Source organism: Spirosoma endophyticum (genome assembly GCF_900112365.1).
GTDB lineage: Bacteria > Bacteroidota > Bacteroidia > Cytophagales > Spirosomataceae > Spirosoma > Spirosoma endophyticum.
On sequence record NZ_FOLQ01000029.1, the window covers coordinates 1 to 50,471 of the forward strand.

The 50,471-nt window shown below is 46.9% G+C and carries 44 protein-coding genes and 1 tRNA gene; 14 read left to right on the forward strand and 31 right to left on the reverse strand.

What is annotated here, in order from left to right; all coding sequences use genetic code 11:
- Window positions 1–420: 420 nt before the first annotated feature.
- Window positions 421–870: a GatB/YqeY domain-containing protein gene (locus BM202_RS32370; RefSeq protein ID WP_093834068.1), complete on the reverse strand. Its 450-nt coding sequence runs from the start codon at window positions 868–870 to the stop codon at window positions 421–423.
- 134 nt (window positions 871–1,004) lie between these two features.
- Here BM202_RS32370 and BM202_RS32375 point away from each other — a divergent pair, with 134 nt between their 5' ends.
- Window positions 1,005–1,727, forward strand: coding sequence for a pyridoxine 5'-phosphate synthase (locus BM202_RS32375; RefSeq protein WP_093834070.1), 723 nt, complete (start codon window positions 1,005–1,007; stop codon window positions 1,725–1,727).
- Between the two features lie 73 nt (window positions 1,728–1,800).
- Window positions 1,801–2,829 carry a tRNA 2-selenouridine(34) synthase MnmH gene (mnmH, locus tag BM202_RS32380; protein ID WP_093834072.1) on the forward strand — a complete coding sequence of 343 codons (1,029 nt, stop codon included), beginning with the start codon at window positions 1,801–1,803 and terminating at the stop codon, window positions 2,827–2,829.
- Between the two features lies 1 nt (window position 2,830).
- On the opposite strand, the gene BM202_RS32385 is transcribed toward mnmH, so the two are convergent.
- The gene (locus BM202_RS32385) at window positions 2,831–3,445 is read right to left on the reverse strand and encodes a hypothetical protein (protein ID WP_093834074.1); all 615 of its coding nucleotides are present in this window, start codon (window positions 3,443–3,445) and stop codon (window positions 2,831–2,833) included.
- 146 nt (window positions 3,446–3,591) lie between these two features.
- On the opposite strand from BM202_RS32385, the gene prfA reads away from it, so the two are divergent.
- The 4 genes from prfA to BM202_RS32405 all read left to right on the forward strand — a co-directional run bounded on the left by prfA (window position 3,592) and on the right by BM202_RS32405 (window position 8,544).
- Window positions 3,592–4,665 (forward strand): peptide chain release factor 1, encoded by a 1,074-nt coding sequence (gene prfA / locus BM202_RS32390; RefSeq protein ID WP_093834076.1) that lies wholly within the window; start codon window positions 3,592–3,594, stop codon window positions 4,663–4,665.
- 78 nt (window positions 4,666–4,743) lie between these two features.
- Window positions 4,744–5,130, forward strand: coding sequence for a hypothetical protein (locus BM202_RS32395; RefSeq protein ID WP_093834078.1), 387 nt, complete (start codon window positions 4,744–4,746; stop codon window positions 5,128–5,130).
- A 191-nt stretch (window positions 5,131–5,321) separates the two neighbouring features.
- Window positions 5,322–7,634, forward strand: coding sequence for an efflux RND transporter permease subunit (locus BM202_RS32400; protein WP_093834080.1), 2,313 nt, complete (start codon window positions 5,322–5,324; stop codon window positions 7,632–7,634).
- Between the two features lie 19 nt (window positions 7,635–7,653).
- On the forward strand, window positions 7,654–8,544 hold the full coding sequence (locus BM202_RS32405; RefSeq protein ID WP_093834082.1) for a YitT family protein: 891 nt from the start codon (window positions 7,654–7,656) through the stop codon (window positions 8,542–8,544).
- Between the two features lie 108 nt (window positions 8,545–8,652).
- On the opposite strand, the gene BM202_RS32410 is transcribed toward BM202_RS32405, so the two are convergent.
- A complete protein-coding gene (locus BM202_RS32410) occupies window positions 8,653–9,531 on the reverse strand; it encodes an SMP-30/gluconolactonase/LRE family protein (RefSeq protein WP_245776894.1) in 879 nt (292 codons plus the stop codon).
- A 594-nt stretch (window positions 9,532–10,125) separates the two neighbouring features.
- Here BM202_RS32410 and BM202_RS32415 point away from each other — a divergent pair.
- Window positions 10,126–10,734 (forward strand): RNA polymerase sigma factor, encoded by a 609-nt coding sequence (locus BM202_RS32415; protein WP_093834086.1) that lies wholly within the window; start codon window positions 10,126–10,128, stop codon window positions 10,732–10,734.
- 144 nt (window positions 10,735–10,878) lie between these two features.
- On the opposite strand, the gene BM202_RS32420 is transcribed toward BM202_RS32415, so the two are convergent.
- The 13 genes from BM202_RS32420 to BM202_RS32480 all read right to left on the reverse strand — a co-directional run bounded on the left by BM202_RS32420 (window position 10,879) and on the right by BM202_RS32480 (window position 31,629).
- On the reverse strand, window positions 10,879–12,249 hold the full coding sequence (locus BM202_RS32420; protein WP_093834088.1) for a TldD/PmbA family protein: 1,371 nt from the start codon (window positions 12,247–12,249) through the stop codon (window positions 10,879–10,881).
- A gap of 11 nt (window positions 12,250–12,260) precedes the next feature.
- The gene (locus BM202_RS32425) at window positions 12,261–13,901 is read right to left on the reverse strand and encodes a TldD/PmbA family protein (RefSeq protein ID WP_093834090.1); all 1,641 of its coding nucleotides are present in this window, start codon (window positions 13,899–13,901) and stop codon (window positions 12,261–12,263) included.
- Window positions 13,902–14,281: 380 nt separating this feature from the next.
- Window positions 14,282–15,373, reverse strand: coding sequence for an alpha/beta fold hydrolase (locus BM202_RS32430; RefSeq protein WP_093834092.1), 1,092 nt, complete (start codon window positions 15,371–15,373; stop codon window positions 14,282–14,284).
- Between the two features lie 160 nt (window positions 15,374–15,533).
- Window positions 15,534–16,850 carry a TldD/PmbA family protein gene (locus BM202_RS32435; protein WP_093834094.1) on the reverse strand — a complete coding sequence of 439 codons (1,317 nt, stop codon included), beginning with the start codon at window positions 16,848–16,850 and terminating at the stop codon, window positions 15,534–15,536.
- Between the two features lie 86 nt (window positions 16,851–16,936).
- On the reverse strand, window positions 16,937–18,580 hold the full coding sequence (locus BM202_RS32440; RefSeq protein ID WP_093834096.1) for a TldD/PmbA family protein: 1,644 nt from the start codon (window positions 18,578–18,580) through the stop codon (window positions 16,937–16,939).
- 114 nt (window positions 18,581–18,694) lie between these two features.
- Window positions 18,695–20,899 carry a penicillin acylase family protein gene (locus tag BM202_RS32445; RefSeq protein WP_245776895.1) on the reverse strand — a complete coding sequence of 735 codons (2,205 nt, stop codon included), beginning with the start codon at window positions 20,897–20,899 and terminating at the stop codon, window positions 18,695–18,697.
- A 114-nt stretch (window positions 20,900–21,013) separates the two neighbouring features.
- Entirely contained in the window at window positions 21,014–22,462 is a 1,449-nt protein-coding gene (locus tag BM202_RS32450; protein WP_093834098.1) for a SusD/RagB family nutrient-binding outer membrane lipoprotein, read from the reverse strand.
- 19 nt (window positions 22,463–22,481) lie between these two features.
- A complete protein-coding gene (locus tag BM202_RS32455; RefSeq protein WP_245776896.1) occupies window positions 22,482–25,838 on the reverse strand; it encodes a SusC/RagA family TonB-linked outer membrane protein in 3,357 nt (1,118 codons plus the stop codon).
- Window positions 25,839–25,989: 151 nt separating this feature from the next.
- Entirely contained in the window at window positions 25,990–26,238 is a 249-nt protein-coding gene (locus BM202_RS32460; protein ID WP_093834102.1) for a hypothetical protein, read from the reverse strand.
- A gap of 246 nt (window positions 26,239–26,484) precedes the next feature.
- A complete protein-coding gene (locus BM202_RS32465; protein WP_093834104.1) occupies window positions 26,485–27,921 on the reverse strand; it encodes an FAD-dependent oxidoreductase in 1,437 nt (478 codons plus the stop codon).
- A 140-nt stretch (window positions 27,922–28,061) separates the two neighbouring features.
- A complete protein-coding gene (locus tag BM202_RS32470) occupies window positions 28,062–28,820 on the reverse strand; it encodes a succinate dehydrogenase/fumarate reductase iron-sulfur subunit (protein WP_093834106.1) in 759 nt (252 codons plus the stop codon).
- Between the two features lie 79 nt (window positions 28,821–28,899).
- Window positions 28,900–30,837 carry a fumarate reductase/succinate dehydrogenase flavoprotein subunit gene (locus BM202_RS32475; RefSeq protein WP_093834108.1) on the reverse strand — a complete coding sequence of 646 codons (1,938 nt, stop codon included), beginning with the start codon at window positions 30,835–30,837 and terminating at the stop codon, window positions 28,900–28,902.
- A 96-nt stretch (window positions 30,838–30,933) separates the two neighbouring features.
- On the reverse strand, window positions 30,934–31,629 hold the full coding sequence (locus BM202_RS32480; RefSeq protein WP_093834110.1) for a succinate dehydrogenase cytochrome b subunit: 696 nt from the start codon (window positions 31,627–31,629) through the stop codon (window positions 30,934–30,936).
- 384 nt (window positions 31,630–32,013) lie between these two features.
- Between BM202_RS32480 and fabD the strand changes: the two genes are divergently transcribed.
- The 6 genes from fabD to BM202_RS32510 all read left to right on the forward strand — a co-directional run bounded on the left by fabD (window position 32,014) and on the right by BM202_RS32510 (window position 38,679).
- Complete coding sequence (gene fabD / locus BM202_RS32485) at window positions 32,014–32,889, forward strand: ACP S-malonyltransferase (protein WP_093834112.1); 876 nt, start codon at window positions 32,014–32,016, stop codon at window positions 32,887–32,889.
- Window positions 32,890–33,015: 126 nt separating this feature from the next.
- Window positions 33,016–33,086 (forward strand) — tRNA-Gln (locus tag BM202_RS32490).
- Window positions 33,087–33,377: 291 nt separating this feature from the next.
- Entirely contained in the window at window positions 33,378–34,961 is a 1,584-nt protein-coding gene (locus tag BM202_RS32495) for a DnaB-like helicase C-terminal domain-containing protein (protein ID WP_093834114.1), read from the forward strand.
- 185 nt (window positions 34,962–35,146) lie between these two features.
- The gene (locus tag BM202_RS32500) at window positions 35,147–35,455 is read left to right on the forward strand and encodes a hypothetical protein (RefSeq protein ID WP_093834116.1); all 309 of its coding nucleotides are present in this window, start codon (window positions 35,147–35,149) and stop codon (window positions 35,453–35,455) included.
- A gap of 265 nt (window positions 35,456–35,720) precedes the next feature.
- Complete coding sequence (locus BM202_RS32505) at window positions 35,721–37,454, forward strand: FG-GAP repeat domain-containing protein (protein WP_093834118.1); 1,734 nt, start codon at window positions 35,721–35,723, stop codon at window positions 37,452–37,454.
- Window positions 37,455–38,262: 808 nt separating this feature from the next.
- A complete protein-coding gene (locus BM202_RS32510) occupies window positions 38,263–38,679 on the forward strand; it encodes a hypothetical protein (protein WP_093834120.1) in 417 nt (138 codons plus the stop codon).
- 341 nt (window positions 38,680–39,020) lie between these two features.
- Here BM202_RS32510 and BM202_RS32520 read toward each other — a convergent pair whose 3' ends face one another.
- The 15 genes from BM202_RS32520 to BM202_RS32580 all read right to left on the reverse strand — a co-directional run bounded on the left by BM202_RS32520 (window position 39,021) and on the right by BM202_RS32580 (window position 50,069).
- Complete coding sequence (locus BM202_RS32520) at window positions 39,021–39,245, reverse strand: hypothetical protein (protein WP_093834124.1); 225 nt, start codon at window positions 39,243–39,245, stop codon at window positions 39,021–39,023.
- Between the two features lie 11 nt (window positions 39,246–39,256).
- Entirely contained in the window at window positions 39,257–39,997 is a 741-nt protein-coding gene (locus tag BM202_RS32525; protein ID WP_093834126.1) for a hypothetical protein, read from the reverse strand.
- 607 nt (window positions 39,998–40,604) lie between these two features.
- Window positions 40,605–41,429 (reverse strand): STM4504/CBY_0614 family protein, encoded by an 825-nt coding sequence (locus tag BM202_RS32530; protein WP_262507744.1) that lies wholly within the window; start codon window positions 41,427–41,429, stop codon window positions 40,605–40,607.
- 155 nt (window positions 41,430–41,584) lie between these two features.
- Window positions 41,585–41,755, reverse strand: coding sequence for a hypothetical protein (locus BM202_RS37620; protein ID WP_177236773.1), 171 nt, complete (start codon window positions 41,753–41,755; stop codon window positions 41,585–41,587).
- 1,056 nt (window positions 41,756–42,811) lie between these two features.
- Window positions 42,812–43,597: a hypothetical protein gene (locus BM202_RS32535; RefSeq protein ID WP_093834128.1), complete on the reverse strand. Its 786-nt coding sequence runs from the start codon at window positions 43,595–43,597 to the stop codon at window positions 42,812–42,814.
- A 314-nt stretch (window positions 43,598–43,911) separates the two neighbouring features.
- Window positions 43,912–44,376 (reverse strand): hypothetical protein, encoded by a 465-nt coding sequence (locus BM202_RS32540; RefSeq protein WP_177236774.1) that lies wholly within the window; start codon window positions 44,374–44,376, stop codon window positions 43,912–43,914.
- 71 nt (window positions 44,377–44,447) lie between these two features.
- Window positions 44,448–45,509 (reverse strand): hypothetical protein, encoded by a 1,062-nt coding sequence (locus BM202_RS32545; protein ID WP_093834132.1) that lies wholly within the window; start codon window positions 45,507–45,509, stop codon window positions 44,448–44,450.
- A 46-nt stretch (window positions 45,510–45,555) separates the two neighbouring features.
- A complete protein-coding gene (locus BM202_RS32550; RefSeq protein ID WP_093834134.1) occupies window positions 45,556–45,981 on the reverse strand; it encodes a hypothetical protein in 426 nt (141 codons plus the stop codon).
- Window positions 45,982–45,987: 6 nt separating this feature from the next.
- Complete coding sequence (locus tag BM202_RS32555) at window positions 45,988–46,509, reverse strand: hypothetical protein (protein WP_093834136.1); 522 nt, start codon at window positions 46,507–46,509, stop codon at window positions 45,988–45,990.
- Window positions 46,506–47,330, reverse strand: coding sequence for a hypothetical protein (locus BM202_RS32560; protein WP_093834138.1), 825 nt, complete (start codon window positions 47,328–47,330; stop codon window positions 46,506–46,508). Before BM202_RS32560 ends, BM202_RS32555 begins: the two co-directional genes overlap by 4 nt.
- Before the next feature lie 63 nt (window positions 47,331–47,393).
- Window positions 47,394–47,663 (reverse strand): hypothetical protein, encoded by a 270-nt coding sequence (locus BM202_RS32565; RefSeq protein ID WP_093834140.1) that lies wholly within the window; start codon window positions 47,661–47,663, stop codon window positions 47,394–47,396.
- 106 nt (window positions 47,664–47,769) lie between these two features.
- Complete coding sequence (locus BM202_RS32570; protein ID WP_218160639.1) at window positions 47,770–48,804, reverse strand: AAA family ATPase; 1,035 nt, start codon at window positions 48,802–48,804, stop codon at window positions 47,770–47,772.
- Window positions 48,794–49,204, reverse strand: a complete 411-nt coding sequence (locus BM202_RS37625; RefSeq protein ID WP_177236776.1) for a hypothetical protein — start codon at window positions 49,202–49,204, stop codon at window positions 48,794–48,796. Before BM202_RS37625 ends, BM202_RS32570 begins: the two co-directional genes overlap by 11 nt.
- 12 nt (window positions 49,205–49,216) lie before the next feature.
- On the reverse strand, window positions 49,217–49,369 hold the full coding sequence (locus BM202_RS37940; protein WP_218160640.1) for a hypothetical protein: 153 nt from the start codon (window positions 49,367–49,369) through the stop codon (window positions 49,217–49,219).
- Between the two features lie 394 nt (window positions 49,370–49,763).
- Window positions 49,764–50,069, reverse strand: coding sequence for a helix-turn-helix domain-containing protein (locus BM202_RS32580; protein ID WP_093834146.1), 306 nt, complete (start codon window positions 50,067–50,069; stop codon window positions 49,764–49,766).
- A gap of 89 nt (window positions 50,070–50,158) precedes the next feature.
- Between BM202_RS32580 and BM202_RS32585 the strand changes: the two genes are divergently transcribed.
- On the forward strand, window positions 50,159–50,471 hold a 313-nt coding region (locus BM202_RS32585; protein WP_143100731.1), incomplete at its 3' end, for a helix-turn-helix domain-containing protein.

Genomic DNA, 50,471 nt, shown 5'->3' on the forward strand with positions numbered 1-50,471 from the left:
GGTGAGTTTTCCGATTGAATTTGCCAGATGATGCCTTTATTCGCGTAAACAGCCCAGTCAAGAGTGTTCTTAGAAACATCAATCCCAATGAAATGGCGAATGTCCATTGAAGTGCTTAATTTTATGGTTCGACAATCAGACAGCTTACTCATCACTCGCTACCTTGCTAATGGGTCACAACACCCTAATTTCTATTCGAGGTTAAGTAAGAAAGACCGAGCGGGACCTGAATCGGCCCATAGGTTGCGAGCCTGGCCGGAGACGCTAGGGAAGCCCGCTCGGTTGTCTGTCTGGCAAGCTACCCAAATCTTGGTTTCTTACCAGCCCTCAAACCTAAAGGCCGGAGCGGAGCGATTGAATGATTTGTGACTCTTATTCGCCCTTTCATTCTTTCGCTCCGCTCCGGCGGCCCGGTTTCGCTTATGATAATAATTGCTTCGCCATGGCCGAGATGGCTTTCCCATCCGTCTGGCCAGCAAGTTCTTTCGTTGCTACGCCCATAAGCTTACCAATATCTGAGGGAACCGATGCGCCAATACGTGTCATAATGGCCTGCAATTTCACCTTCAACTCATCTTCCGAGAGTTGTTTGGGCAGAAACTGTTCAATAACGGCGATTTCAGCTTCTTCAACTTCTAATAAATCCGGACGATTTTGCTGGCGATAAATATCAGCAGAATCTTTCCGTTGCTTCACGGCTTTGGTCAAAATCCGGGTTTCGTCTTCGGGTTTTAGCTCGCCGGTTTGGCCTTCTTTGGTTTCTTCAAGCAAAATCATGGACTTCACTGCCCGCAAGGCCCGAAGTTTCGTCTGATCTTTAGCCAGCATAGCCTGCTTAATATCAGCGTCAATTTGTTGTTTCAAAGACATAATTATAAAAGCAAAAGAGTGAATGAGCGAAAGAGCGACGAACTAGCCGTGAACCTTCATACTTTTGACAAAGTTACGAAACCAATGAGCCTAATCACCCTTTCGCTCATTCACTCTTTCGCTCTTTAAAAAAGATGACTCGTCTAAGCGTTAACATCAATAAAATTGCTACCATTCGGAATGCGCGTGGCGGCAATAACCCTAATCTGGTAAAAGTTGCACTTGATTGCGAACGGTTTGGTGCACAGGGCATCACCGTTCACCCACGCCCCGACGAGCGGCATATTCGCTATCAGGACGTACTGGATTTGAAGGAGGTTGTTACCACCGAGTTCAACATCGAAGGCAATCCCGACGAGCGGTTTATTGAGTTGGTCAAACGCGTTCGTCCTGAACAGGTTACGCTCGTTCCCGATGCGCCCGACGCCATTACGTCCAATGCCGGTTGGGACACAGTTCGTCATGCCGACCATCTCCGCTACTTAATCGATACGTTCAAAGCCGATGGGATTCGCGTATCTATTTTTGTGGACGCCGACGAACGCATGGTTGAAGGCGCTAAAGCCGTTGGCACCGACCGGATTGAGTTGTATACCGAACCTTATGCCACCCACTACGCCGACGACCGCGAAGCTGCAGTTACGCCTTTCGTACGCGCTGCCATGCGCGCTAATGAGCTCGGTCTGGGAATAAATGCAGGGCACGATTTGAGTTTAGAGAATCTGCAATTTTTCAACCAGAAAATTCCTGGTCTGCAGGAAGTCTCTATTGGCCATGCGCTCATTAGTGACGCACTTTATTTTGGGTTAGAAAACACGATTCAGATGTATTTGCGCTGTCTGAACCGGGATTTATAGGATTTACTTGACTGACTATGATTTTTACAAATAATCAAGAAAATCATTTTAATCATAAAAATCCCGGTTCAGAATGGTTCATCAACTTTCCGTCGAAGAATTTCTTACAAAGGCGGAGACGCTGCCCGTAATCGACGTTCGATCGCCGGGTGAGTATGACCATGCGCATATTCCCGGTGCGGTGAGTATTCCCCTATTCGATAATGACGAACGGGCGCAGGTTGGCACCAAATACAAAAACGCAGGGAAAGATGCGGCTGTGATTCTGGGTCTTGAACTGGTCGGGCCAAAACTGGCAGGATTCGCGAAGCAGTCGAAGAAAATCAATCCGCAAAGTAAGGAAGTACTCGTGCATTGCTGGCGGGGCGGCATGCGCAGTGGGTCGTTTGCCTGGCTATTAGACACCGCTGGCCTGACGGCTTCGACGCTCATTGGCGGCTACAAAGCGTATCGAAACACCGTTCTCACCGCTTTTTCCGAACCGCGCAATCTTATTATTTTAGGGGGTAAAACTGGCAGTGGCAAAACAGACATTCTAAAAGAATTAGCTCGTCAGGGCGAACAAATCATTGATCTGGAAGGGCTGGCTCATCATAAAGGCTCATCCTACGGCGGCATTGGGCAACTCCCACAGCCCGCAACCGAGCAGTACGAAAATCAACTATTTGCTACGTGGCGAAACCTGGATCGGAATCGGCGTATCTGGCTTGAAGACGAAAGCCGCAATGTTGGTTCGTGTTTCATTCCAATGCCGCTTTGGCAACAGATGAGAGTCGCCCCGGTTGCTTTTGTCGACGTGCCAAAAGTGATACGGATCAACCGTCTGGTAGCTGAGTATGGAGCCATAGATCACGGCCTACTAATGGAAGCTACTGAACGCATTCGGAAGCGGCTCGGTGGGAAAGCTACCAAAGATGCGCTGGAGGCACTCACGCATCATGACTATGCAACCGTGACTGACCTCACACTGGATTACTACGACAAAGCCTATTTGCATGGTCTCTCCCAGCGTGATCCAAGCCGAATTCACCCACTTGAAATTAAAGAGGATAATCCGGCTGAATCGGCAAAACGACTGATTGACTGGGCTGATACATTGTAAATCATTTCTTCTTCGTCGCCTGCATACGCCTAATCACTTCGCGCTTCCGAAAACCTAAGTGCCAGACGGCAAACGGTACGTCCTGCTTGCCGAAACAGGCTTCACAAATCGGGCTGTCAGATGGAACGGCCGTGTTATAAACAAATGACGTATCGTTGATTTTCTGAATGTTCGAAATCGGTGATAATTTCTGTTTAGCGTTATACAAATACGCATCAAGAATCTCGCGCTCTTTTGGGTTCAGGGCTTTATTCTGAATATCAGCCGGGCCAAGCAGACGAATGTCGAGGACGTACTGATTAGCGATGGCTTTCGTTCGGGGCAGGTTTTGTAACTGGCAAAGTTTGGCCCGTTCAGCAGGATCGGTCGTTTTTTGAAGCTGGGCGGCTAACTCTTTCTGGATCGTGGCACTCACTTTTGCACCCAGATTATCTACCGTCTGAATCAGATCGGCGTTCGTGATCCGCTTGATTTTCGAATCAGCCATCTCCGCTTTCAACTCCTTGGTATATTTTACCCGTTCGGGATTACAGGACGACAAAAAGCTGATTAATAGGCCCAAAAGCAGCCAGGGACGTATCATAAACAGGAACTTAATATGGTTGCGTTTCGTCATTTACGTAGCAAACGATACCGTTGATGGCTTGGTTGCACTTCGGTAAAACAAAGCCAGACTGACGGGATTTTCGTAATTTTGTTTTTTAGTATCTAAAAATGCTCTCCCTTGTCATTCCAGCAGAGTGACAAAAATAGGTATAACTTATGCTTGACCAGTTAGAAGCCATCAGCGAACGCTTCAACGAAGTATCTCAACAGATTGTGCAGCCCGAGGCCGTTTCAGACCAGAAACGGTTCATGAAGCTTAGCAAGGAATATAAAGATTTAGAAAAGATTGTCGTGCAGTATAAGGCGTATACGCAACTGCTCGAAGAGATTGACAATGCCAAACAAATCATCGCGACCGAAAAGGACGAAGATTTCCGCGAATTAGCCAAAGCCGAACTGGACGAATTACTACCTCGCCGGGATGCGCAGGAAGAGCTCCTCAAAGAAATGCTGATGCCGAAAGATCCGAACGATAGTAAAAACGTCATTCTGGAAATTCGGGGTGGCACCGGGGGCGACGAAGCCGCCATTTTCGCGGGCGATATTTTCCGAATGTACCAACGCTTCTGCGAAAAAATGGGCTGGAGAATGTCGCTGGTTGACTTTACAGAAGGCACGTCGGGCGGCTACAAAGAAATTATCACGGAAGTCGAAGGTGACGATGTATATGGTAAACTGAAATTTGAATCGGGCGTTCACCGGGTTCAGCGCGTACCGGCTACCGAAACGCAGGGACGTATTCACACGTCAGCGGCCAGCGTCGCCGTGCTTCCCGAAGCCGAAGAGGTCGATGTTGAAATTAATATGAACGACATCCGCAAAGATACATTTTGTTCGTCGGGTGCTGGTGGTCAGTCGGTTAACACGACGTATTCGGCCGTTCGATTAACGCACATTCCAACAGGTCTGGTTGTACAATGTCAGGATGAGCGCTCGCAGTTGAAAAACTTCGATAAAGCGTTGACCGTGCTACGTTCGCGACTTTACGAAATCGAATTGCAGAAGCATAATGCCGCAATTGCCTCACAGCGTAAAACGATGGTGGGCAGTGGCGACCGTTCCGACAAAATCAGGACGTATAATTATCCACAAAGCCGCGTCACCGATCACCGGATTGGCCTGACCGTTTATAATCTTCCTGCCGTAATGGATGGCGGTATTGGCGAATTTATCGAGCAACTCCGTATTGCTGAAAATGCCGAACGATTGAAGGAAGGCGCGACGGCTTAAGAACGTAGTAGCCTTACCTGCCGGGGCTTGGTCAACGGTTAAACCGTTGACTAAGCTGTTTTCTAACTACTTAATTAGATGGCTCAAAACGGACGCATATGGCAAAAAATAAAGTGGTTGGGCAGCCTGATGGCAATCTGGCTGCTGGTCGTTTTGCCCGCCCGTTCGGCCGAAATTGTATTAGAAAATGAGCGGCAAGCCGTTATTTCCAGTACGCATCCGTGGTCATTGGATAAGGGGGCTTCAGATTACGCGTCTGTCGTTCATACCCATGCACCCATTGCCTTGCTTAGCCCGTTAGCGGGCTTTTCCTTTCTTTCTTCACCGGGCTTTTTGCCGCCATTAGTTCCGGTTTTCTATCGGACCCTGATCCTGAACATATCGGGCTACGTACACCGGTCTTATTTTGTTTTTGGCTTTCTGCGTCCCATTTTCGAACACCAGATTACCATCAACGCCCCCTGATAGGCTCATTTGCCCCGTAACCTGCTGGTATTTCTTCTTCCGAATTACGCCGGGCTGGTTTTTCTGTATCTGGCAATCACTAGTTCGTCGTTACTTAGTGGGAATGTTGGGTCAAGTTCGATACGTAGTTCGGGCTTCCGGTCATCAACGTTTTCTGCTGAACAACCTCTGCTTTATTAACTTCTTCATTTATGTGGTCTTCTGTAGCCCGCGCTATTCTTTCTCATCGGACACTCTGGTTGATTTTATTGGCCTTGTCGACCGTAGTAATGGCCTTTTTGGGTACTCGTATTCAGTTGTCGTATCAAATTCAACGGGTACTTCCCCTCTCCGACTCTACCCAACAGCACTACGAAAGCTTCAAAAAGCGATTCGGCGCTGACGGTACCCTTATGGTGATTGGCTGGCAAAGCGACCGCTGGTTTGATCTGCCGGTTTATCAGGACTGGTACAAGCTGACGGAGCAGATGAAAAAAATGTACGGTGTCAAACAGGTATTATCGACCACCAGTCTGTATACGCTTGAGAAACAGGGGACAGCCTGGGGCGTTAAGCCACTCATAAAACAGTATCCCCAGACGCAGGTGGAAGTTGACAGCCTGAAAAAGCAGGTCCTGTCGTTGCCGTTTTATGAGGGCTTGCTCTTTAACCAGAAGACAAAAGCAACGCTGATGGCGATTTCTTTCGATGAGAAAAAACTCAACTCGAAGGCACGTATCGCCGTTGTCGATAGCATTCGTCGCTTCGGCCAGGCGTTTGCCGAGAAGAACAGCATTGACCTTCACTATTCGGGGATGCCTTCTATCCGAACGGAGGTGATGAAGAAAGTGGGTGGCGAAATGAAGCTGTTTATGGCGCTGGCGGCTCTGGTAACCGGCATTATGGTCTGGATTTTATTCAAATCGGGGCGCGTGGTCTGGATATCGATGCTCGTTGTGGCAATGGGTGTTGCGTTCACCCTTGGAACGCTGTCTCTTTTTGGCTATGAACTTACCCTGCTCACGGGCCTGCTACCTCCCCTATTGATTGTTATTGGCGTACCGAACTGCGTTTTCATGGTCAATAAATACCACGAAGAACTAGCGCTACACGGCAATAAGCAACAGGCACTTGACGTCATGATCCGTCAGATTGGTTTGTCTTCATTATTGGCCAACGTAACAACCGCCATTGGCTTTGGTGTGTTTTACTTTACCAACAGCCGGTTGTTGATGGAATTTGGCGTTGTAGCTGCGATTTCGGTCATGGTGGTGTACGTCATTTGTTTGCTGATGGTACCGATTCTGTTAAGCTATCTGCCTGTTCCCAAAGAGGCAAAACTCAAAACGATTCGGGGTGAAGGCTGGCGATCACTCCTCAACCGCGTTGACTATCTGGTACATAATCGGCAGAAAGTAATTTATCTGGCCATAGGAATTGTCACGCTGGTAAGTGCCGTAGGCCTAACGCTCATCCGGGTAGAAGGCTACGTAGTGGATGACCTGCCGAAGAACGACCCGGTTTATACGGATCTTCGATTCATAGAGAAGCAGTTCAAAGGCGCGTTACCCCTGGAAATCATGATCGATACAGGCCAGCCAAACGGTGTTTTTGCCGGAGCTGGACGGGCATTGTATAAGGTGCGGGCGCTGGAGAAAATCATGGCGCAGTACCCGGAGTTTTCTAAATCAAGCTCGCTGGTCGATGCCATTCGGTTTGCCTACCAGATTCACCGGGGTGGCGATCCGCGTTACTACGTATTGCCCCCTGCGATGGAATTGAAAAAGCTGTCGGACAATGCCACATTAATTGGCCCAAAATCGGCGGGTAGTACGCAGTCATCGATGGTAAATTCATTTCTGGACAGCACGCGGCAGGCAACACGGGTAAGCTATCAGATGGCTGACATTGGGTCTACCAAACTAAAAGCGGTGATGGCCAGTCTGCGTCCCCGGGTCGATTCGCTGTTCGCTGGTACGCCCTACAAAGTGAGTCTGACGGGTCACAGTCTGGTTTTTCTGCAAAGCAATGATTACCTGCTGGATAACCTCTACGAAAGTCTTCTGATTGCCATTTTGCTGATTGCGCTGGTCGGGATGATCCTTTTTCGGTCGATTCCCATTATTCTGCTCTCCAAACTGCCCTGTCTAATTCCTTTAGTGGTGACAGCGGGCATTATGGGGTTTGCGGGCATTCCCTTCAAACCCTCAACTATTTTGATTTTCAGTATCGCGTTTGGCCTAGCGTCCGATGGCACGGTCTATTTCCTGACCAGCTACCGACGACAGCTTGAGCTAGGCTTAGCCCCAACGGCAGCGATCACGGCCGCCATCCATGAAACCGGCATTAGCCTGATTTATACCGCTTTAATTCTGGCGGGTGGCTTTGGCGTCTTTGCCGCGTCGAGTTTCGGTGGAACAGCCGCGCTAGGTGTTCTTGTCGCCACAACAGTTTTAATGGCCTGCCTAACGAATCTGGTTCTGTTGCCTGCCTTATTGCTGACACTTAAACGATATCGAGTTTAACGCATCCTCATTATGCATTATGACCTCTCAACTTACACTTACTTCTACGTCCCAATCCTGGGCCCGCTGGCTGAAAGACCTAGGGTTTCTGTGTGCGGGCGTGCTATGTGCGGGTATGGGCCTGAAAGGGTTTTTATTACCCAATAATTTTCTGGATGGTGGCGCCATGGGCATTTCGCTGCTCATCGAAATTACAACTGGTGTTGATCTGGCAGTGTTGATCATCTTGGTCAATATTCCATTTATCTGGATGGGATACAAACAAATGTCCCTCAGTTTTGCCATTCGTACGATAATCGCCATTGGCTTGTTAGCCATCTGTTTAGTGTTTGTGCCTTACCCAATGGTCACGAATGACAAACTCCTCATCTCGGTTTTTGGCGGATTCTTTCTGGGAGCAGGTATTGGATTAGCAATGCGGGGCGGGGGCGTTCTGGACGGCACGGAAGTACTGGCCATCTGGATTAGCCGACGCTCTCCACTGACGGTTGGTGATGTGATCATGCTGATCAACGTACTGATTTTTGGTTCGGCAGCCATATTGATCAATGTCGAAACAGCGCTCTACGCCATGCTAACGTACCTGGCGGCCTCAAAAACGGTTGATTTTCTTATCCACGGTATTGAGGAATATACGGCCATCATTATTGTTTCTGATCATCATGAAGCCATTCGCCATATGATTACGGAAGAAATGGGGCGGGGCGTTACAGTTTTCAAAGGTGAAAAAGGATATGGCAAGCGCGGCCCTCGCGAACAGGATACGAGTATACTTTACACCGTAGTAACGCGCCTTGAGTTAACGCGCCTGAAAGATAGAATCGATGTGATTGATAATAGCGCGTTCATTATTAATCACGGTATCGACGATGCAAAAGGCGGCATGATTAAAGGGCGACCCTTACATTAGATCGCCAAAGTTGGAACGCAGATGACGCCGATTAAACTGATTTATTATGATAAAAATCAGTTAAGATCAGTTCAAACGCCGTCATCTGCGCTCTATTCCTTACAGCTTCTATTCTACCCCTTTCGCTTTCATCTGTAACGTATAGATGGACTCGGTTGCGGTTATGAATAAGGTTTTGCGGTCTTTTCCACCAAAACAAATATTACCAACCCACCGCGACGGCACCGGGATATTACCCATCTTTTTTCCAGTTGGATCATAAACCGTAACGCCCTTTCCACTCAGGTATAAATTACCCTGACTATCCAGCGTCATACCATCTGACCCCTGCGCTACGTATAACTGACGATTTGTCAACGTACCATCAGGCTTGATCTCGTACTTATAGGTTTTACTGGCTCGAATATCCGCTACGTATAGGTACTTGCCATCGGGCGTACCAACAATGCCATTGGGTTGCATCAAATCGCCATCCATGAGAATAGCTTCCTTTTGACCTTTGGGCAAATAATAAACTTTCTGGCCGTCGATATCGGGCTTTTTCCGCTCCCAGTAATCTCGTTGGTAATAAGGGTCGGTGAAGTAAATACCACCTTTCGGATCGAGCCACAAATCATTGGGACCGTTCATTCGCTGGCCTTTATAATCGGTCATCAAGACAGTAATTTTCTTATCGGGGCTGATGGACCATAACTCGTCTTTCTCATCGGCACAGGAAATCAGGTTACCTGCTTTGTCGAAATATAACCCATTGGAACGACCCGTTTTATCCATGTAGAGTGACAGCGTACCGTCTGTGTCATACTTCCAGATTTTATCGTTGGGCTGATCGGTGAAATAAATCACGCCTTTCTTATCGACAGCCGGCCCTTCCGTAAAGGCAAACTGATCAGAAATTTTCTTGACCGTAGCACCCGGCGCCACCACTGCGACCGAATCGCTCAATCCCTGACCAAACCCGCTCCATGAAATGGACAGAAAGGTCATGACTATGAGCCCAGTTCTTCTATACTTGTTCATTAATACTGATTTTGAGTAAATAGTTGACGAGCACTTGCCCCGCAATAAAACCGAGCAAAACTAACGTAGCTATAAAGACAGCTTTGAATCAATGCTACTGAACGAAGTAGTGACTTTGGACTACCAAAAAAGGGATTGCGACTCTCTTAAAGACAAAAATTGTACCGCTACCGGAGAGTTCAGTGAAGCAACACTACTACCGACGACTCAACCGCAACACCCCCATCGCTGACCTATTAGCACTGAGGTCACTACGATGTTTATCTACATGAGTGGATCAATGGGGACTGTGCTTAAATGATCGTACCATAAAATTCTTATCGTTTCTCACTATGTAATCAAGAACAGCTATTTAATTTTTAATTATACCTTTTTGGAGAATAAAATTCTTATATTTAATAGATGGTAAAAATAAAATTTTAAATAAACGTGCTTTTATAGTGAAATTATAAGATCACTATAAATGATCATCTGTTTTTCGGACAGTTAGCCTGTAAAGTGTTTGCATTGAGTCAAAATCGTAAATGCTCATATCATAACTCCTCTAACCAGCTTTATTAAATGACTTTTTCCAACGAAAGCATCCTGCTTGACCAAATCGCAACTGGAAACGAAAAAGCCTTCAACAAGCTACACGATTTTTATCGTCCTGATATTTACCGGTTCATTTATAAGTTCATAAAATCCGCTGAACTTTCGAATGACATCTGCCAGGAAGTTTTCATGAAAATATGGGAGGATCGGTATGCAATTCAGGAGATCAACTCCTTTAAATCCTATCTCTTCACAATCACTAAAAATTATACATTTAATTATCTTAAACGAACCGCTGTTGAAGATCGCATAAAAGCGGAAGTTTTGAGAAGCTATTGTTTATCAACTAATTATACGGAAGAATTTCTCTTGTCAAAAGAATATCAGCAATTTCTACAAACTGTTCTGGATACATTACCCCCACAAAGCCGCACCGTATTTAAATTATGCCGACAACAGGATAAAACTTACGAAGAAGCTGCTCAGATCTTGGGTGTATCCAACAATGCCATAAAGAAACACATGGTCAGATCGATGAAGGTGATCAAATTTGCCGTCAGAAAAGATATGGGGATTGCCTTCAGTTTATGCGTGGAAGTATTAGCACAGACCGGCGATTTCCTGTTAGTGATGTAATGAGTCGATGGCAACGGCCACACGAGTTATCCCCTCTCGGCACGTAGCGAAAGCCCTAAAGAGCATTCTGTGAATTTTCTGTTACGTGTTTGCACTGGCCTTCTTCAGGCAAATTGATTCCTGAAGAAGGCCAATGCACTTGATTTATATGGCATCCGACAAGCTGGTAAATGTAAAGTCACGGGCTTTTACGGGCGGAATCATGTTGCCATTCATCCGTATGGGCCTGCCCAAAGATTCTACATTATTCAGCACAATGACCGCACTTTCATTGAAGCGGAAATTTTTGACCGGAAATTTGATCTGACCATTTTCGATGTAGAACGTACCATCTCGGGTTAGTCCCGTTTGCAACAACGTTTTCGGATCGACCATCCGAACGTACCAAAGACGGGTCACCAGAATACCTCGCTCGGTACTTTTTATCATGTCGGCCAGCGACTGGTTGCCGCCCTGCATAATAAATCCAGTTGGTGGGGGAATAGCTTTTACCCCTTTCTTATCGGCCCAAAAGCGGGAATAGCTCATATTTTTAACAACCCCTTTGTCGAACCAGGTTACTTTCTCCTGCGGCCGCCCATCACCAACGCCCCCTCCACCGAGAAAGTTGATTGCGGCAAACCCTCTTCGGCCATCGCCGGAAAACGGTTCACTCGGTGCATCGGGATTCGTTGGGTCAGAGTAGATCGTGATCCGTTCGTCGATCAGTTTTTCACCCAGTCGGGTGCCGCCCCCTTTTTTGCTCAAAAAGCTCCGACCTTCATCGGCCAGGCGCGTGTCCATGCCCGACATCATGCTCTGCAACAACGTACTCATGGCCGTTGGCTCCAGAATGACGGTGTATTTACCGGGTTCTATCGCTCGCGCACTGGTCGACGCCATGGCTTTTTGCATGGCAATCTGGGTGGTGTCGGCAGCATTCAGTTTCGCTATATCATTAAAGTCGCGGGTAACATAGCCAGACCCTTTGGCATCGGCTGTCCGAACCGTAACCGAAAAATCGACCGAGGTGGCTTTGTTATAGCCAAACAATCCTTTGCTATTAGCGATAGCGGAAAATCCGGTAGAATCCTGTAAAAAACCAGCTGCGCTCAGGTTCTTTTCCATGCACGGTGCTACGCTGTCGAAAGCAACCTGCGCACGATATTCTGAGTCCATTTTAGCCGTATTTTCAGAAAAGGTTGGCGTATCCAGGTATTTTTGTGGCCCGATCATGGGCATATATTCCGAATTTTCGGGCGCTAACCGGGCAATTTCTTCCGCGCGTCGAACCGTTCGTTCAATAGCCTGATCGCTGAACTCGTTGACCGTAGCCGAACCCAGGCGTTTACCGATCCCTGCGCTAATCAACAGCGACATATTGTCGAATTCGCCCCCGGAGGAAACGCTGTTGAGCGCATACCGGATGTTACTGGTCCGCCCCCCGTTCAGGCTGACACTCATTTCATCCGCCTTGGAAAAGGACAGAACCTTATCCAGAATCTTCTTTGCTTCTTCTTGAGATATGATAGCCATGTTGTTGAGGATTAAATCTTCCGTGACGTGTTCAGTACGTTTACGCCGTTGAAGCGGGCGGTTGAGCTGCCGTGCGAAACCGAGTTGATCTGGGCGGGCTGGCCTTTACCATCGAAGAAGGTTCCCCCCAGGCGAAAGTCCCGCTCATCACACACTTTTACACACGAGTTCCAGAATTCCTGCGTGTTGGATTGATAGGCGACATCCCGAAGCATACCGGCAATCTGCCCATCTTTGATTTCATAGAACAACTGACCACCAAACTGAAAGTTATACCGCTGCTGATCAATCGAATACGACCCATCTCCAATGATGTAAATGCCTTTCTTGACGTCCTTGATCATTTCATCGACCGTAAGCCGTTCCTTGCCAGGTGCTAACGAAATATTTGCCATCCGCTGGAATTGAACGGTACTCCAGCTGTCGGCATAGCAGCACCCCTGCGACTCTGTTTCTCCCAGTATGTGTACCTGATCGCGGATGGCCTGATAATTGACCAGAATGCCATCCTTAATAATATCCCACTGTTTGGTTTTGACGCCTTCGTCATCCCAGCCAACATCGCCCAGCGAACCGGGCTGCGTTTTATCGGCGAAGAAGTTCACCTCTTTGCTACCATAATTGAAATTCTTCGACTGCCATTTGTCAATCGTTGCAAATGACGTACCGGCCAGATTCGCTTCGTAGCCCAATACCCGATCCAGTTCTGTCGCGTGCCCCACCGACTCATGAATAGTCAGATAGGTGTGCGATGGGTCCAAGACCAGATCGTATTTACCCGCTTCCACAGTCTTGGCTTTTAACTTCAGGCGAGCCTGTTTAGCAGCTGCCGTCGCATCTTCAAGCATGTCGTAGCCTTTATTGTAGCGGGTGGTCACCCCGGTCAGGCGATCGGGAGGGGCGGTTTGCAGGTAGTCGTAGCTTCTGCCCATCGGCGCACTCAGCGAATCCCGGGTTGCCATCAGACCACTCGCTTTATCAACGGCGGTGACGGTGAAATTTGGCCAGATACGATGGACATCCTGATCTATATACGAGCCATCGGTCGACGCGAAGTACTTCTGCTCATTGATCATAAACAGCACCGAATTGACAAAATCGGCCCCGTTGGCCATCGCTGCTCCATTGACAGCTAAAAGCAAATCAGTTTTCTCTTTGACCGGTATTTCAAATGAATGTTTCTGAACCGGCGTTTTCCAGGATACTTCGCCAAAGCCCTTCTGGGGCGCTAGCTGCACTGGTTTTTTCAGGAGCTTGGCATGGGCTTTGGCAAAAGCAACTGCTCTCTCGGCCGTTCTGGCTACGGCTTCTTCACTTTGAGTGTCGCCAATGGCGGCAAATCCCCAACAACCATTAGCAATAACGCGAACTCCCACGCCGAATGACTCCGTGTTGATGATGTTCTGTACTTTGTCTTCCCGAGTCATAACGTATTGATTCAGGTAGCGGCCAATGCGCACATCAGCGTACATAGCCCCTTTTGACGTAGCAGCATTCAGAGCCGCATCGGCCAGGCGTTTCTTAATGGAGACGTCTAGGCCGGGCTCCATTAATTCTTCAGCAGTGATGGTACGGGAAAAGGCGGGCAGCGTGGGGAGTAAAATTCCGGCAGCCCCCATGCTCATAAGTTGATTGAAGTCGCGACGATTCACTGTATTTTTCGTTAGGTGAATTAAAAGAGTGGGTTATCTTTCGGTAAGAAGTAAGCCAACTAAGTTCTAATAACTTCTGTTAAAATTTTAATTTACAGCATATTATATTGGATAAATCACTTTTATCATTTTTTAATTTTATATATAATCAAAATAAAAATAATTATTCATTTAGTAATATATTCTACCTAGAGCAGTCTGTGATTAGCTATAGCGGTTTGTAAAAGACAAAGTTAACTTACTGTATCACTAGTAGTTCTTCGACTACATACCAGCGGTTAACGCTACGTAGCTTTTGGTAAAACCAGACTATATTCGTTTCGGACAGATGTAAAAAACGGCCCGAAAGTTCTAGTTTTTCGGGCCGTTGATTTTCGGGATTACTTGCTAGACTTTGGAAAATAACTTGCTTCGATAAGCGCTTTCACGTCTTTAAATTTCTTGTTCGGCTTGAGGTATTGCGCCAGGAAATCATAAATTTTCATCCGGCTTTCCTTCGCGCCATAGGAGTCAATCCGATTAAACGTGTGCCCGCCCGGAGCCTCTTTATAAATTTCGTACTCAAACTTTTTGCCTTCAGCCTTCAAGGATTTGATCAAATGTTCGACCTCCAGGACGTTCACATCCTCGTCATTGGTGTTGGTATGAATGAGCAGGGGCGTTTGCAGTTTTTCGGCATTCCAGGCTGGCGAGCGCTTCCGGTATTCTTCAACGTTCTGATCCGCAGACTTTCCGATGTGATAATCGGCGGAATAGGCATCGCGGTAACTCTGGCCCTTGTATCCCATCCGGGCAATAAGATCGCTCACAGGAACACCGGCATAGCCAACGGCGTAATCAGATGGATGGTTGAACAGATTAAGCAACGTAATCATACCGCCGTGGCTCCACCCTAAAATGCCGACGCGTTTCTTGTCGATGAAATCGTAGTTGTCCAACATGTAGTCCCGGCAGCTTTTCGTGTCCTCCACTTCCAGTCCGCCGTAATCAATGAGCTGGTAAAAGCCCTGGCCGTAGCCCGTACTTCCCCGATAATCGGGCGCAATCACTACGTATTCCTGCGCCGTAAGTTCCTTGATGATGTGTGCATAAGCCGTGTTGAAATTGCTATGCACCCCGCCGTGCGGAAGCACCAGCAAGGGATATTTTTTGGCCGGGTCAATCTTCGACGGGATGAATACGTAAGCCGAAAAACGAACGGGATTTTTAGCGCCCTGACCCGTTGGATTTTTGATAACGGCCGGTGGTGGCCCGGTTATGATCACCTTATCAACCAACGTAGCATCGCCCAGTCGCTGGCTCCAGGTGAGGTCGTCAATGGTTTTATCCAGGGCATCAAACTGATGCTGCATACCCGCAATTTGCCGCTGAAGTGCCGTTATCTGAGCTGCTTCTGCGTTTTGCGCTCTCGTCTGGCCATAGAGCAAAGTTCCCGTTGCTAAAGACAGAGCCAGTCCAATCGTTTTTTTCATGGAGTTGGTGAAAAGAGGAATGATGGCTACTAATTAATTCTTGATTGGTTCGTTACAGCGTCCTCACCCCTAAATCCCCTGAAGGGGACTTTGTTCGCGCTTAAAGAAATTCCCCTTCAGGGGATTTAGGGGTGAGGACGCTGTAGTTTCTTAGAGTAATCTATACCGCATCCGAAAGGCTACTGAACGTAAAATCACGAATGCGCAAGGGCGGCACCAGGTTACCGCGAGTACGTACTGGCATGCCCATCGCTTCCAAATTGTTGAGCATAATAACCGGGCTTTCGTTGAACCGGAAGTTCTTGACCGGATATTTGATCTGGCCTTTGTCGATGTAGAACGTACCATCGCGGGTCAGGCCCGTGTAGAGCAGCGTTTGTGGGTCAAGCCAGCGGGTATACCAGAAGCGTGTGACCAGAATGCCTTTTTCGGTGCCTTTGATCAAATCAGCCAGGGATTGCGTGCCGCCCTCCATGACAAAACCCGAGGGTTGTGGCACTGGCTTAGCCCCTTTTTGCTGAGCCCAATAAGGCGAATACGACATATTTTTCACCACCCCTTTGTCAAACCACGTTACTTTTTCATGCGGGTAACCTTCACCAGAAAAAGGAGAACTGGGAATCTGTGCGTTAGCAGGATCGGAATAGATGGTAACCCGTTCATCAAGAATTTTTTCGCCCAATCGGGTTCCGCCCCCTTTTTTACTTAGAAAACTTCGACCTTCATCGGCCGTACGAGCGTCCATCGCGTTAATCATGAATTGAACCAGTTCACCAGCGGCCAGTGGCTCCAGAATGACCGTATACTTTCCCGGCTCCAGCGCAACAGCCTTTTGAGACGCCTTTGCTTTTTGAATTGCTACGTCCGTCAGGGCACCCGTATTCAGTTTGCTGACGTCGTTGAAGTCACCGGCGGCATACCCAGATCCTGTGCCATCCGGTGTACGGATGGTCAGCGAGAAATTAACATTCGTGCTTTTGTGGTAGCCGACCAGTCCTTTGCTATTGCCAATGGCGTTGAAATTGGCCGAGTCTTCCAGGAAACCAGCCCCGCTCAACTGACTGGCCATGATGGATTTAATGCTGGCGCCTGCGAGTTTGGCCCGGTCTGGTGCTTTGATCGTAGCTGTCGTATCAGCGAACGCCTGCGATGTGGCGTAGGTTTGAGGCCCCGGCATAGGAACGTATTCCGGATTTTCGGGAGCCAGCCGGGCCATTTCCTCCGCCCGGCGAACGGCTTTTTCCAGCGATGCATCGTCGAATTCGTTGATGTCGGACGTACCTGTTTTCTTACCGAATACCGATGAGACCGACAGCGATAGATTGTTGGTAGCCCCGGCGGTTGATACCGAATTACGGGCAAATCGAATGTTGCCGGATCGTCCGCCGGTTAATTCGACTTTCATTTCGTCGGCTTTTGAATAACTCAAAACCTTATCTATAATTTTCCTGGCTTCTTCCTGAGATAAAATGGCCATTTTTTTAAAAGTTTATGGTTAACAGTTTTCGGTTGGCTGACGCACAAATGACTTACGCGCCAGCCGACCGAAAACCGAAAACTGTTTTAAATCTTCCGTCCGGTATTGATAACGTTTACGCCATTGAAGCGCGTCGTGGGGCAACCGTGCGAAACGGCACTTACCTGACCCGGCTGACCTTTTCCGTCGAAGAACGTACCGAATAATCGGTAATCGTCTTTGTCGCAGATGCGGGCGCAGGAATTCCAGAACTCTTGTGTATTGGACTGATACGCTACGTCGTCAAGCATACCCACAATGGCCCCATTCTTGATTTCGTAGAAAAGCTGACCACTAAACTGGAAGTTATACCGCTGCTGATCGATAGACGACGAGCCCCGGCCCAGAATGTAAATGCCTTTCTCGGTATCTTTGATCATGTCGTGAATGCTATATTTATCCAGCCCCGGTTGTAACGATACGTTCGGCATCCGCTGAAACTGTACACTATCCCAGCTTTCGGCAAAACTGCACCCCTGCGATTCTTTTTCCCCCAATAAATGCACCTGATCGCGGGTGGCCTGAAAATTCACCAGAATGCCGTTTTTGACCAGATCCCACTGTTTGCCCGGAACGCCTTCATCGTCGTAGCCAACGAGCCCCATGGTATTCGGCTGAATTTTGTCGGCTCTCAAATTGACGATTTTGCTGCCGTACTGGAAATTCTTCGATTTCAGCTTTTCCATCGTGGCGAAGCTGGTTCCGGCCAGGTTAGCTTCGTAGCCAAGCACGCGGTCAAGTTCCAGCGGATGACCAACGGATTCGTGAATCGTTAATCCCAGGTTGGACGGATCGAGAATCATGTCGTATTTGCCCGCCGGTACCGATTTCGCCGATAGCTTTTCCTTCGCCTGCAAAGCCGCTGCGGTGGCATCCTCGATCATGTTATAGGCATACCGGTAGGTCGTAGGCCCATTGGGTATTACAATTTTCTCGGCCGGATTATCCGATAAGTATTCGTACCCCATGCCAATGGGCGCACTCAGCGCGTCGCGGGATTTGAAGCGCCCGGTCTGCTTGTTCACGGCCGAAACCGTAAAGGTGGGCCACATCCGATGGATGTCCTGATCGATGTACGAGCCATCGGTCGATGCGAAATATTTCTGTTCGTTGACAAAGAATAGATTGGACGTAACGAACGAAGCGCCATTTTTCATGGCAGCTCCATTCACTTCCATAAGCAGGTCTATCTTTTCCTTGACCGGAATCTCAAAGGCATTTTTCTTGATGGGCGTTTTCCAGGTTTTTTCGCCGAAGCCTTTCTGGGGTGCCAGCACTACGGGCTCTAACTGGATTTCCGCATTGGCTTTCGCCATGTCCACGGCTTCTGCGGCACATCTGGCAATGCTTTCGGCACTCATCTCATTCGTTGAGGCAAACCCCCAGGTGCCATTGGCAATGACCCGAATACCAATGCCATACGACTCCGAGTTGACGATATTCTGCACCTTGTTTTCGCGGGTAAACAGGTATTGCCGCAGATACCGGCCAATGCGTACATCCGCATACGTTGCACCCTTGCTTTTAGCCGCATTCAGCGCCACATCGGCCAGCCGTTTCTTCAGTGCTACGTCCAGCCACGGACTTAACAGGTCTTCCGCCGAAACCCGGCGCCCGGTCAGCAACCCGGCAGGAAGCAGGGCCGCGCTTACGCCAAGACCGGATAATTTTGCGAACTCACGCCTTTTCATAGAGAATAATGTGTTGTTAGGAATTTATGTATGCTGGCGCGGACATTCGCTCGCGCCTGAAGCTGTGGTGGCGGGATTAAGATAACACTGGCCACCGACCCGACACCACGACAGCTACTGATCGCCGGGATGATAAACCTTCTCGGCGTGTTTGTATACGTCGTCTTTGTAAAAATAAATTTCTTTGTAGGTTCCGTTAATGTAGCCATTCACCTGATCGGTGTAATGCAGAGATGCCGGATCGGAACTGGCACCACCCGTCAGGATCGTCTTGGCCCGAAGCTTGTCACCAAATTCAACCGCGGCTACGAACGTATTGCCGGTAACACCGTAGCGCTTATGTGTTTTAGGCGATTTTCGGCTTACATACGCGTTCAGCGACCCCATGTAACCAGGGGTTGCCGAGATACCCCAGCTCAGTTTTTCATCGCTGGGTTCTTTGTCCGTCGTCCGCTGAAACCGGTTGGCCGTACCCCAGGTTACCTGCCAGGTTCCGAACTCTTTTTCCAGATCGGCAACGACCTGAGCCAGCGCCGTGAGTTGCTCCATGGGCGACAGAAATTCGGTGGTGAGCGCGGCTCCGTTGGTCAGCGAATATTGTTCCTCGGTCGTGGCTGGTTTCGGCAGCCGGGCCATATCCAGCTGAATGATTTTTTCCAGCCAGAGCGTCGTCAGGGTCGTAGCAATCGAACTCGTATCCGTTTTGAAATTCCATTTTTGCAAGACGTCAATGGGTTGCGCCAGCCTGGTTTTGATGGAGTCTGAAATTACGGAATTATACGCGGCAATCAGGCTGGGAACAAACCGTTCGCCACTGGGTAGATACGTATCATAGGAAGCCATAATGACATCATCCATCGTCGCGTTTTTCAGGGGTGTCAACACACGGACGGCATGCACGGCTCGAGGTGTATGCCCATCGGGAAGCATGTAGGTGGGCAACTTCAGCATGGGAGCCGATAACTCGCCCGCTCCGTATAAAGGCGTTGAGTTACAGTTCTGTACCCATCCATTAGGCGGATTGATGTACTGAGGCAACTCCGTCAGTTCGTGCGTTCCCTGCCATTCCGTGGCCGACGTCGTGCCGTCGACGGGGCGTTTCCAGTCGAGTAACGGGTTTTTCTTCGGTACGAAGTTGCCGTGCCAGTAAGCAATATTTCCTGCCTTATCGGCATAAACGATGTTGCTGCCCACCATAGCGCGCGCGTTTATGGCCGTGGTAAATTCCTTCAGGTTATGCGCCTTCATTTTCAGCCAGTTCATGCCCAGCAGTTCAATGTTAGGTTCGTAGGTTTTCAGGGCAATCCAGCGGGTGGCGGTAGCATAAACAACCGGGCCGTGGTGCGTGTGATATGTAGTGAATTTCTTTGTGGCCCAGCTATCGCCTTTTTTGTAACGAAGCTCGGTGGTGGTGCTATCGACCGGTTTCCAGACGCCATTGTAGCGATACATCAATTTCCCATTCTTCCGCTCGACATCTTCGGCGTACAAGTCTTTGGCGTCCGACAGCGAAACGGGGTGCATCCAGCCGCAGAATTCATTGAAGCCCTGGAAAATGTTGAATTGACCCAGGAATGGCGCCCCGTAGGAATTTAGGCCCTCGGCGCTAACCACCTGAACTTCAATACGGCCGTAGTATTCAGCGTGCGGGTTAATGAACAGGATCGCCTTTTTATTTTTTGTCCGGGAAGGCCCCAGCGCCCAACCGTTAGAACCATCATTTTTGGGCGGATCAGCCGTAAAACTCCGGCTCCCTGTAGCGACCTGAGCGGCTTCTTTCCCGTAAAAAGCCTTGAAATCGCCTTCACTAACGTTGCTGCCACCCATAGCCGGTACGTTGTTCATCAGTACCATCCAGGGTTCAATTCGGGTCAGTAATTTGGGTTTGACGGCTGGATGCGTGATCATATAGTAATTAATCCCGGCAGCGTGGGCATCGCAAAGTTTTCTCAACCAGTCCGGCGTTTCTTTGTACAATTGAACGGCTTGCGTGGAATCAATGAACAGGCGCGTCCAGAGATCGCGGTAAATCGCGGATTCGCCTTCGATTTCAGAATTGCGGCCCAGACGCGTAACCAGTGAATTTTCTACTTTGTCGAAGAATTCTTCGCACTGTACATACATGAGGCCAAACACGGCGTCGGCATCGGTTTTCGCGTAGATGTGGGGAACGCCATAAGTGTCCTTAACAATCTCAACGCCTTTCGCCTGCTTTGTTAGTTGATCGACTTCCTGCGTAGAAAACTGAGCCTGAGTAACCGTAGCGCAAACCAACAGGACAAATACGGCAAGAAAAAAATTAGCTTTAAAATGCATCATCAATCAGATTACAAAGTTTTCATTATCATGTTAGCAAAGTTTCTTTAAACAGGACGAACAGGATTCTTTTTGTAATTCTCAACCCTGTTCATCCCATAAATCCCGTCAGAAATTTTACTTGTAAATAGTGATTGGATCAAACAGACTTGGTGCTGAACGAGGACTGTTTGGGTTGGAATTCAGTTCGTTTTGGGAGTAAATGAACCGCCCTGGCAACTGGCTACCATTGTTGGGTTTGAGTTTGACGCCCAGCCCCTCCGTGCGGGTACGGCGTTCGTCATCCCAGCCTAAATGCTGCCCGTAAAACGTAACGTAGCGTTCTTCCAGAATTTCCCGCAACAGGGCATTCGATGCCGTGATACCATCTTTGTTTTCGATCCCTCCGGCGGCAAAGTCGGCGGCTACGTATGGATCATATTTATACGTCCCAGCCACCTTGTAGGTCGCGTGCAGATACCCACCACCGTTCAGGAAGCTGCGGTAGGCGTTCAGATGCCCAAGGGCCACATCAAACCCTTTCCCCGAACGCAGTGCCATTTCGGCCAGCGTTAGCATATTCTCCTGATACGTAACAAGCGGAAAACTGGCATCCCGAGCGAAAAATCCACGGTTCGCGGTGGTTGTCAGCGTATTTGGTTCGATGACGCCCGGCGCATTCACCCCGTTCTCCAGGTAGTAAAATTTGAAGCGGGCCGTTTCGTTCGTTTTTGAATTCCCCCGATACGTAGCCGTTTTAGCGGGATTTAGTAGCTCTGCGTTGTAGGCACCTTCGGCCGTAATGCTACCCGCCCGAACGTTTGTCAGGAAGCTGTAATTCTGATTTTCGTTCACGCTGGCCGTTGTGCCGTGTGTGGCATACATGGAGTTCGCGTAAGCACTCACCCCCGACGTAGCTACAGTATACGCTTCGTTATATTGTTTTAAATCTATATACAAACGAGCTTTCAGCGTATTGGCCACCTGTTTCCATTTCGTGACATCGCCACCGAAGAAAATATCTTTTGTACCCACAGCTCCAATGCCCGATTCCAGATCGGCAATACCCTCATTCAACTGGGCAATGAGCTTGGGAATCAGTTCCGCCTGCGTTTCAAAACGTGGATTCGTGAACGTAGCAGTATTGGCGGTTTCTGTAAATGGTGCATCGCCCCAAAGTTCAGTAACGGTTCCGATGTTATGTGCCTGGATAATTTTAGTAATCCCGGCCATAACGCGGTTGCCCAGCTGATTCGCTTTTTCAAGAGTTCGGATGGCGTTTTTGTTGGTACCCGTGTAAAATAGATTCCAGTCGTCGTCGAAATTGGCGGCCGTAATCTGATACTGCCCCCACGTACCGAACTGCTGGAAACTCCCGAAGCCGTACCCCGTCCAGACAATGGTGAGCCGGCTAGCCATACCTTCCTGAGACGCAATGTGGGCAATCTGCGTACCCGTAAAAATATACTCGGCAGAAGCGTCTGTTGGGTTGTTCAGATCCTGGTTCATATCCGATACCAGCGATTCGCACGAGAAGAACGCCAAGCCAATCAGTCCTGCACAAATAGATCTATATCGTCGTTTCATTCGATTCCAATCGTTAAAATTAGTAATTGATTTTCAGGCTGAAGACCAGCGATCTTGTGCTGGGATTATTGAAGTAATCCACACCACGGGCATTGCCAACCCCCGATACGTTGGTTTCAGGATCAATGCCCACTACTTTGGTCCAGAGTACCGGGTTCCGGGTAGTTACGGCGAAACTGACCGACTCCAGCTTCGTTTTCTTCCGGAAGCCCGGCGTGTTCAGTTGATACCCCAGGGTAATCTCACGAATACGGGTCCAGCTTCCATCCCGAACGAACTGCTCCGTTAGCTGCCCGGAGTGCCCACCAATGGAGGTATAGAACGACTGATCCAGCAAGACAGGGCCGCCACCATAATTCGTTACGTTGCCCCGCAAGGTGGTTCCAGCCTTGAACAACGTCCCGGCATAGTTGTAGGTATCCTGCGCTAGGGTCACTTCGTTGCCTACGTCGGCATACGTACCGAAATTCACCAATACTCCGCGTGTACCTTCGTAAAAATCGCCACCCTGAAAGGTTTCAAACAGGACGTTCAGCGATAGTTTTTTATAGGACAGATTCGTTCCAAAGCCACCGCGCCAATCGGGGTTTGGGTCGCCCACGATGCCCAACGTAGTGCCTAACTTAGGAAAGCCCGTAGATGTCAGGTTCATGGAACCGTCTTCATTACGCTGATAAACACCACCGTAGAAGGAAGACAGCGCGTCGCCCACGTGGGCGACGGTACTCAGCGCACCGGCCGTAAAGGTGACGATTTCGGTACCGCCTAAATTCGTGACCCGGTTCTTGTTTTTACTCCAGTTAGCAAATACATTCCAGTTGAAATCTTTCTTCTGCAGAACGTTCAGGTTGAAGTCTACTTCCATGCCTTTGTTCTCCATACTACCGGCATTGGTATATTTCTGGCTAAACCCGGTTGATCCAGCCGACGATACCTGGAGCAATAAATCCCGGATGTTATTTTGGTAATAGGTGTACCCTACCGTTAGTTTGTTTTTGAAGAACCGTAAGTCAGCGCCGACTTCCCACTCCGTTTTACGTTCGGGAAAAAGATTGGGGTCTCCCTGCGTTGCACTTTCTACGTAAGCACCACCGTAACCCGAACTCGTCAGCGTGGTTGCCCAACTGCTGAACGAAGCCGTTACGTAAGGGGTCGTATTCCGGTAGGGTTCGGGCTGAATACCCACGATACCGAAGGAGGCCCGCACCTTACCGAACGAAAGCGCACTCCCGCGGAACACTGGCAATTGGCTGAACTGCCAGGCTACGTCAGCCGATGGATAGTAGAAAGTCGATTTAGATGCGCTCCCGAACGTAGAGCCGGATTCGCTGGCAATAGACCCATTGACAAACAGTTGGTTATAGAATCCCAGGTTCAGGGTTGAGTACAAACGAGCCGTCCGGCGATGCGTTTCCGTATTGAATGGAAAGTTGTTGACAGCCGTAGAGTTGGCAAAGTTTGGTGGTGCTTCCTCAAGAATGAAGCCGTTCATGGTACCACCCAGCAGGTTGTACTTCCGATCATTGATGTTGAAGCCAACAATCAACGTACTCGTTATATTTTCACCAAAATCTTTACTGGCCCTTCCAATTACATCCAGGTTCATTTCAGTTTCCGAAATGATACGTTGGTCGTACGCACCAGCGCCCGAGTTTTCAACCGACGACACAGGGTTGTTGGTAACCCGTCGATCGTTGTAGGTGTCCATCCCAGCCCGAGCCGTGATGCTAAACCAGTCTTTCGGTGTCGCTACAATCTCCGAGTTCATGATAAACCGATCGACTTCCGAGAAATTAGTCAGCTCGTTGATTGTCCAGAGTGGGTCGTTGTAGCTTGGGTTAGCCGAAGCGCCGAGATAATTTCGATACGACCGCTGGCGATTCCGAATGGCTGCGGCCGTAGGCGATGCGAAGTAGCTTCCTTTCCAGTACCGGCTGTCGAAATCGGGCGACGAACGTAGCATGCCCAGGTAGAGACCGCTGGCGTTGTCGCCTTTTTGAACCCGGTTAGAGGTCGTTCGGATGTAGTTGGCATTTGCCGACGCTTTGATAATGTCATTGAGCTGACGGGACGCGTTAAATCGAACCGAGTTTCGTTTGTAGTCGCTTTGCCCGGCGAAAATTCCTTTCTGATTCAGGTTCCCCAGACTCAGGTAAAAGTTGCCCTTGTCGTTTCCTCCGCTCAGGCTAACGTTATTATCATAATAGGTACCCGTCCGAAACACGGCATCCTTACGTGCTTCGTTGTAGGTCTCTCTTGAATTTTTCGTCAGGATTGGATAAAATGTTTTCCCCTGATAGGATTCAAAGCGGGCGCCGTTCATGTTCACTACGTCGTCGCCACCGGCCCGGTTGGCAATTTTATCGCCCCAGGAATACTGCGTCGTTGGATTGTAAACACCACCGGAACCTTGCCCGTATGCTTCCTGTAAGGGGTGTAATACGTTAACTTTGTCGAAAGAAACCGTAGAACTAAAGCTGACATTCAGTTTGTTATCCGCAGCGCCCCGTTTCGTTGTGATCACGATGACACCATTGGCTGCCCGCGATCCCCAAAGCCCAGCCGCCGAAGCCCCTTTCAGGATTTGCATGCTGGCAATGTCTTCCGGGTTGATGTCATTCAGGCGGGATTGTTGCGCCACACCGCCCCGAGAATCGCCACTGGTGCTGTTACTCATGGGAACGCCATCGATAATAATGAGCGGCTGGTTCGAGCCCGTAATCGTATTCTGTCCCCGAATCTGGATGTATGAACCGGCCCCCGGATCACCCGTAGAGCGCGAAATCAACACGCCAGCGGCTTTACCCGCCAGCCCGTTAATGACGCCCGTTTCACCCGAGCGTTTAATGTCTTCGGGTTTGACCGTCGATAGCGTGGAACCCATTCGATCTTTCTCTTCCTTGAAACCTAAGGCCGTGACAACCACTTCGTTGAGCACTTTGGAGTCGGCAGCCAGCGTTACGTTGATGGCCGTCTGGTCGCCAACCGGAATTTCCTGAGAGACATAGCCCAGAAATGAAAAAATCAGCGTGCTTTCTTTGGACGGTACGTTGATGGTGTAATTTCCTTCGGCATTCGTGGTGGTGCCAACGGTGGTGCCCTTTATGGAAATATTGACGCCCGGCAACGCCAATCGGTCTTCCTGAGCCGTAACTTTCCCTTTGATGACGATGGCGGCCGGAACGCTGGACATTCCTGAAGCATCGATTCGGTAAGTGACCTTAGTGGGTACACTACTACGTTCATTTTTGGCAACGATGTCGCTGGGGTCTCCTTTTTCAACCAGCCGGTTCTGAGCCCTGACTGTCGTCACCATCGAAGCAGAGACCGCTAAATAGCCTAAGATCCGAATTCTGTTTTGTAATGATAATCTCATTGCTCTCAATCAGTTGGTTAGTTGCATTATTGACAAAAGCTCTTCTGGCGTCCCTTCGTAAAAAAGAGTGACTACTACGATGGTTAGTAAAAGAAAGTGGTATGATAAGCAGGCGTTTACAGAAATAGCCTCGCAGGATAAATCCAAAAAATTACCAGAAAATCAGGGATAGGGAAGCTGCTACGTTCAGCCATTGTGCCCAGGGTTGAAAGACACCAGCGTCTAAAAACCCAGTTTTCGTGTCCTCAGAGTTGTCTGCTTCCCGATCCATGTGGTCCTTCACCAACTCATCCAGCTCCCCCCGTTTGAGCAACTCCAGGAATACTTCCAGTTCCTGATCAGTTGCCTGATTGTTGAGATAGCGCTCAACTAAGGTTTCTTTAAATTGGCTCTCATCCATAGGTTATCCGTTAATTATCTAGAAGACAATCGAGCCGGCCGGGAGGGTACCCCCTTAACAGATTTTTTTTGATCGTGGCTTTAAGAGTTACGTGTAACCAGACACGTATCAGATGAAGGGCAATACCAATTGCTTCGGTACAGGCTGACCGAAGTAGAGCGTTTTAGGATAGAGTAGACAATTCATCCACACCATCGGGATCAACGAAGTGTCTGTAAAAAAGAAAGCTATTAGGGGGTAGAGACCTTACGTTGTTTGTCGGTGCAGATACGCTTTAACGGCAAAGCTAGCCACTACGCCTTCACCCGTAGCCGCAGCAACCTGCGCAATAGCGCCTAACCGACAGTCGCCAGCAGCCAGGATGCCGGGGACCGATGTCTCGACCGATCCAGGTCGGGTGCAGATAAATCCCTGCTCATTGAGGTCAATGGTTTTAGCCAGAAACCTGGTATTGGGGGTAAGCCCTACAAACAGAAAGACGCCATCAGCCTCAATCTCCATTACCTCGCCCGTGGCATTATCGGTCACCTGCAATGCCTTGAACGTACCCTGATCGTTACTGAGAAAGGCCGTTGGCGTTTGGTTCAGATACACCGCTACGTTCGTAAATTCGGCTAATTTTTCGGTGTAGGTTGTTGAGGCACTAAATTCCGGTTTGTAATGAACAAACGAGACTTTTCGGCAAAAACGAGCCAGAAACATACCTTCCTCCAGCGCACTGTTGCCTCCGCCGATAACCAGAATCTCCCGATCCCGGTAGAAAGCCCCATCGCAGGTAGCACAGAAATGAATCCCCGCACCAATTAATTCGGACTCTCCCGGAATATTCAATTTCTTGTAGGTTGATCCTACCGCCACCACGACTGAGCGGGCCGTAATGTCACCCATGTTCGTTTCGAGATGAAAAATTTCATTTTCGTGGGTGATTTTACGAACGTCGGCACCCAGTTTAATGTCTGATCCGTAGATTTGGGCCTGCTCGGCCATTTTATTCATCAGCTCCTTCCCGCTGATATCGATAAAGCCCGGATAGTTTTCGATTTTATCGGTCAACGAAGCATTCCCGCCGATGAGTCGTTTTTCAAGAATGATGGAGGAAAATTTATCCCGTTGTACGTAAATAGCTGTGGTTAGTCCAGTAGCCCCGCCCCCGATAATTGCTACGTCATACAAATGCGACTGCGCTTCTTCGGTTATGCCGATCAGGTCTCTTAGAGTTCGGTTGTCCGGGTTAGCAAACGCCTGATCATCAATAAAAATAGTCGGGATAATTCGCTTGCCTTTATTCACCGTTTCGAGAACGGGGATTGACCAGGCATGCACGTCAATATTTATATACTGGTAATTAATGCCATTATCGCTCAGATATGCTTTTGCCCGATGGCAGTCCGGACACCAATCAGCCCCAAACAAACGAATGCGGGGTCGGCCGGGGTTGAGTCCGAGTAAGGCGGCAATCTGTTCATTGGTAGGATTTACGAATGATGTTTCGTTAATAAGCAACGTGGGCGTGAGCCGTTTACCCTCCTGCATCTTCTCCACCTGTATGGCGGCTTCCCGATCAAGGTCAACATTTATGTAGGCGAAATCCAGCTGGTTCTCTTCCAGATAGTTTTTTACACGTTTGCTATCTTCACACCATTCCGCCTCGTACAGGGTCAGCGTTGTTTGGTCTATGATCATTAGTTCAGAAAATGGTCAGGGAAATCAGCATCAAGATAGCATCTTCATCCCAGAAACGGAGCAATACGGTTAGAAAAGTATAAAACAAACAAAGCCCGGTTGCGACTAACGCAACCGGGCTTTATTCACTGTTTTTATTTTTACCCCTGAACGTTATCCGAAGCCAGTTTGGCGCCCAGGTATTCGCGGTTCATGCGGGCGATGTGATCAAGCGATATCGACTTGGGACACTCGACAGAACAAGCTCCTGTAAACGAGCAAGCTCCGAAACCTTCGGCGTCCATTTGCGCGACCATACGTTCAGCCCGCTCTCTGTGCTCGGCCTGCCCTTGCGGCAGAATAGCCAATTGGGAGACTTTTGCCGATACAAACAGCATAGCCGACGCATTTTTGCAGGCCGCTACACAAGCTCCGCAGCCAATGCAGGCAGCCGCATCCATGGCTTCATCGGCAATGCTACGTGGAATAAGAATTTCGTTCGCGTCGGGAGCTGAACCGGTATTGACCGATACGTAGCCACCCGCCTGGATAATCCGGTCGAAAGCCAGGCGATCGACCATCAAATCTTTAATAACCGGGAAAGCCCGTGCACGCCAGGGTTCAACGACAATCGTGTCGCCATCGTTGAACGAGCGCATGTGAAGTTGGCAGGTAGTAGCACCCGTTTGCGGACCGTGTGGCCGACCATTGATGTACATCGAACACGTACCGCAAATACCTTCCCGGCAGTCGTGGTCGAAGGTTACGGGATCTTCGCCTTTTCGGGTTAGAGAATCATTCAGCACATCGAACATCTCCAAAAAGGACATATCCTCTGAGACGTTATCCAGTTGATAGTCAACCAGCTTCCCCTCAGTATTCGTATTTTTTTGTCTCCAGACTTTGAGTGTAATCTTCATACTTGTCGTCGTTCGTCGACAGTCGCTGGTCAATAGTGCCCTGTTACTGACAGTTATCGACTAACGACTTTGACTACTGTTATTTATAACTCCGCTGTGTCAGTTTCACGTTCTCGAATTCCAGCATTTCTTTGTTGAGCAGTTCAGGATTTCCTTCACCCTGATACTCCCAAGCTGCTACGTAGGCGTAATGTTCGTCATCGCGAAGGGCTTCACCGTCCGGGGTCTGGTATTCCTCACGGAAGTGACCACCACATGATTCGTTCCGATTGAGCGCATCATCGACCATAAGTTCACCTAACTCGATGAAATCAGCTACGCGGCCTGCCTGCTCCAATGCCTGATTCATTTCCTCGGCATCACCCATAATTTTGGCATTAGACCAGAACTCTTTTTTCAGCGCCTGAATCTTCTGTTTGGCGAGTTGGAGTCCTTCTGCATTTCTTGCCATACCGCAGTATTCCCACATAATATGACCTAGTTCTTTATGCAGGTCATCAACTGGACGAGTGCCTTTTATAGACATCATCCTATTAATCTGAGCCTGAACTTTCTGCTCCGTTTCTTTGAAGGCAGGCGAATCGACCGGAATTTTGTCAGCCGGACCAATGGTTGCCAGATAATCGCCAACCGTATAGGGAATGACAAAATAACCATCGGCCAACCCCTGCATTAATGCCGACGCGCCTAAGCGGTTGGCACCATGGTCAGAAAAGTTAGCTTCACCAAGCGCATATAAACCAGGAACAGTGGTCATGAGGTTGTAATCGACCCACAAGCCACCCATCGTATAGTGAACAGCGGGGTAGATCATCATCGGCGTTTCGTAAGGATTTTCGCCGGTGATCTTTTCATACATTTCGAACAGGTTACCATATTTGGCTTCGATCACTTTCTGACCGTCACGCTTGATCGCATCGGCAAAATCCAGATATACCGCTAAACCGGTTTTACTAACACCCCGACCTTCGTCGCACATATTCTTGGCGTTTCGAGACGCTACGTCCCGGGGAACCAAATTGCCAAATGCCGGATAGCGACGCTCCAGGAAATAGTCACGAGCGTCTTCGGCAAGATCCGTAGCTTTTAGCTGGCCTTTCTGAATTTTCTGCGCGTCTTCTTTCGACTTCGGTGCCCATACGCGGCCATCGTTCCGCAACGACTCCGACATCAGCGTCAGTTTCGACTGGTAGTGGCCCGATACAGGAATGCAGGTTGGGTGAATCTGCGTGAAGCAAGGATTACCAAATACAGCACCTTTTTTGTGCGCCCGCCAGGCTGCCGTTACGTTACATCCCATCGCATTGGTCGAGAGGTAAAATACGTTGCCATAGCCGCCCGTACAAAGCAGCACAGCATGGGCCGAATGCGATTCTATTTTCCCCGTAATCAGGTTGCGGGTAACAATGCCCCGCGCCTTACCACCCTCAACCACCAGGTCGAGCATTTCGGTACGGGTATACAATTTCACTTTGCCGTTAGCTACCTGACGGCTTAAAGCTGAATAAGCCCCCAGCAACAACTGCTGCCCCGTTTGACCACGGGCGTAAAACGTTCGTGATACCTGCGCTCCACCAAACGAGCGGTTTGCCAACGTACCGCCATATTCCCGGGCGAATGGAACACCCTGTGCTACACACTGGTCAATGATATTGACACTGACTTCGGCCAGCCGGTGAACATTACCTTCGCGGGCGCGGTAATCACCCCCTTTGATGGTATCGTAGAATAACCGGAACACGCTGTCGCCGTCGTTCTGATAGTTTTTAGCGGCATTGATTCCCCCCTGGGCAGCAATGGAGTGCGCCCGACGGGGACTATCCTGGTAGCAAAATGCTTTAACGTTGTAGCCCAGCTCCGCCAATGATGCAGCCGCCGATGCACCAGCCAGACCGGTACCTACCACGATAACATCATATTTACGCTTGTTCGCTGGATTGACCAGCTTCAAGGCGAATTTTTGCCGTGCCCATTTTTCGGCTAAAGGACCCTCGGGGATTTTAGATTCCAGTTTCATGCTTTAAAGAGCGAAAGACTGAAAGAGTGAAGAAGCGAACGAGCGGTGAAGATGTATTTAGTAGTACATTCTTTCACTCATTTGCTCTTTCATTCTTTAAATAATGTGATGAACCTGTAAATACACGTAAATCGGCATTGCCGCAAAAGCTGCCGGAATAAGGACAGCAAAGAAAACTTTACCCACAAACTCAATTACCGGCGTGTATTTTTTATGACGAACGCCAATAGTTTGAAAACCACTCTGAAAGCCGTGCGCCAGGTGAAACCCGATGGCAACCATGCAGATAACGTATAATGTTACGTACCACAGCTCACCGAAGGCCACCTTCACGACAGCATACAAATCTTTGTACTGCTTACCATCGTATTCGGCCATTGGCACCGCGCCAAAGTGCATTTCATACCAGAACGTGCGCATATGAATGATGATAAAGAGCAATAGAATTGTGCCAAGTATCCCCATGTTACGCGACGACCATGGACTATTTGCTTCGGGCTTGCTATAGGCATACTTAACCGGGCGCGACGCCTGATTATGCCGGGTAAGAATAAAAGCCATCAGCGCATGTACCAGAATGGAGGTATAGAGCAGGTACGAAACGGTCATGATAAGCGGATTATGGGTCATGAAGTACGTATACTCATTGAAAGCCCGTCCGCCGTCGCCCTTGAACAGCTGGAGATTACCAGCCATATGAACGATCAAAAAAGAACATAGAAACAGTCCCGTCAGCGACATTATTACTTTGCGACCAAGGGAGCTGGAGAGTGTTTGTGTTACCCAAGCCATACGGTGAACGACACGAAAATTAAGTGTAAACGATTGAAAAAAAGCCGGGTTAAACGGCGCATCAAAGCTAAATCACAAACGCCATGGAAACAAGATTAAGGGGCATTATCCCCTGTTTTATAACTTATTTACAGCCGGTATAAACTATAGTCACGGGCTGATTTTGCAACAGTGTGTAGTAGCCGTTTGTTTCTTTGTTTATTCGTACTACGTAGCAGCATTGTGAAAAGGTAAGACTAGGCCACTTGTGATGGGCTATCATGATAACATATTTTACTGAGAAAAAGTCGTTTAGTTGCCCGGAAGAATTTAAGATTTGAACAACCATAATTCTCCCGCTATTTTCGCACCATCGACCGTTTTTTCTGTCAATAGTATTTCCTTATGAAAGCATACGTATTTCCCGGCCAGGGTTCCCAGTTTCGAGGCATGGGGCAAGATCTCTATCAACAGTCCCAAGCCGCCCGCCAATTATTTGACAAGGCAAATGAAGTTCTGGGTTACAACCTGACCAATATCATGTTTGAAGGGTCTGATGAGGAACTCAAGCAGACAATTTATACTCAGCCAGCCGTTTTTCTACACGGTGTTGTTGTTGCGCTCACGACTGATTCATTCTCTCCCGACATGGTAGCGGGTCACTCACTCGGCGAGTTGGCTGCGTTAACTGCCGCCGGAGTTCTCTCATTTGAAGACGGCCTACGTCTGGCCTCCATCCGGGCAACCGCTATGCAGCGTGCCTGCGAACTGGCTCCGTCAACGATGGCGGCTGTACTGGGACTGGCTGATGAGATTATCGAGCGGGTATGTGCCCAGATTACGGAAGAGATTGTGGTACCCGCCAATTACAACTGTCCGGGTCAGGTCGTTATTTCAGGAAGCGTTGCGGGCATCCAGCTGGCGGAGGAACGCTTAAAAGCAGCTGGTGCCAAGCGCGTAGTACCATTAGCGGTCAGTGGCGCCTTTCACTCCCCTTTTATGGAACCGGCACGTACTGAATTTGCAGAAGCCGTTCAGACAATGTCATTTGCTGCCCCCCGCTGCCCGGTTTATCAAAACGTGAACGCTCAGGCAACCACAGATCCAGAAACCATAAAAGCGAATATAATTGCACAACTAACCTCACCAGTACGTTGGACGCAATCCGTTGAGCAGATGGTGGCCGACGGTGCTACCGAGTTTTATGAATGTGGGCCGGGCAAAGTACTTCAGGGGTTAATAAAAAAAATTAGCCAAACTACACCTGTTTCGGGCATATGACCAATAGATAGGCTCTTGTAAATCAGTGGCTAAATTATTAATCGGTCCGAAAAAGCCATTTTTTTTAAGGATGTATTTGTTTTTGACGCCCGGCAAACATTATCTTTGCACTCGCAAATGCAAAATAGCCCGATAGTATAAGGGTAGTACAACAGATTTTGGTTCTGTTTGTCTAGGTTCGAATCCTGGTCGGGCTACAAGGTAAACGCTTAATTGACTAAATATCAGTCGATTAAGCGTTTTCTGCTTTCAGCCGTGTACGGATTGGTATGCGGAATCTGTTCTTGATCAATTGTAATACTATTATAATGACACCCTACACGGCTCCTGAATACGATTCTTCTTCATTTAATTGCCCCCATTGTAACGCATTTGCTAAACAAGTTTGGGGAGATATGGCCTACGTTCACAAAAATCGATTTAGTGAGCCATTTCCAAGATGGGAAATAGCAATATAATTATCATTGACTTTGATTAATGTATGCTTTATGTCATCTAAGAAAAAGCTTCAAGTTTTTGTTTCATCCACCTACCTCGATCTTATCAAAGAAAGGCAGGCAGCTGTTGAAGCTATCTTAACCGCTGGACATATACCAGCTGGTATGGAATTATTTTCAGCTGGCGATAAATCTCAGATGGATGTTATAAAACGGTGGATAGATGAGTCAGATGTGTATTTATTGTTACTCGCTGGTCGATACGGTTCTATTGATTTAGAATCTGGCAAAAGCTACACCCAGTTAGAATATGAATATGCTCTCGAAAAAGGCAAACCTTTTTTTGCTCTAGTTATCACCGAGAAACATTTGGATGAGAAAGTTAAGACTGAAGGCAAGGATGTTTTAGAACCAGACTATCCTCAAAAATTAAGAGAGTTTAAAGCATTGGTTAAAAATAAGTTAGTTAAATTTTGGGATGATGCGCGTGATATTAAATTAGCTATCTTACAAACACTTCCAGAATTTGAACGTCGTCCAGAATTAATCGGATGGGTCCAGGGAAACGAAGTGACCAATTCGAATATAATTGTCCAGGAGATTGCTCGACTTACCGAGGAAAATTCGACTTTAAAGTCTAAGGAATTATTTAGTGTCTCCGTAACTGAGGCTATTAGAAAGCTAGAAGAAAAAAAGAATCATGAAGGTCTAACTGGAGTACCGTCTGGCTTTGTTAATTTAGACAGACTAACATCTGGCTGGCAGCCAGCGGAATTAATCATCTTGGCTGCCAGACCGGCAATGGGCAAAACGGCATTTATAGTTTCAGCACTGCGGAACGCGACTGTTGATTTTAGTATACCAACTGCTGTGTTTTCACTGGAGATGTCCAGTACACAGTTGTTAAATCGTTTGATTTCAGCGGAGGCTGAAATAGACAGTGAAAAAATTCGGAAGGGAAGCCTAAAGCCACATGAATGGGTGCAATTACAACATAAAATTCAGCGACTCACTAACGCGCCGATTTTTATTGATGATACGCCGGCACTATCCATTGTAGATTTACGGGCAAAATGCGGTCAACTGAAATCACAAAACAACATTCAGTTGGTGATTATTGACTACCTTCAGCTCATGTCGGGTGATGTATCTAGTGGTCGTGAGCAAGAAATTGCTTCGATTTCGCGGGCGTTAAAGACCTTAGCGAGGGAACTAGACATACCCGTAATTGCCCTTTCACAACTGAGCCGGAGTGTTGAAACAAGAGGAGGAGACAAGAGACCGAAACTTTCTGATCTTCGTGAATCGGGAAGTATTGAAGAAAACGCGGATATGGTTTTATTCCTTTACAGACCCGAGTACTACAGTTTTACAGAAGACGAAAATGGCAACTCTACGATGGGTATTGGTGAAGTGATTGTAGCCAAGAACCGGAATGGCCCTTTAAGCACGATCCAACTTCGATTCATCAATAGATATACAAAATTCATCAATCTAGATGATCATTTCGGAGATGAAGATGGTGACTTAACCTCCTTAACTTCTTCGCCGCTGAATCCAAGCGGGACACCTCCTTCGACCAATAAAATCAAAATGCCATCTCGATTTGACGGTAATGAAGAAACACCTTTCTAAAATACATATTTATTATACATCGTTCTTTCGATTTTTAAAAACGTATAAGGAGTGACATTACTACCATTCGCCCTGAATTCTTGTCGATTCGGGGCTTTTTTATGACCGATTAGTAAATCCAGCAGGAATACTTGAAAGGGAATACCTTCTTTGTTACCCAAACATCGCACAATCCACAAATAATCATGGCAAAGACTAAACCTAAAGTGTTAGTGAACAAGCTGGGAGAATATATGACAGCTAGTTATACGCGTAAGAAAACTATCGTTTACGATCAGAAAAATCCGCCCCCTTTTAAGGCTGTCAGATATGCTGAAACAAGAGTTGCTTATGCACAATATATAATGTCAGGATTTGATAAATCCATTATTGATAGGGCGATTAAGGCGGTCTCAGCGAAAACAACAATCAGTGATTTTCAAATTAATGATAAAGATACTTCACTAGAATCCTTAAACTGTTGCTTTTCCTGTCCTTTCAGGTCTCACTATTGAGCCTTTTAATGGTGATGGGAAGATTGAAATATCTGGTGTTGATGTAAGTGTATATCCAGATTTGATTTTGAGGGGTACTGTAAAAAGAAAAAGGAATTACAATAGCTACTACTCGCTTATATGTAAAGACTAGTTTTTCTTATATAGAAAGTTAGGGTGAAGATTTGATTAATAGCAGGTCTAAAGTTAATAGTACAATGGCATACATTGCTTAATTTACAGCCGCCTATTTATACCACTCGGCTAAACCCCTTACTCTTATCGTATGAGCATCAATTTCTATCGCACCGTGAAAGAATACCAACAACTACTTATACTTATCATGCTGAAACACCGCTCCCAAAGCGGCTTCCCTGTCCAAACCAAAACACCTTTCTGCCTAACATCACCGGACATGACACTGTCTCGGCATATGACTCTTACACGAGCGAATCTGAGCTATCCCTCCCTTGCCCAAGTCATTCTTTTCATCCTGCTTCTAGTCATGCAGAATAACAGGGCCTGGGCACAATGTTTTAGCCCCACGAGCAATTCTACCTATAGTGTTGGCACAAATCCTATTTCGGTAGCCCTAAAGGACTTCAATGGGGATGGGAAACTCGATCTGGCCACCGCCAATACTGGCGAAAATACCGTCTCGGTATTGCTGGGTTCCGGTTCGGGTAGTTTTGGAACCGCCACTTCCTATGCCGTTGGTAATGAGCCCGTTTCGGTGGCGGCAGGTGACTTCAACGGAGATGGTAAACTTGACCTAGTCACAGCCAATAATAATAGCAACACGGTCTCAGTGCTATTGGGCACGGGGGCAGGCACCTTCGGGGCAGCTACTCCCTTTGTAGCGGCTGTTGGCCTTGAATCGGTAGCAGTAGGGGATTTTAATGGGGATGGTAACGCTGACTTGGCTACGGCCAGTATAGTGACTAACACAGTCTCGGTGCTACTAGGCACAGGTACAGGTAGTTTTGGGGCAGCAACTCCTTTTTTAGTAGGGAAAGGACCGGTTTCCGTGGTAGTGGGTGATTTCAACGGAGATGGAAAAGCTGACCTGGCTACAGCAGATAGGGTGTCTAGTACGGTCTCAGTACTACTAGGTACGGGCACGGGCAGCTTCGAAGCGGGCAGCTCCTATCCCATTTTCTACACCCTTTACAATCATAGCTTTGGTAGTTCTCCCCAATCGATAATCGTAGCAGAACTGAACGGAGATGGCAAGTCCGACTTGGTAGTGGCCAATTCAGGCAATAATACTGTCTCGGTACTACTGGGTACGGGTACAGGTAGTTTTGGTGCCATTAATTCCTTTGAGGTCGGCGTAAGTCCTCTTTCAGTGGCGACGGGCGATTTTAACGGGGACGGGAAAGCCGACTTGGCTACAGTCGATTATACGCCCAACAGGGTGTCGGTGCTGCTGGGTACCGGTACCGGTAGCTTTGGGGCAGCTACTCCCTTTGCAGTGGGTACAAACCCCATATCAGTGGCCGTGGGAGACCTGAACGAGGATAGCAAAGCCGACTTGGTCGTGGCTAACTCCGGCGTTAATACCATCTCAGTGTTACTTAATTGCAACATATTGGCTCCCGATCTAATTCCCAACGTCTCCCTAACGCCCTCAATTCAATACGGTACCTCGCAGATTAATGTAGTAGTGGATGTATTTGAGATGAATGGGGCGCCAAGTGTTGGACCTGTCACGGTCTACATCAACAAAGATCCTATGGTTACCCTGAGCTTTCCGACTGGTTTAACCATAGTCGGGAGTAAGCCCGTGCAGAATAGTAGCTGGACGTTTAGTGATTCAGACCCTAATTTCTACATTGTCACCTCCACCGACGTAATTGCGGGCAGGGGCAAAAAATCGTTTGGTTTGACGGGTACACTAACGCCGGGTAATAGTAAGGGCAGTTTGGCGATAGGCGCAATGATTTCAACTGTGAGCGGGGGCGAGAGTAGGCTGGATAATAATAGTGATGCGGATAAGGTCGATTATTTTAAGAAATAACGATCAGCATCGGGGTTATTTATACTATGTATTCTAATTTGGACACTTGGACGAATACCTATGTTACATAAGCGTCAATGCTGGATCGACGGCTCTGGCAAGCACCTATAAAGGCACTAGCCCCAGCGTTTGTAAATTTCCTGCATCTAAGAGTAACAGTTAGTGATTTGGGGCCCAGGTGGCCCTGCCATGGTGTATAGTTCCGTGATGGAACGCTACGGATTGAAGCAGAGGCAACGGATTGAAAACGTAGTATTGGGAGCAGTAGCCATGGTTTTATAACGTCGCAACTACAAAAGTAAGTCTATTTCTTACCTGCCTGTTTTTATAAGAAAGCCTTGCCCTTCCATGTTAATGGAGATTTTTGCGTTTGACTTTCTATCAAGAATTCATAATTGGGCAGTTAACCTTAATTTATATAATGGCTCGCAATAAGAACATAAAGGAAAATAGAATATCATTAAAGGAAGAAGTGCCTAAAAGAGGTGTTTATATTGGTCAATACCTGAAAAAAAAATTTATATAATATAATAGGGGCAATAACTGGAATTTTAGGTATCATATTGACCTGTGTTTTATATGCGCCTGCTGAAAAAACTTATGGATTACTGGCAAGTTGCCAAAAGGCACGAGTTCCATTTATTTCCTTTGGTTGGAATCGTTTTAGGATCGAAACTAAAAACGGGGCTATGCTTACAGATGAAGGTAAGCCAATTTTAGGCGTGATTTTAAAGGAGGGTCAACTCTATGTGAATGCTGTATTAAGAAATAAAGATGGAGTACTTCTTGCCGAGATTAGAAATAATAAATGGCTAATTTCAAACCCAGGAATGGGATTGCAAAAAACTACAATGACAATGCACTTGAAGTTAGAGATTTTTATGGTAATGTCATTCTTCAAATTTTGTATTTAGGTGATACTGTTAACATAGCAGGGGTCTTTTACTGTCAAGCAGGACAAGCATTGGCGATCTTGATAGACGAAACTGGAGTAGCTACATTTGATAAATTAAAAAAGGGGGAGTTAGATTATAAAGTACTCTCTAAAATAATTCCAATTTTTAATTATCCTGCGGCGACTCATCAAGGTGAATGTCCGGGTTGTGATGCCCTTGAAAAAATAATTAGTGGACATGAAATAAATGATAGTACAGGCTATCTATTACGTGAATCTCCTTTAGAAATATGTGATATACCATATTTCAAAGATGCTAACGATAAATAAGTTGTATACTTACCTATATTATTTTGCTTCTATAGTTTAATTAATTCTTAACTAGTCTATTTCAGGTTTCTGGAATAGTTTATCAAACATATTTATCTTTTATTTCTCGCGCTTTCGCTGATCTGAACGTACTTCATTGTCGTTCTAATATCCCGATACCCCATGTAGTCCTGAACGAGGGCGTTCGCAGTATCGAGGCCCAACGTAATGGGGTGGAGTGCGAGGCTTGCGGCTCCTGAATTGAGCCTGACTTGAAAAGACGACGGTCCTACCATTGCTGGCAGGACCGTTTTACTTATTATTTGGATATGGCTAGTGTTCAGAAAGGCTATTCTTAACGGTTAGGGTTCCTGTCCTTCGGCAATCAGGCCCAGGTGATATTCAGCTTCGGCGGCTACCATCGGCTCGCCGTTGCACCAGATGTATCTGTTGGGTGGGCAGATATTGCCTTTGGCGTCAATGGTCTGGGCAAAGCGGCCATAGATGGCAAATTCATGGACTCCGTAGGCTTCACACAGGGCGATCAGTTGTTTCTCGAACTCGTCTTCAGTTAGGGTCGTTTTCATAGGAGTAGTGACTATTTGACGGGTTTAGAAGGTGCTTGGGCGCTTTCAACTTTCAACACAAACAGGACCATCTGTAGAGGTATAGTGATGTAATCATATTTGCAATCTGGGTGGTCGAACCCCAGCGTAATGGAATTAGCATCCACCTTCTTGACTCGGCCAAAACTATACTTACGTGTCCTGTCCTTGTGCTGCCGAAAAGAAACAACAACTACACTGCCTTTCTTATAATCAGCTTGGTCAACGATCACACAGGATAAAGTATCGCCTTTTTGAATCATTGGGCTCATCTTATCATGAAAGGCTCGGAACGATTTCCGGTCTCGCCAATCGTTAGGTTTAGCTTGAATATGGTCAGGAAGCGGATAAGGAGCTAATTCAAACCAACTCATCTCTTTGTTGATTTCAGCCTGATATTGCAAGTGATCTGCTATTGATTCGTTGGCCTCTTCAATTGAAATAGTGAAAATGCCTTCTCCAATTCGCGTTCTGTAAACATGACTATCTAAGAGCTCTATGTAAGCCGTTAAGCTACGTCGTACACCTCTTTTTTCAAAGGCTGCCAAAAATTTACCTTTTTCAGCATAAGCGAGCGTGTCTACTGCCCATTTGCGCAGGGAAAGAAGTGTAGTTCTCTCTAAATTCCGGCCCTCAACGGAAACTTGAGGAAGCTCTTCTTGGGTGTTTTGGCCCGAATTTTGGTTGGTGTTTGCATGGGAATCCCTACCCACGTAGTTTTGCATCGTGTTCATTTTGATAGATGTTAAAGTGTCACAAAAGGCTCATGCCCGAAGTTGTGGAGACAGGAGGTATGGGCCTATTTTGTTTTTCCAAAGGTAGCAGATGAAACAATGAAAGTCAAGAGAAAATTAGACATAACCTACTGATTAACAACCTGTTGTATGTATACACGATTTAATATGTTTTAATGACAACAGTTAATACTTTTCAAAGCTTAAGTAAGAGAAATGTGATCTATGGACAGCCAGTGCCTCTTCCTAGAATATCTTTATGTGTACTGTTACACGATTATATTTGTAAAAGTCTCCTGATTCTAGCAGCGTACATTATAAATACTTGTAAAAGTGTGTCTGTAAAATAGTAGTGGCGAATCCCGAAAGGATAGCGTTAGGATTACTAACGCCACTGAAAATCAATACAGGCAGGTATTTGGCACTCAGGACTGGTCTTAATGGTCTGTGGCTTTACGTGCCCCCAACTTTGGGGAGTCAGATTTTGCTAAGCAATTGTCGGAGAAACTAAATAAGCAGATAAACTACTCTACTGGTTGTCATGGCTCGGCCCCCTGTGGCCGATTTCCGTTATTTTACCATAAAGCTTGGGTGGGGTTAATTAGTATTATTTTATATTGCTCTGTTCAATCATAAATATAATTGTAGTACCCGTCATGTTTAAGCAGTATCTAGTTAGTTTGCTATCAACTTGTTGTATAACTTCTCCTTGACCGTGGCCACCAAATTTATTTCGTATAGTTGGAATTCCCCCCTCAAGTAAATTTTTTAATGAGCCGAGCTGTGTTTCGCTAAAACTCTGAAACAGACCATTTTCTGCACAAGCTTTTATAAGTTTGCTGGCTGTATCTTTTTGATCGTATTTCCATTTCTTTTGAGAACAGATTATTTTCATTGTACTTTCAAAAGCTTTCAGACATTCGGCTAAACACTCTTTATTTCTATTATGCCTGTAATGTTCATGTGCTTTGGTGTACTCGTCAAAAGCTCCCTGAAAAATTTCATTAGATAAGAGAGATAAAGCGGGCTTTACAATCTCTGAGTGTGTATAGGTTGAATCTGTTCTAATTATCGGACTGGCTTCATATTGATATCCAATCGCATGTTCTTTGAATCTTTGATTAAGCTCCTCAATAGCATTATCCGGCGAGCTTGATATATGTGCTATATACGCATAGTTATTAATCAGAGGTATTACCGCTTCGATGTATTGAAATGTTACTTCGACAACATCTAACACTTTTTCAGTATTATTTTCTTTCAGTAAATAGCGTATAATGTGTTCTTTATCGGAACTAAAATTTTCAACATTTAATGTAAATACTCCATATTCTTTACACAGAGCTTTGTGAATGTATTGATAAGCTTTACTAGCCTCTTGAGGGCCATAACCAGTGTTATCCATACCTATTGTGTCGCTTATTATATGCACTATTTTGCACTATTTGTACGTGTAACTGCTCATTAATTTTATCATAAGTATAAACGTCGCTTATTTCACCTCTTTGTTTTTTTTGTCTTTTTGAAAATAGGTTAAATACTGCCATTCTTTTGGTTGGAGTTAGGGGGTTAGGAACACTAATGTGGTTAGAATTTAGGCTTAAAATCTGTGTCTGGCCGCTCCGCTTTGGTCTGGCTGCTGCTCTGTTCTGTTCTGGCGCCCTGTGCGCCTTTACTTGTGCTGTCAATGCTACGCGTCGCTGCGACTCTGTTTTTGTCCAGCACTCGTTTAAGTCGCTTGACCTCTACAATTCTCATTACAAAGACGCAGCCTTGAAAATTGTACTTACACTACTTCTACACTGAGTAATGCTAACAGGTTTATCTACCACTTAAGCCCTTGATTCACAATGCCAACTCAAAGTTGAGTCGGCTAAATAGCTGGTTCTCAACGTCCCCGTTTTGGGTGACGTATTAAAGATGAGGTTCATAGCTATCTATTATAACTACTTGATCCTCAACGACGCCAAATCCGGCGACGTACAAGCTATACCGAACTTTGATGTGGTTCCTGCCCACATATAGAATGCAGCCCCCCACCAGTAATCTTCGCTACCCTTTGAGTTTTCAACCGAGATGTTCAAAACGTACACCTAACATTACTCCCCCTGATTATTCTTTCTAAAGGATGGTTAGACGTTCATTCCCCAACGTTGGGGGGCGAGGGGAAAAAATCTATCCGGGTTGCTGCGAACCACCAGGATAGTCTTACGGATCAACGGTTTTGGTAGCCGTGGGTGTTAACAACTTTGCACCCTGAATATTATCAATGCCTATTTATTTCCTGGCAGAAAAAGCCTGACCGGGGGTTATGTTTTTATACTGGTAGGTACCATACTTTTACTACTGTATAAGCCCCGTATATACGGGAGGAAAAACACGACCTGTTCTAAATTCACCCCAGCGTTGTTCCCTGCTCCCATAGTGAATAGACGAATAACAATGTGGTTAAAGCTAGCCCATTACACAAGGTCGCTTACCCTTCTGCTATTCACTATGAGTATGAATAAATGCGAGAACGATTAGTCTAAAATTCAGCTAACAGGGTTGTTTCAGCCTGTGCTGCTGAACAGTTTTAAACTGGTGGGTATGATGGTGCTCACTTGTATTATTTCATAGCGGTATGAAAAACTCAGTAGGTAGTAGGTGAATCGAGGTTGTATGAGAAGAGTATTGCGTAGGGAAAGGGAGAAGAGGAAGGTATGGGGTAGTAGAGGGGATAGTCTTATTGTTAGGTAGGCAACTCATTACATAAAAGAGCGTTATGCTGTTAGTATCAGCTAACAATCAATTAATTATATATTTTTTCTAGCCTTAAAATTCATGATGTGTCACATATTCTATTGAAAAAGGTGAATTGTCTCTGACGTTACATTTAATAATAATAAATATTGCCTTCTTTTGCCCCCATCCAAAAGGGTTCCAAAGCTTGTATTCCTTTGAATGTTCTCGCGTAAAATATTTGGCCGCGGCAACCGTACTTATTGACCGACATCCAGCGAAAAGATGAAGCATAGATTTATTGTCTTTATCCTTGGCAAAAGGGTTAGGCATTCTAACTATTAAACCATACTCTGTCCGTGAATCACCTGTATATTTTGTTTCATATCTGACAATCTTATTGTCTTTGCTTTTTTTCCATATAAAAGCATGGTTTTCTGCTTCAACAATGTCTAAGTGTTTAATTTCTTGAAAAAATAACTCTGCAATTTTATTATTAACTGGTCCACCTAAAATTATTAAGTCATTTTCTAATTTATCTATAACAGATTCTGAAGGGAAACTAATATTATTTGCAGATACAGAATAGGCTTTGCTGATACTTCCTATAATTAACCCCAATGCCTTTACCTGCCCTATCCCCGTATTACTATGGCTAATTTCAAGGTCGTTTACCTTTTCAACTGATACAGAGGACTGGGAAACGCAAATTGTAAGATTGGCGACATTGCTTATTTTCCAGAGTCTCTTCGTAGGTTTTTTAGTAGTAAATAATCTAATTAAATATCCTCCTGTCGCTGCTAGAATAACGCTTGCAATTTCGCCCTCTCCTGACTCAATAAATTTTTCTATAATAGGCTGTAGCCATTCAATATTCATAAGTTAAAAGGGATAGAATGCCAAGGTGTAAGTATGTGAATACGTTTATGTACATTATTTACATGTAATTAATTGAGTACACCTCATTAAGTCAAACTAATTTATTAAGCGCGATCTTTATTACGTATTGATTGCATTTTGAACTAATGAAACCTTCTATTATCGTTAGTACTGTAAAGGTTATCGCACAAAACTTAATATTACTGTGAGCGGAATTTGGTCAATGTAAAGTAATTTCCTTTTATTATGCGAAAAGATTTCAGAAAGGGCAGATATTGCCACATCTCCCTTTCTGAAATTTCACCTACTTTAGCTTAATAATAATTTAGATCGTCGTCCGCATCTCGCAAAACAGCTTGTCCGGTTTTAGTCTGGGTATTCATTCGTTGAAACGTAGCCTCCTGCCGGTCCAGCATGGTTGGGGAAATGGGTTGCATGACCTTGAACTGGTAAAGGGTTTCTCCGTTTCGCTCTATTTTTTTGTAAGCTCCCTTTCCCGTGGGACTATCAACATTGCCAAAGGCACTGTAACCTGACGAATAATCATGACCAAGGCTAAAAGCACCTGTAAATAAAGGCCCAATGCTGGACTTTCTAGCCTCATCGGATGAGATGGTAATGGTCTGCTCCTGCATATACTTGTACGGCTTTCGTCCGGTTGCTCTTTCGTATTCCGTAGGGGCTGTTTCGTACCTGTAGACATTTCCGGGCTTTGTAGCATAATTCAATCCTGACAGGTCTGTGGTTTGTAAATCAAACCCTCCTGCTTGGTTAGGCACACGGACAAAAGCAGAGCCACCCGCCCCGCGATACGTATGTGTTTTATTGTCGTAGGTAGCGCCAGTAGATTCTAGCAGTGATTCACCGATTGCCTTCCCAGTAAAGCCCTGTAGCTTGCTGATCCTGCTGGTTTCATACTACCATCGAACATTGTAACATTAACGGCTCCTGGTGAGCCATCTGGGTTTCGGGTAATGACGTTATCCGGGATATTGAAGGTGGCGTCCCACATGTCTATTTGACCACCTTCGGAAGATTTTTTTGCTATTGCGTTACGGTCACGAGCAATGGAGTTCCTGTCTTTTGCAATGGAATTACGCTCTCTACCCTGGCGCAATTCTTCAAGGTGATACGGATCGGCGGCATCAAATTTATAGTACACAGGTGCCAGCATCGGACTAGTGCGTTGCAGGTATTCCATTGCGTCCTGCGCCGTGAGTCCTTCGGTTGCTGTCAGTACTGCCGCTATTTCCTGCGGGGTGGCCTGATCGGGCCGAAACTTACCCAACTTATCAACCCGTGGTGAGTACACCTCATCGAAATGCTTCCGCCACTTACCGTCCACTTTAAAAGCTCCCTGATAGGGCAACTCTTCGGTATCACCGTTGGAGAAATCCAGATACGCCTGTTCCCAGGGCGCTACTTTGGTCTGACCATTAGTGAGCTTGTACTGGACCGAGCGGAATATCTTGCCACTCTCTGCGTCCTTCTGGGCTTGTACAAAGTTGCTTCGTCGTTGCAGACCATTAGCGTACAGAGGTGATCGCTGGGCATCCAATGTAAAGTTCTGAATGTCCTGATCGAGCATGGTTTTGGCGTAGGTTTCATAATCACCGCCAAAGTCACCTTCCACCCGGTCCTTGATTTTCTTTTTCAACTGGTCAAGGTGAAGCTGCCATCTTTCCTGATCTTTCGGTAAAAACGGAACGCTGGCCAGTTGCGCTTGGGCCTGTTGTTGCAATAGTGCCTGCTGTTTTGCCAGTTCAACCTGTTGCTGGCTTTGCTGGGTCATGGCTGATTGCAACATCAGATTCCGGTCGGCATCCTGACGCTTTTGGGCGTAGCTAACGGTGGGTTGCAGTAATGCTAAAGCGCTCTGTATTGGGCTGTACTGATTCAGTGGATTGTTCATGAGGTGATTTGTTTAAAAGGTTCGTTAGTGATTTGCTGTCTATTAATTAGGCTGGTTGCTTTTTCGGCATGAGCGGAGGTAAGGCCGCTAATTGATCCGTGACGATACTCCAGAGTTTGGCCGCTATCGGAAATGATTCGTCTACTAGGGTAACTGCTAAGCGAAAAGGGAATTGATGACCACGTTTTGGCTGACTGAAGACTAATAAATAAGTGTTCTCAGCACTTTTTTCAAAGGCGTAGTAGATTCCTCGTATGGGGCTAAGTTGCCATTCGACCCAAAACACACAACCCCGCTGACCGGTACGGGCCTTGGCAGCCGTATGAATGGTTTTAGCTATGTTGGGATTCAGAGGAGCATGTAATAGAATCTGTTCGGGTAACATCAGATGTGAATCTGTTCCGGCCTGGCGGACATGGTTTCCGTCATAGACTGGCGCTAGTTCGTAGTCAGCATAAAAAAGTGTCAGCATGATGGCTTAGAAGTTTGACGCGTGAGTTGAATTCTGTTGACCCGCAAAAGCCGGGTTGAGATAAAAGCTGGAGTGCTCCTGATTCACCAGCACCATCACGTTGATCAGCTCACCCTGTTTATTATAAATGGGGGTGTTGTTTGGGTTCAGATGAATACCCGCCACCGGGAGATATCCTCGTTTGATTGCCTCGGCCATACAGTGATAACTTTCCAATCCCTTTCCGTACAATGCCATTTTCTGATCAAAGGCGATTAATTTGAAACCGTCGGCTTCAAAGCTTAAAAGGTGCGTTAACCGCTTACTGTCCTGGCTTGGCATAGTAGCCGATTGCAGACAAATGCCGGATCGTTCAAATCTGACCCGCTGGCCTGTGCTGAATTTATGCAGGAGGTTGATGCTTTCGGTTTCAGATGCCATCGCTAGTAACCGGCTGACTCGTTGCCAGTGAGTTGGCTTGTTAGGGGCGATAAGCTCTACCCATTCTGGGGAGGTCGTTGGTTGGTTTTTAAGTGTATTTTTCATCATTGTTGTTCATTAGTTAAGTTGGTAATAGGCGGCCAGTTCTGTTCAGTGTATCCATCCGGGATAACAGCCCACCGAATGAAGCGGGAGACATTTTTCCCATTCCAGCTAAACGGGGGAGGTGTAAACGTACTGTTCCAATAGGGGGCTGGTTTGGTGACTGATTCCTCCTGGAAGGTCGTGGAGGTAACACCTTCCCATTGATGGCGGTAAGCGGTGTGATTTACCTGCTTATGGGTAGTTTGATTGGCCGCATCGAACGGCTTTTTCATTCCGTATCGTATACCATCCCGAATTGTCTTTTGAGATTTGCTAAACATAGGCCATTCACTCGCTACCGTCTCGAAAGCATAAATAGCCGTCTGTTCGTCCATCCGCCCAGCGGCAATATATCCACCAGCGGCAATGGCATTGTTTCGTAAGGTTTGGTGGCGTTGACCGTCTGGAGCATTCTGCGTAGAGCGAACCAGACTTGTCAAAAGCTGCTTATCATTTTTGCCTAGAGAAGGGCTGTAGTTAACGGGCTGATAAGTAGGAACGGGTGGGGTATACGTACCTATCATGGCCGTAGCGTTTTCGTTAATCCTTGGTTCAGCATCGTAGCTAACAAATCGTAAATCGGTTGGATTGCCTCCCTTGGTTGTGTCGAGGGCTATCCAAAAGTTTTGGATAAACAGCTTTTGCAGATAGCGAAAGTGAGCCGCTAATGTTTCCGGCGTTTGGTTATCGGGTAGCCGGACCACAAACCAAAGCCCACGACGAACTGAGTAAGCACATAGCAGAACATAGGGCAAGCTGGCAATGTGATTTTTTAGCTCGGCCATGTCAAGATGTGGGTTGTCTTTTCGATCTATATCACCCATCAGCACGGGCCATTGTTGCAGGATTCATTCGTGAAAGGGGGTGTCTTTTTTTCGATGGCGGAGGAGTGAAGCAGGTGTAGTAGCTGGCAACTGTTTTTTTAATTCTCCCTGAGCGGTTTTGTCTGGTTCATTATTTATCGCTTCTGTAATGGGCTGATAATAGTTAGTCAAGGCAATGCGTCGAAGGGTGGTAATGCTGGCGGGAAAATTGGCGAAAGCTTTACGCTTGTGGTCGTATTCAAAAAAACTAATGGGGAGGTCTAGTAGATTGGGACGGAATTGCTGATTAGTCATGTCAAAAGTGGTTTAAGTCAGCAAGTGGTTTAAACTAGTTTAAAATGGCTCCGTTAAACTAGTTTAGTGGTTTAATCGCCCCCTATATATAGGGGCGTTAAACCGGTTAAACTAAACCACTTTCTATAGGGTTAGTAACAGTGAGTTCGACGGGAGGTAAATTCAGCGTGTAGGTTGTATCAACCAACTTCAACCGGTGGTTAGTTAGGTAGTAAGTCACAAACTCCTTCGCTCGGTTGTCTCCAAACTTGTGGCCGAAATATTCGGCGGCTGCTTTAATCCGGCGGCAGGTCTCACCATATTTATCGGGAGTAACACCAGAGAACGCCCGCTGCAAAATGACTGTATGCGTTTCGGCTGGCAATTGTCCAGGAGTAACGGTACGGGAGGCTTTCGACGCTTCGGCAGTTTTGGCTTCCTTTCGATTTGTTGAACGCTGATCGGCTTTCCACCCCTCCACCAGAAAAGGAAGACCCTGCTCATTGATCGAGAAAGCGAACGGCTCAAAATCCCGGTCCCGGCAATACTCCGGCGCTACAACAGATACTTCTTTATCGTTGCTGTCTTTGGTGATCGAGATGACCGTTTCAGCCTTATGATTTAGCTCCGTACCTAGGTGCCCTCGGGAATTGTTGTCTGTTTTGTTTTGATGGAGAACGGTCAGAATATGGATGTTAAGATCGGTCGTCCATCTAAGCAGATGGGTTATAATTTTACTACTCTGTTCTGAATCTAGGACGGGATCAACCTGTAAATCCCTAATTCCATCAATCACCACTAAACCAACACCGGGTGTGTTATTAAATGCATAGTCAATTAAGGCAAGCCGTTCGTTGGGGGGGTATTCGCGTAGTGAAAATACAATCAGGTTCGGCGGCTCTGCTATACCACTAAGCGCACAAATACGCCTCACCACCCGTAAGACATGGTAGCGGCTCTGCTCGGTATCGAAAAGTAGTACGGTTCGTTGACCCGCAGGCAATGAACCCTTAATTTTTAAGATAAGCCTACAGGCAACAGCCGCAGCTACAGCAGCGGAAACGCCAAATGTTTTCCCCGCTTTTGACTTTCCCGTCACGGAGGAGACATTCCCTAGCGTACCGATAATGCGTTGAGTCCCGTCCTCCTGTTCAATCGTCAAACAAGTTGGCGGCTGGCCTATTTGATCTGTAGGGCGTACCATCGCAGCGGTTAACAATGCGGCATAGTCCACTCCATTTGTGGCCGTTGGGGGGTGGTTCTTCGGTGTGCGTTTGGTCTTCAGCATCAAAATCAACGTTATCCGTCGTGGCCTTTTCTTCGTCGGTCATACTTTGAAGAGGAGGCCGAAAACCTTTAGCTGCATCTGATTTAACAAAAGCCCTTATTGCGTCTTCGTTTGTATAGGCTTTATAGCGTTTAGAGGTTTCAGGGTCTTCACCAGCGTCAAAAGCGACCCATTGTTTACTGGCGTAGGGTGCATGAAGCCGCCAAAATTTACCGTCCGATGCTGTAAAACAGTCAGGTAATTTTGTACCTTTATCTTTGTGTTCAGTTGCCATAGTATCAGGGTTTTAGCGCAGGTTCGTATGTGGTGATACGGACCTGTTTCGCGTCATAGGGGGGAGTAACCAGGCTGCATCAAGCAGTCGCGAGATGGCATAAATCAAGTTGACAAAATCGGATGGATTCAGGCGAAGGGTGGCTTTGTAACCTGTTCGTACCACTCGTAGAACTGCTCGAAGGATCGGACTTCTACAAAATAGCCAAGTGAAGACTCTATCTGTCGAGCCACATCTTTCTGTTCTAGGGACATTTTGTCGGTTCCTATCTTTATTTCAAAACCGCAAAATATTCCACGGATACAGGCAAGCACATCTGGGACGCCAAGTGTTGCGCCCGACGGACGGTACTTTCGTAGCTTCTCGTCGTAAATTCCACCCGTGTTAATACGCGCGCAAAAGTGGCCGTTAAGGCGTAACCAGTCCATTACGCAGGCTGTAAGCCCGTTCGCCGTACTATCGTCGTACTTTGACTTTGGAATATAATTACGCTTGACAGTGGGATATTTTGCAATCTTTGCGCTATCGGCAAGCTGGCAGAGGTTTGAGAGTGCTATATTCATGCCGTAACACCCCCTCCTTTTTTGGTAAGTGCGCCCATGACTTCACTACGCATATAGCGTACCTGATTACCAATGGTGTACTTTTTGAGAATACCGCGTTTAGTCCAATCCCAGACGGTGACTTTTGAGACCTTTAGTAATTGGGCGGTTTCTTCTGGCGTGATTGCTTCGTCAGCTTCTTGCTTTATGCTAACGGGAATAGAAGTTGCACGTTTTCTTTGTGCCTTCTCAAGGCAACGGTCGAAAAGGCTTTCTAAATCGCCTTCTTCAACCTGAATCAGATATGTTTTTGCGACTACCATACAAACGTTTTTTTATTGGTTTGTATGGGTAACTGAAAGAACTTATTGACCTGTGAGTAGGCTTGTAAAGATTGACTCTTTGGTTCTGTATGGCAGCGTACAAACCATCTGACTACGAACTTTTACGTCGGCGATGTGCCGAATTGAAAGAACAAGGCTGGAAGCAGTCTAAAATTGCTCAAGCACTGGGACTGACCCAGGGCTGGGTCAGTCGAACTTTGAAAAAATATCGCCAAGAGGGCCAGGCTAGTTTAACTTGGCGAAAGCCCAGTGGACCCGACTGCCGCTTAACCAATGAACAAATCGTCCAACTGCTTGCTGAACTCAACAAAGGGGCTGAGCATCATGGGTTTTCGGGAGCGGTTTGGACTCGACCTCGGGTGAATGAGGTGATCAAGAAGC

What these genes read in the sequence shown, in the direction of transcription:
- BM202_RS32475 (WP_093834108.1), bottom strand. Translation starts at nt 30,837, where the DNA reads ATGAAACTGGAATCTAAAATCCCCGAGGGTCCTTTAGCCGAAAAATGG.
- BM202_RS32435 (WP_093834094.1), bottom strand. Translation starts at nt 16,850, where the DNA reads ATGGCCATTTTATCTCAGGAAGAAGCCAGGAAAATTATAGATAAGGTT.
- BM202_RS32395 (WP_093834078.1), top strand. Translation starts at nt 4,744, where the DNA reads ATGGCTCAAAACGGACGCATATGGCAAAAAATAAAGTGGTTGGGCAGC.
- BM202_RS32410 (WP_245776894.1), bottom strand. Translation starts at nt 9,531, where the DNA reads ATGACCTTTCTGTCCATTTCATGGAGCGGGTTTGGTCAGGGATTGAGC.
- BM202_RS32550 (WP_093834134.1), bottom strand. Translation starts at nt 45,981, where the DNA reads ATGCTGACACTTTTTTATGCTGACTACGAACTAGCGCCAGTCTATGAC.
- BM202_RS32385 (WP_093834074.1), bottom strand. Translation starts at nt 3,445, where the DNA reads ATGACGAAACGCAACCATATTAAGTTCCTGTTTATGATACGTCCCTGG.
- mnmH (WP_093834072.1), top strand. Translation starts at nt 1,801, where the DNA reads ATGGTTCATCAACTTTCCGTCGAAGAATTTCTTACAAAGGCGGAGACG.
- BM202_RS32405 (WP_093834082.1), top strand. Translation starts at nt 7,654, where the DNA reads ATGACCTCTCAACTTACACTTACTTCTACGTCCCAATCCTGGGCCCGC.
- BM202_RS32500 (WP_093834116.1), top strand. Translation starts at nt 35,147, where the DNA reads ATGGCAAAGACTAAACCTAAAGTGTTAGTGAACAAGCTGGGAGAATAT.
- fabD (WP_093834112.1), top strand. Translation starts at nt 32,014, where the DNA reads ATGAAAGCATACGTATTTCCCGGCCAGGGTTCCCAGTTTCGAGGCATG.
- BM202_RS32555 (WP_093834136.1), bottom strand. Translation starts at nt 46,509, where the DNA reads ATGATGAAAAATACACTTAAAAACCAACCAACGACCTCCCCAGAATGG.
- BM202_RS32430 (WP_093834092.1), bottom strand. Translation starts at nt 15,373, where the DNA reads ATGAAAAAAACGATTGGACTGGCTCTGTCTTTAGCAACGGGAACTTTG.
- BM202_RS32415 (WP_093834086.1), top strand. Translation starts at nt 10,126, where the DNA reads ATGACTTTTTCCAACGAAAGCATCCTGCTTGACCAAATCGCAACTGGA.
- BM202_RS32535 (WP_093834128.1), bottom strand. Translation starts at nt 43,597, where the DNA reads ATGAATATTGAATGGCTACAGCCTATTATAGAAAAATTTATTGAGTCA.
- BM202_RS32370 (WP_093834068.1), bottom strand. Translation starts at nt 870, where the DNA reads ATGTCTTTGAAACAACAAATTGACGCTGATATTAAGCAGGCTATGCTG.
- BM202_RS32455 (WP_245776896.1), bottom strand. Translation starts at nt 25,838, where the DNA reads ATGAGATTATCATTACAAAACAGAATTCGGATCTTAGGCTATTTAGCG.
- BM202_RS32375 (WP_093834070.1), top strand. Translation starts at nt 1,005, where the DNA reads ATGACTCGTCTAAGCGTTAACATCAATAAAATTGCTACCATTCGGAAT.
- BM202_RS32520 (WP_093834124.1), bottom strand. Translation starts at nt 39,245, where the DNA reads ATGAAAACGACCCTAACTGAAGACGAGTTCGAGAAACAACTGATCGCC.
- BM202_RS32470 (WP_093834106.1), bottom strand. Translation starts at nt 28,820, where the DNA reads ATGAAGATTACACTCAAAGTCTGGAGACAAAAAAATACGAATACTGAG.
- BM202_RS32510 (WP_093834120.1), top strand. Translation starts at nt 38,263, where the DNA reads ATGGCTAATTTCAAACCCAGGAATGGGATTGCAAAAAACTACAATGAC.
- BM202_RS32565 (WP_093834140.1), bottom strand. Translation starts at nt 47,663, where the DNA reads ATGACTAATCAGCAATTCCGTCCCAATCTACTAGACCTCCCCATTAGT.
- BM202_RS32440 (WP_093834096.1), bottom strand. Translation starts at nt 18,580, where the DNA reads ATGAAAAGGCGTGAGTTCGCAAAATTATCCGGTCTTGGCGTAAGCGCG.
- BM202_RS37625 (WP_177236776.1), bottom strand. Translation starts at nt 49,204, where the DNA reads ATGGCAACTGAACACAAAGATAAAGGTACAAAATTACCTGACTGTTTT.
- BM202_RS32450 (WP_093834098.1), bottom strand. Translation starts at nt 22,462, where the DNA reads ATGAAACGACGATATAGATCTATTTGTGCAGGACTGATTGGCTTGGCG.
- BM202_RS32580 (WP_093834146.1), bottom strand. Translation starts at nt 50,069, where the DNA reads ATGGTAGTCGCAAAAACATATCTGATTCAGGTTGAAGAAGGCGATTTA.
- BM202_RS32525 (WP_093834126.1), bottom strand. Translation starts at nt 39,997, where the DNA reads ATGAACACGATGCAAAACTACGTGGGTAGGGATTCCCATGCAAACACC.
- BM202_RS32420 (WP_093834088.1), bottom strand. Translation starts at nt 12,249, where the DNA reads ATGGCTATCATATCTCAAGAAGAAGCAAAGAAGATTCTGGATAAGGTT.
- prfA (WP_093834076.1), top strand. Translation starts at nt 3,592, where the DNA reads ATGCTTGACCAGTTAGAAGCCATCAGCGAACGCTTCAACGAAGTATCT.
- BM202_RS32400 (WP_093834080.1), top strand. Translation starts at nt 5,322, where the DNA reads ATGTGGTCTTCTGTAGCCCGCGCTATTCTTTCTCATCGGACACTCTGG.
- BM202_RS32445 (WP_245776895.1), bottom strand. Translation starts at nt 20,899, where the DNA reads ATGATGCATTTTAAAGCTAATTTTTTTCTTGCCGTATTTGTCCTGTTG.
- BM202_RS32465 (WP_093834104.1), bottom strand. Translation starts at nt 27,921, where the DNA reads ATGATCATAGACCAAACAACGCTGACCCTGTACGAGGCGGAATGGTGT.
- BM202_RS37620 (WP_177236773.1), bottom strand. Translation starts at nt 41,755, where the DNA reads ATGAGAATTGTAGAGGTCAAGCGACTTAAACGAGTGCTGGACAAAAAC.
- BM202_RS32495 (WP_093834114.1), top strand. Translation starts at nt 33,378, where the DNA reads ATGTCATCTAAGAAAAAGCTTCAAGTTTTTGTTTCATCCACCTACCTC.
- BM202_RS32460 (WP_093834102.1), bottom strand. Translation starts at nt 26,238, where the DNA reads ATGGATGAGAGCCAATTTAAAGAAACCTTAGTTGAGCGCTATCTCAAC.
- BM202_RS32545 (WP_093834132.1), bottom strand. Translation starts at nt 45,509, where the DNA reads ATGAACAATCCACTGAATCAGTACAGCCCAATACAGAGCGCTTTAGCA.
- BM202_RS32480 (WP_093834110.1), bottom strand. Translation starts at nt 31,629, where the DNA reads ATGGCTTGGGTAACACAAACACTCTCCAGCTCCCTTGGTCGCAAAGTA.
- BM202_RS32560 (WP_093834138.1), bottom strand. Translation starts at nt 47,330, where the DNA reads ATGGCCGAGCTAAAAAATCACATTGCCAGCTTGCCCTATGTTCTGCTA.
- BM202_RS32505 (WP_093834118.1), top strand. Translation starts at nt 35,721, where the DNA reads ATGAGCATCAATTTCTATCGCACCGTGAAAGAATACCAACAACTACTT.